A 57013-nucleotide genomic window follows, 5' to 3' on the forward strand; every position below is an offset into this window, starting at 1 on the left:
GCCGGCCGCACCGGTTTCTTCCAGCGCAGCAGCCCACTCATCGGCGAGCGCCTGGTCCTCTGGAGAGGTGATCTCGTTTTCGTTAGCCATGATTTCCTCGACAGGCATTCAATTCGTTGGGAGCGGCCGCCATCAGCGGCGTTCGATCGGGTCGATGATCTGCAGCGCCAGGTTGCCCTTGTGCGAGCCCAGGCGCGCCTTGAATGCCGGCACGCCGTTGGCGCGCAGCACAAGGTGCTCGGGCAGCTCGACCGGGATGACGTCCCCGGGCTGCATGTGCAGGATGTCCCGCAGTTTGAGCTGACGCCTGGCTACCGTGGCCGTTACCGGCACGGCAACATCAAGCACGTCCTCACGCAGCGCCTTGACCCAGCGTTCGTCCTGGTCGTCCAGGTCGGACTGGAACCCGGCGTCGAGCATTTCACGTACCGGCTCGATCATCGAGTACGGCATGGTCACGTGCAGGTCGCCCCCGCCGCCATCGAGCTCGATATGGAACGTGGACACCACCACCGCCTCGCTGGGGCCGACGATGTTGGCCATGGCCGGGTTGACCTCGGAGTTCATGTACTCGAAGTTCACCTCCATGATCGCCTGCCAGGCCTCCTTGAGGTCGATGAAGCACTGGTCCAGCACCATGCGCACTACGCGCAACTCGGTCGGGGTGAACTCGCGGCCTTCGATCTTCGCGTGCCGGCCGTCCCCGCCGAAGAAGTTGTCCACCAGCTTGAACACCAGCTTGGCGTCGAGGATGAACAGCGAGGTGCCGCGCAGCGGCTTGATCTTGACCAGGTTCAGGCTGGTGGGCACGTACAGTGAATGCACGTACTCACCGAACTTCATCACCTGCACGCCGCCCACGGCCACATCGGCCGAGCGGCGCAGCAAGTTGAACATGCTGATACGGGTGTAACGGGCAAATCGCTCGTTGATCATCTCCAGGGTCGGCATGCGGCCCCGGACGATACGGTCCTGACTGGTCAGGTCATAGCTTTTGATACTGCCAGGTTCGGATGCACTTTCAGTCTGCACCAGGCCATCGTCGACGCCATGCAGCAGGGCATCGATCTCATCCTGGGACAGCAGGTCCTGTACGGCCATTGCGTGCTCCTACTGCAATACGAAATTGGTGAACAGCAACTGGTCAATCACAGGCTTGCCGACTTCTTTCTGGGCGACTTCCTGCACCACGACGGTCGCTTTCTGGCGCAGCATTTCCTGGCCGACCGAGCTGCTGGCCAGGGTCTCGAAGCCGACCCCGGAGAACATCATCACCAGGTTGTTACGTATGACCGGCATGTGCACTTTAAGGGCATCGAGGTCAGCCTGATTGCGCCCCTGCAAGGTGATGCTGACCTGCATGTAGCGCTGGCGACCATTCTGGTTGAAGTTCACTACGAACGCGGGCGTGAGCGCTTCGTAGATGGCCGCTGGCTTGGTGGTGCTGGCGCCTTCCTGTTCAGCAGGGGCGGGCTCGCTCTTGTGCATGATGAACCACGTGGCGCCCACGGAAATGCCCACGGCCACCAGCAGGCCACCCACGGCCAGGAGGATCAGTTTGAGTTTGCCTTTTGGGGCAGGGTCTTTGACTGCTTCGGTATTCGCCATGCCAATATTCCGTCGTCCATCGGGAGTAACTGGGAAGATGGCTTGGGGTGAGCAAGTGTTATGCCAAATACGCGTGCGTCAAGGCATGCCAGGACTTACAGCAGTGCCGTACGAACAAAAACAGGGGGGCCGTTTAGTACCCCCTGCCCCTACATGCGCCTCAGGCGTAATAATCCACAGCGCTGTCCCCGATCACCACCTGCTGCTCCGCAGGCCGTTCCCGCTCGGCAGCGTCGACCGAGCCCTCCCCCGCCCGCGCAGCAACGCCAGACAAGCTACTGCCTCCCTGCCCCTGCGCCGCCTGCCCGTGTTGCTGCTGACCACGCGACTGGTCGGCCACATTGACATCCGGCTGGGCCAGGCCCTGCTGGGCAAAGAGTTCGCGCAGCCGGTGCACCTGGCTGTCCAGCGTATCGCGCACACCGACGTGGCCGCTGATGAAGGTCACCTGGGTGGCCTGGTCGGCGGCGACGTTGACGCGGATGTTCAAGCGCCCCAGCTCGGCAGGCTCGAGCTGTATATCGGCCGACTTGAGGTTCTGGCTGGACAGGTACATGACCCGGTTCACGAGCCCCTCGGTCCAGGCGTTCTGGTTCATCGACAGCGGCTGCTGCAACGGGTTGGGGTTCACCGGCACGGCGTTGGCCGTCTTGGCCGTTGCGGCCTGGGTGAGATTGGCCAGGCGGCTGGCGAAGTCATCGATACGCGTATCGCTGCTGGCGCCCTTGGTGTCTTTCAACCCTTCTTCGAGCAATGCGCCGAAGGCTTTTTCACCGGTGTCGGTAGAGGCTTCCTCGGCCCCCTTACCCGCCTGCGCCAAGGTATTGACGGACGCAGCCTGAGCCTGCTGCTGACCAGGGTCTACGGCATGGGCCGAGGTGGCCCCCTTGGCCTGAGCACTGTGCTCCAGCGCCAGGCGCAGGGTAGGCAGGTTCGCCAGGGCATCGGCAGCAGGGTCGAAGTCCGGCGCTTCCTCGGACGGCGGCTGATCATTGGCAGCCTGCAAGACAGGCGCTACTGCCTCGGCCTGGGCCTGGATCAACTGGGCGCCAGGTTGCGCATCAGTGACCTGCCCGGCAACCAGGCTGGCATCGCGCATACCCGTATCGGCCTGGGTCGCTTGCTCGGTTGGCGAGGCATTGCCGTCATCGGCAACGGCGCGCTTGTCAGCGGGCTTGCTTTTGCCGCTTGAGGTCCCCTCAGCCTTGTCAGCGGCCTTGCTCGCAGCAGGCTTGTCTGCAGCACCGGCAACCTTGTCACGCCCCTGCTTGGCCATCACCTGACCGAAGCCATCGCCCTGCTCGCCCAGTGTCTGCTGGGGTTTGCCGGCTGCGGCGCTAGCAGAGCGGGATGCGTCGGCCTTGATGTTGGCTTGCAGCAAAGGGTTGGATGCAACAGGCATTGAGCAGTCTCCGCGCCATAAACAAAATGATCACGGGTATTACCCAGCAAAACTCGCGCCAACTAATACAGAGGCGGTAAGCGCGTGGGCTAACCGGCCGATATACGATGATGTTCGGCCCGGTAGAAGCGCTGCACCTCGGCAAACTCCACATCAATACGGTTGATGAGGTCTTCGATGCCCAGCAGCGGAGGATGGCGGGCCTTGTCCTCGAGTTCCTGGCAAAGGGTTGCCAACGCAACGGCACCCATGTTGCTGCTGCTGCCTTTGAAACTGTGGGCGGCGGCGCCGAGTTCAACTGCGCTGCGGGCAGCGTGAAGTTGGCCAAGGCGCCGTTCAGAATCGTCCAGGAAGGTCTGCACCAGCTGCAGATAGCCGTCTTCCATGATTTCACGCAGGTCACTGAGTACCTTGTGGTCGATATGCATGTCAGCCACTTGTTCGCTCCTTGATCAAGTCAGATTATGGCAGAGCCCGATGCGGACTCACCAGATGAACTCAACGTGCGCACAGCGCCCGCCCTCTGTCCAGCGCGCCACCGTAGACAGGCGCCTGACCAATGCCAGTCCTCGGCCACTGAGGCCTCGCTCTGGCAACGGCTGCGCAAGCACCTGCTGCACGTCGAACCCTTCGCCGCTGTCCCTGACCTCCACTTTCAGACGCCCACCTTCGGCAAGCGGTTCAACTGCAAGATCGATGCGCACGTAACCTTCCTCGATCACCTGCAAGCGTCTGGCTCGCTCCTGATAGTAATCGGCAAAGCCTGGCGCATCGCATTTGAGCCGAGCGTCCAACCCCAGCACGCCATGTTCAAGCGCATTGGAATACAGTTCGCTCAGCACACTGTAGAGGGTGCCGGCCGATGAACGCAGGCCGTGTATTTCCTGCAACAACTGCACCAGGTAGGGCACCGGGTTGAAACGCCGCAGACTTTCGCCCCTCACATCGAAACTCAGCGACCAGTCCATGGCGCTACAGCGGCCCAGGCCCTGAGGCAACATCGGCATGGGCTGCGGCAACTGCGCACCCAGCATGCGTATGTCACACAGGCTGACATCGTCACGCGCCCGCCCACCGAAGCGTTGCAGCGCGTCGAGCAGCTCATCGAACAACAGCGCGGGATCGCGATTGTCTGCCAGTACTGCCCGCAGGCGTTGCTCCCCGAACAAACGCTCCTGATCGTCGGCGGTTTCCAGCACCCCATCGGACATCAACAACAGCCGCTCGCCCGGCGCCAGCGGCCAGACTTCGGTCTGGTCGTCGAATTGCTCAGCACTCAGAACCCCCAGCGGCAAGTGCCGGGAACTCAACGCAGACAACACCTGGCCCTCAGCAGCCAGCACGAAGCCATCGGGCATGCCGCCATTCCACACCTCCACTGCGCCGCGCTGCATGCTCAGGTTGACCAGCAGTGCGCAGCAGAACATGTCGCCAGGCAGAATGCGCTTGAGCTTGGCATTCATCTCTCGCAAAACTTGCGCCATGCCATAACCCTTGGCCGTCATGCCGTAGAACACTTCAGCCAATGGCATGGCTCCCACGGCAGCCGGCAGCCCGTGCCCGGTGAAATCCCCCAGCAGCACGCGCATGTCCCCGGACGGCGTGAGCGCGGCCAGCATCAGGTCGCCGTTGAACAGCGCGTACGGCGATTGCAAAAAGCGGATGTTCGGTGCATCCAGACAGCCGGAATGGGCTACCTTGTCGAACACGGCTTTGGCCACCCGCTGTTCGTTGAGCAAGTGGTGGTGATGCCGTGCTATCTGGTCGCGCTGGTCCAGCACCGTGGCCTGAAGCCGTCGCAGCCGGTCCATGGCCCGAATCTTGGCTGCCAGAATGACTGCGCTGTAGGGCTTGGGCAGAAAATCATCACCACCGGCTTCCAGGCACCGCACCAGGGCATGCTCTTCGTTGAGTGCCGTGAGAAAAATGATGGGCACCAGGGCTTCGCCAGCCAGGGCCTTGATCTGCCGCGCCGCCTCGAAGCCGTCCATGACCGGCATCAGCGCATCGAGCAGCACCAGCTGCGGGCGTCGAGCCTTGAACACGTCCACGGCTTGCTGGCCATTCTCCACCGTGAACACTTGATGCCCTTGGCGTCTGACGATCTGTGCCAACAGCAAACGATCGGCCGCGCCATCTTCAGCCACCAGCACGGTCAACCCAAGCTCATCAGCCATCGGCGCGCTCAACTGATGTCGAAGAGCTTGTCGAAATTGGAGATGGCGAGGATCTTGCGTACATCGCAATTGGCATGGACGACCCGCACATCCGCCGCGTCCCCGCCGACATGATCGCGCAACAGCAGGAGCATGCCCAATGCCGAGCTGTCGAGGTAGGTCACCTCCTGCAAGTCGACGATGACCGCGTCAGGGCGGCTTGGCTGGCGCTCGTAGGCCTCGCGAAAGGCCTGGTGCTTGCCGAAATCGAAACGTCCCTTGATCTTGATCGTCAGCTTTTTACCGTCCTGCGAGACATCGGTTTCCACTGCCATGCTAGCGATTCCTTCGATGATGGCGGATGCGGCTCCATGAAGGTGTAGCAGTCATGGGGCGAGGGGGCAAGCGGGTGACGGGAGTGGTGTAGATTGACAGGCATGGGGCAGGGCCGTGATGGGCGCTCAGCCCCCGCGGATCTTAGGCGCTCAGCATAGATCGCTGGGGCCGCCGTGCGGCCCATCGCGGCGCAAGGCCGCTTACCCTGACCGCGTAGCGCCTGGGTCAGTAGGTTCACAGGGCCTTGTAAGAGCGGCCTAGTGCCGCGATGTGCCGCACAGCGGCCCCAAGACTTCCCCGCTACAACGGCCCCTGCCGCGGCAGCCGCTGGGACAATTCGTCGAGCAGGCGCTGCTCGCGCTTGTCCTCGGCGCGCCGAGCCTCGTCCATATAGCGTTGCACCAGCTTGCGCAGGCCCTCTACCCGCGCATACGCCTGCTGCCAGGTGTCGCGGGCGTTGGCGAGGTTGTTCTGGTGCCAGGTGAGGCTCTGGCGCTGTTGGGTCATGGCTGTTTCCAGCTGGCCGAGAAAGCGCTGGTAGTTGACCAGCCAGTTCCCGTCGACACCCTGGCCACCCCGGTTGAGCCACTGCTGTTGATAATCCTCGCGAAAGCGCTCCAGTTCCGTCAGCTTGGCCTGAGCCGTGGCCACCTGCTGCTGGAAATGGCCCAGACGCTGGGCCGCCTTGCGCTCGGCTTCCTCGGCCATGTCCACCACGGGAGCCAGGCGCGCCGCACGTCCGGGCAGTGCCATGGCCTATCAGCCCGCCGGGGGCGTGAAGATCGCCCCCAGTTGGTCGCGGCTTTGCGCCATGCTCACGTTTTCACGCAGCCCTTGACGCAGAAATTCCACCAGCCTGGCCTGCAGCGCGATGGCAAGGTCGGTCTCGGGGTCCCCGCCCGCCACGTAGGCACCCACGCTGATCAGGTCGCGGCTCTGGGACAGCCGAGACCAGAGCTGCTTGAATTTCTGCGCCTGGCGAAGGTGGTCGGCATCGACCACCTGGGGCATCACCCGGCTGATGGACGCTTCGATGTCGATTGCCGGGTAATGGCCCTCCTCGGCCAGCCGTCGCGACAGCACGAAGTGGCCGTCCAGCACACCCCGCGCCGAGTCGGCGATCGGGTCCTGCTGATCGTCCCCCTCGGACAGCACCGTATAAAACGCCGTGATCGAGCCGCCACCCGGCTCACCATTGCCAGCTCGCTCCACCAGCTTGGGCAGCTTGGCGAACACCGAAGGCGGATAGCCGCGCGTGGCGGGCGGCTCACCGATGGCCAGGGCAATTTCCCGCTGCGCCTGGGCAAAGCGGGTCAGCGAATCCATCAACAGCAGCACGTTCTTGCCCTTGTCGCGAAAGTACTCGGCAATACGGGTGCAGTACATGGCCGCCCGCAAGCGCATCAGGGGCGCATCGTCCGCGGGTGAAGCCACCACCACAGAACGCTTGAGCCCCTCCTCGCCGAGAATGTGCTCGATGAATTCCTTCACTTCGCGGCCCCGTTCGCCAATCAGGCCGACCACGATGATTTCGGCTTCGGTGAAGCGGGTCATCATGCCTAGCAGCACCGACTTGCCCACACCGGTACCGGCGAACAGGCCCAGGCGCTGGCCGCGCCCGACGGTGAGCAGGCCGTTGATACTGCGAATGCCCACGTCCAGCGGCTTGCTGATCGGGTCGCGGTTGAGCGGGTTGATCACCGGCCCGTCCATCGGCACCCAGTCCTCGGCCTTCATGCCGCCCTTGCCGTCCAGTGCGCGGCCCGCGCCGTCCAGCACCCGGCCCAGCATGCTCATGCCCATGGGCAGCCGACCACCGTCGTCGAGCGGCACCACGCGGGCACCGGGGGCGATGCCGACAATGCTGCCAACCGGCATGAGGAACACCTTCGACCCGGAGAACCCCATCACCTCCGCCTCGACCTGTACCGGGTGGTAGCTGTCGTCGTTGACCACCAGGCAGCGGCTACCCACAGCCGCCCTGAGCCCCTCGGCTTCCAGGGTCAGGCCCACCATGCGCAGCAGTCGCCCCTCGACCACCGGTTGCGCCGGCACCTCGATGGCCTCGGCATAGCTGCCCAGGCGCTTGGCGAAGCTGGTACGGTCAAGGCGCATCGGGGTTCTCCACCGGCGCGTCCAGGTCAACACTCACATCCGGCGCTGCCGGGTGCAGCGCATGATCATGCATCTGGTCGAACAACTGCGCGACGGTCTTCTCGATGCGGGTTTCCATGGTCGCATCGATACGGCTATGGGCGGTCTCGATACGGCAGCCACCGGGAAGCAGGGTGCTGTCTTCGAGCAGGCGCCATTGTTCTTCGTGGCGCTCGCGCAAGGCCTTGGCCAGTTCGAAATCCTGCGGGTTCAAGTGGATACGGATGTTGTCGGCACCCATGGGCAGGCGCTTGAGGGCTTCGCGCAGCACCTGGGTGATCTGGCTGGAATCGCTCGTGAGTTCCCGGCCGATCACCTGGCGCGCCATGTGCGACACCAGGTGCACCAGGGTTCTCTCGATCTGGGTGTCCTGCTCGGCGATAGGCTCCATCAAATGGGTCATCAGCTTTTCCAGGCTGGCCAGCTTGGCCTTCAGGGCCTCGTCGGCCTCTTGGCGCACTTTGAGCTGGGTGCTGTGAAAACCATCACGCTCACCTGTGGCGAAGCCTTCGTTATAGGCTTCCTGGCGAATGGCTTCCAGCTCTTCGAGGGTCAGCGGCTGGACTTCCTCCAGTGGCACTTCCTCGACTTCTTCCTCCACCTCGACCGGTTCGGGCTCAGGTTCGGGCGCGGGCTGGGGGTCGAAGCTGGGCAATGTCCAGACATCCACGCCCTCAAGGTCGCGGGCCCGGATCAGGTCACTGGGGTGGTGTTCTTTGGTCGACATTCAAAAACCTGTCTGTCAGGGTGCCAGGCGCCATGCCGCCTGTCGAAGACTGCACGCTAAGGCAGATCGCGTGCGCGACGCAATCGCCTTGCGCGGACCCATTGGCGGCTCGCCGCTTAGATCATTTCCTCGGCACCTTTGCCACCGAGCACGATTTCGCCGGCTTCGGCCATGCGACGGGCGATGGTGAGGATTTCCTTCTGGGCCGTCTCGACATCGCTGACACGGACCGGGCCCTTGGCCTCGAGGTCGTCGCGCAGCAGTTCCGAGGCCCGCTTGGACATGTTCTTGAAGACCTTGTCCTTGACCCGCTCGTCCGCGCCCTTGAGCGACACCACCAGCACGTCGGAGGACACTTCGCGCAGCAACGCCTGGATACCCCGGTCATCCACATCGGCCAGGTTGTTGAAGACGAACATCAGGTCTTCGATCTGCTCGGACAGGTCGCTGTCGATTTCACGGATCGAATCCATCAGGGCGCCTTCCACCGAGCTGTCGAGGAAGTTCATGATGTCAGCGGCACGCTTGATGCCACCCAGGGTGGTGCGCGCGGCGTTGGAATTGCCGGAGAACTGCTTCTCCAGAATCTGGTTCAGCTCCTTGAGGGCAGCAGGTTGCACGGTATTGAGCGATGAGACGCGCAATACGATGTCCAGCCGAACCTTGTGGTCGAAGTTGCTCAGCACCTCACCGGCCTGATCAGGGTCCAGGTAAGCCACGACAATGGCCTGGATCTGCGGGTGCTCGTAGCGGATCACGTCGGCCACGGCGCGTGGTTCCATCCACTTGAGGCTGTCCAGGCCACTGGTGTTGCCACCGAGCAGGATGCGGTCGACCAAGCCGTTGGCCTTGTCCTCGCCCAGTGCCTGGTTGAGCATCTTGCGAATGTACGCATCGGAGCCCACGCCCAGGCTGGTCTGATCGCCAACCACCTCGACGAACTCGCTCATCACCTGTTCGACCTGGTCACGGTGCACGTTGCCCATCTGCGCCATGGCCACGCCCACGCGCTGCACTTCCTTGGGCCCCATGTGGCGCAGTACCTGCGCGGCATCGGTTTCACCCAGCGAGAGCAGCAGGATGGCTGCCTTGTCGACGCGGCTCAGCTTGGCGGTAACGGCTCGGTTATCACTCATCGGCGTTGATCCAGTCTTTCACGACCTGGGCCACACGGCCCGGGTCTTCGGCCACGAGGCCTTTGATTGCGTTGAGCTGTGCCTCGTAACCCTCGGTCGGGCTAGGCAGCAGAATGCTTGTCGGGCCACCCAGGCTGACGCGGTCGTTGGCCAGTTCGCCATCCAGACCGATCATGCCGCCCAGCTCCATGTCGTTTTCCAGGGCAGGCTGCTTGCCACCCCCTGTCAGGTTGTTGAGCACAGGACGCAATACACCGAACACCAGCACCAGGATGAACAGCACGCCCAGCACTTGCTTGACGATATCCCAGAACCAGGGCTGCTGGTAGAACGCGATATCGGCAATCTCTTCGCCACGGTCTGGCGCAAACGGCACGTTGATCACGGTCACGCTGTCGCCCCGGCTGGCATCGAAGCCAACGGCGTCCTGGACCAGCCGGGTGAAGCGCGTGAGGTCCTCGGCAGCCCACGGCACATGGGTGGTCTCACCGGTGGCGGCGTCCACCTTGACCTGATCGTCCACCACGACCGCCACGGACAGGCGTGTCATGCGCCCCTGCTGCTGGCGGGTGTGGCTGATGGAGCGGTCAAGCTCGAAGTTCTTGGTGCTCTGCTGGCGTTTATCCGACGGATACGGCGCGAGCATCGGCTGGCCGGTGGCCGGGTCCATGATCTGCTGGCCATTGGCATCGACCAAGGGCTGGCCAGGCTGAATGGCGCCTGCTGCACCCGCGGTGCCACCCGTGGTCTGTGGCGCCGAAGCAGCACCCGGCGGCTGGTTGCTCAGCGCGCCCGGCACACCTTGTGGGCCCTGGCTGCTGGCGCGCTGCTCGTCGACCGACTGCTCACTGCGCAGCGCCGGTTGGTCCGGATTGAACTGCTCGGAGGTGGACTCGACCGCACTGAAGTCCAGGTCGGCGGACACTTCGGCCTTGTAACGGTCGTTGCCCAGCACCGGTTGCAGGATGTTGTGCACGCGCTGGGTCAGCATGCTTTCCATCCGGCGACTGTAGTCGAACTGCTTGCCGGCCTGGGTCAGGGCAGAATCCTGGATCTGTTCGGACAGCAGGTTGCCTTTCTGGTCGACCACGGTGACCTGGGACTTGTCCAGCTCCGGCACACTGGTGGCCACCAGGTTGACGATGGCCATTACCTGACCGGGCTCAAGCGCACGACCTGGATAGAGCTCGACCAATACCGATGCGCTGGGCCGACGCTCGTCGCGCACGAACACCGAGCTCTTGGGAATGGCCAGGTGCACGCGGGCACCCTTGACGTTGTTCAGGCTCGACACGGTGCGCGCCAGTTCACCTTCCAGGCTGCGACGGTAGCGCGTGGCTTCCATGAACTGACTGGTGCCCAGGCCCTGCTCCTTATCGAGCAGCTCGAAGCCGACGTTGCCGTCGGTAGGCGCCACGCCCGCTGCTGCCAGCTTCAGGCGCGCGCGGGAGATGTCGTCGGCCTTGACCAGCAGGGCCCCGGAGTTGGGTTCCACGTTGTAGGCAATGTCGGCCGCCGCCAGGGTGTCCATGACCTGCTTGGTGTCCATACCCGACAGGCTGGGGTACAGCGGACGGTAGTCCGGTTGCTGCGACCACAGCACCACGGCAAAGCCGATCGCCACGCTGGCCGCCAGGCCGACCATCAAGCCGATCTGACGCAGCATGGGCATCTGCGCAATGTTTTCCAGGAACGCCAGGCGCACCAGGGGGGCCTTGGGCGCTGGCGCGCCGCCCTTGGCGGGCGCGTTGTCGACGACTGCTTCAGCCATGGTCTACGTCTGCCCTCAAACCGGCATTTGCATGATGTCCTGGTACGCCTGGACGAGCTTGTTGCGTACCTGGGTCAAGGCCTGCATCGAAACGCTGGCTTTCTGCGAAGCAATCATCACGTCGGTGAGATCGACCCCGGTCTTGCCGATTTCGAAGGCGTTCGCCAGCTGCGAAGAGGCCTGCTGGGTGTCATTCACCTTGCCGATGGCCTGGCCCAGCATGTCGGCAAAGGTACTTTGCCCTGGGGCCAGCTCAGGGGCGGCTGATACTTTCGGCAGCGACATGGCATCGGCCTGCATGGCGCGCATGTCCAGCGTCAGACGATTGAATTCAACACCTTGGGTCATGGGCTTCTCTCTCCGGCGGCCGCATATTTTTGACAGTCATGCGGCGGATAGCCTTCGTAAAGCAACAAAGGTGCCAGCCTTGTAAAAGGGTGATGCATCGGGGAAAAACCGCGGATATCAGGCTACGAGGCACCGTGAAGATCAGTCCCCGCCCGGCGAGCAATTGCTGAAAGCGGGCTGCGTTGCACAGGCTCGAGAGGACGTCCGCAGGCTAAAACGGGACTGTCTCACTCGCCGAACAGGCTGGCTTCGACGTCGAAACCGGCGTCGCGCATCTGGGCAAGCTTATAGCGCAGCGTGCGCGGGCTGATGCCCAGACGCTCGGCCGCTTCCTTGCGCCGGCCCCGTTCGGCCCGCAAGGTGTCGATGATCTGCTGGTACTCGTGACGTCGCTTGTCGTCACCCTGCTCGACGGACTGTTCACGCTGCCCAAATAATGGCACAGTGCCACCTGACAAGGGAATGGCGCCATCAAGACAAAAATCCGCCGCCTCGATCACGCCGCCTTGCTGCAGAATCAGAGCGCGCTGCAATGCGTTGTCCAGCTCACGTACGTTGCCAGGCCAGGTCCAGGCTTGCAGGCAGGCCTGCGCATCGGCGGACAGGCGCACCGGCGCATGCTGCATCTTGGCAACGTGACGTGCCAGCAAGCGCTCGGCCAATTGAACGATGTCGCCGGGCCGCTCGCGCAGGGGTCGCCAGGCCAGCGGAAACACGGACAGCCGGTAGAACAGGTCCTCGCGAAAACGACCGGCAGCCACCTCGCCCGCCAAGTCCCGGTTGGTAGTGGCCACCACGCGGATATCCAGCGCGATGGGCTTGCGCCCCCCTACCCGCTCGACCTCACGCTCCTGCAGCACCCGCAGCAACTTGGCCTGCAAGGCCAATGGCATTTCAGAGATCTCGTCCAGCAGCAAGGTGCCACCGTTGGCCTGTTCGAACTTACCAGGCTGGGCAGCGATCGCCCCGGTGAAGGCCCCCTTCTCATGGCCGAACAGCGTGGCTTCGAGCATGTTGTCCGGTATGGCGGCACAGTTGATCGCAACGAACGGCTGGCTGGCACGGGGCGACTGCTGGTGGATGTAGCGCGCCAGCACTTCCTTGCCCGTACCCGACTCACCAGAAATCAGCACCGTCGAATTGCTGCGCGCCACGCGTGCGGCCAGCTCCAGCAACTGCCGGCTGGAGAGCTCGCACGCAACCGGGCCCTCCTCGCCCGTCACACGCCCGGCGGCATGCCGCTGCACAAGGTTGAGCAGCGCCTTGGGCTCGAAGGGCTTGACAAGGTAATCCACCGCGCCTTGGCGAATGGCCTCCACCGCCCGTTCCACGGCCGCGTGAGCGGTCATCAGCAATACCGGCAAGTGCGGCTGCTGGCGGCGCAGCTGGGCCAGCAATTGGTGGCCGTCCATGCCTGGCATGTTCACGTCGCTGATGACCAGGTTGAAGGGTTCTTCGTGCACCACCTTCAAGGCCTGTTCGGCGCTGTCCACCGCCCTGAAGGCGAAACCACCCAGGTCGAGGGTATCGGCCAGTGCCTCGCGCAGCACCCGGTCATCCTCGACCAGCAATACGTTCACGCTCATCACCGGCTCTCCGCCAACGACCCGTCGATCAAGGGCAACTCTACTCGTACGCAGGTGCCGCGCCCTACCTTCGAGCGCATCTGCACGCTGCCGTGGTGGGCCTTGACCACCGCCTTGACCACCGCCAGCCCGAGCCCCGTGCCGGTCGACTTGGTAGTCAGGAAAGGCTCGCCAATACGGGCGAGCAGATCAGGTGCAATGCCAGTGCCAGCGTCACTGATGCACAGGTGCAAAGTCTGCTGGCGCCGCCATAGGTGCACCTTGAGCCGCGCAGCGCCCTGGCTGGCCTGGGTGGCGTTTTCAATCAGGTTCAGCAGTGCACCCACCAGCGTGTCGCGGTTGCACAGCAGCTCACCCAGGCGGCTGTCACACTGCCAGCGCACCGTGTGCCCCTGAACATGCGTCTGCGCGGCCTGCTGCAGCGCCTGGAACAAGGCTTTAGGAGAAATCCGGTCCGTGAGGGGCAACTCGCCACGGGCGAACACCAGCATGTCGCGGACCTGTTGTTCCAGCTCGTGCAGGCGCTCCTTGAGGCTGCCAGCGAAGCGCTGCCGGGTCTGGGTGGTCAACGCCTGTTCAGGGTCGGCCAGGTGGCTGGCGTAGAGCATGGCGGCGGAAAGCGGCGTGCGGATCTGATGCGCCAGCGAGGCGACCATGCGCCCGAGTGAGGACAATCGCTCGTGGCGTGCCAGTTGGTCTTGAAGGCGACGGGTTTCCGTCAAGTCGTTGAGCAGCACCAACTGCCCCGGCTCGGCATCGAGCGAGCGGGTGGCGATGGAGAGGCGACGGCCGTCGCGCAGGGACACTTCATGGCCGTCGTCCAGGCGCGGGGCAAAACTGCGGGCAATGACTTCACGCCACAGCTGCCCGATCAATGGCTCGCCCAACAGCTCACAGGCGGCCGGGTTGGCTTCGCGAACGCTACCCTGCCCGTCGATGACAATCACCCCGCCGGGCAGCAAATCGAGCAAATGCTGCAAGCGGTTGGCCAGACGCTCTTTCTCGTTCAGCTCCTCGATGCGCTGGGCGCTGACCACCGCCAGCTCACCCTTGAGCTCACTGACCCGGGCTTCGAGCAGGCTGTAGGACTGGCTAAGCTGGCTGGAGACCTGGTCGAACAAAGCGAACGCCTGCTCGACACCCTGGCGGCTTTCCTGCTCGACCAGTGAATGCGCCTGGGGGGAAAGGGCTCGGGATACATGGGCGGCCTGGGGCATCGTGCTCTCTCGCGTGGCTGACCGTCATAAAAACGGTGTGGTGGCCAGTGCGTAGCAATACCCGTGCCGGAGATAAGGGCTTACAACATTTGCCGGAGGCTTCGCACTCCAGGCAGAGAACCTACCGCCTACCGACGACGATCACTCCTCTGCCTGGTCTTCACCACCCTGCCGGCTCATCCCATACTTGCGCATTTTCTCGACCAGCGTGGTGCGGCGAATACGCAAGCGCTCGGCAGCGCGGGCAACGATGCCGTTGGCGTCGTCCAGGGCTTGCTGGATCAGACCCTGTTCCAGGCTGCCCAGGTAGTCCTTCAGGTCCAGGCCTTCAGGCGGCAACATGGCTGGGTTGCTGAAGTTGGGCGCGTGCCCGTTGATGGCGATGCGCTCTTCCAGGTCGTTGCGCAGGGTATCGACCATCTGCTCGTCTTCGTCATCGATGTAGCGGAATTTCTTCGGCAGCTCCGATACACCGATCACGCCGTAGGGGTGCATGATGGCCATGCGCTCAACCAGGTTGGCCAGCTCGCGCACATTGCCCGGCCAGCCATGGCGGCACAGGGACATGATCGACGCCGAGTTGAAGCGAATGGAGCCGCGCTTTTCGTGCTCCATGCGCGAGATCAGCTCGTTCATCAGCAGTGGGATGTCTTCGACGCGCTCGCGCAGTGGCGCCATCTCGATGGGGAAGACGTTAAGCCGGTAATACAGGTCTTCGCGGAAAGTGCCGGCCTCGATCATGTGCTCGAGGTTCTTGTGGGTCGCGGCAATGATGCGCACATCAATGCTCTGGGTCTTGTTGCTGCCCACCCGCTCGAACGTACGCTCCTGCAGCACGCGCAACAACTTGACCTGCATGGGCAGCGGCATGTCGCCGATTTCATCGAGGAACAGCGTGCCGCCATTGGCCAGCTCGAAGCGGCCAGCGCGGCTGGTGATGGCGCCGGTGAACGCGCCTTTTTCATGGCCAAACAGTTCGCTTTCCAGCAACTCGGCCGGGATCGCGCCACAGTTGACCGGCACGAACGGGGCTTCGCGGCGCTTTGAATGATAGTGCAGGTTGCGCGCCACCACCTCCTTGCCCGTGCCCGACTCACCCAGGATCAACACACTGGCGTCGGTGTCGGCTACCTGCTGCATCATCTGGCGTACGTGCTGAATGGCGCGACTCGTGCCCACCAGGCTGCGGAACAGGTTCGGCTCGCGCTGGCGACCGCGCTCACGCGCTTGGTCGTACATCTCGCGGTACACCTGTGCGCGGTGCAGCGAATCGAGCAGTTGGCTGTAGCTGGGCGGCATTTCCAGGTTCGACAGCACGCGGCGGCGCAGCTCTTCAGGCAGTTCGCTTGAAGAAATATCACCTAAAAACAGAACAGGAAGGAACTCATCCCATGAAAGCACTGTCTTAAGGAGCCCGAGCAGTGTGCCGGGCGTGTTGACAGCGCCCACGAGCACGCACAGCACCTCGCGACTTGAAGACAAGGGCTCGACCACCTGCTGCCACTCATGGCTGGCGCAGGACAGGTTTTCTTCGCCCAGGAAGTTGAGCACCACCGCCAGATCGCGGCGGCGGGTGCTGTCGTCATCGATCAGGAGAATCTTGGTTTCACGCCACATGCAATAGCAACTTCCCTAGTCATATCGGCGCCCGAAGGCGTGCTCGACATCATTCCGACTGAATGGTCAGTGTTCGGACGTCTGGAATACGAGAACAGGCACTAGTTAAGTCAAAAAGGGTCGCACAGTCAAATTTATGGCGCCTTTCGTTCAGTTACAGGCATCTTAACTGAACAAATGATAAACCTTTGAAGCATTCTTCGCTTGGTTGATCTGCATCATCTCATCGGCAATCGCCTGACGTTCGCCGGTTGTCACCTCGATGAGGCTGCGGTAGACCTCCATCACCCCTTCGAGCTTCACGCGCAATAGCTCTTCATCGTAGGCATGCGCTTCGAGCACTTCGTCAATACACGTGCGACACGCCACATCCAGCCTGGCGATGGTATCCCAATCCCGTTCGCCCAAAGCGCCGAGCAGCGCATCACAGGTGTCGTCGAGCCGTTGCAGTGCAGTCACGGTAAACTCCTTGCCGTCAATCGGCCGGCTGGATATCGGCGATGCCGTCCCAACCGCTCTTCACGGTGATCATCAGCTGGGCGACTTCATCAATGATGCGAGCGTCGTTATCAACGTTGGCCTGCATCAGGCGGTTGGTCATGTACACGTAGAGCGCATCGAGGTTTTCGACGTACTCAGGGTTCTCGCTTTTTTCTGGCACCAACCCATCGCGCAGGCCGATGATGATGTCGATTGCCTTGCCCAGCATGAGGCCTTTCTCGGCAATGTCCCCGCGCGCCATCGCGCCCTTGGCCTGGGCCATGCGATCGAGCGCCCCTTCCATCAGCATCTGCACCAGACGGTGTGGCGTGGCTTCGGAAATCTGGGCATGGGAATTGACCTTCTGGTACTGACGAAGGGCTCTCATGGGGTTCATCGTGCGACCTCGTTGCGTGAAGCGTTGAAAGGTGGATACCTTCTTTATCGGGTCCGTTGCGCAAAACTTTAAAACCCGCTGCATGAAAACCGTTTCCTAGAAGGCTCACATGCAACGGGTTGACGTCACTCAGTCATCGCTCTTTTTATTGAGGGCGTTGAGGGTGCTAAGCACGGAGTTCTGCTGCTGACGCAGCTGGGTCACCAGCGTATCCATGTTGTTGTACTTATCCTGCAGGCTCTTTTTCAACGCTTCCATCCGCGCATCGAGCGTGTCCTGCTCGGTCTTGAGCTTGTTCAGGCTTTCACTGAGCGTTTGGGAGCGCAATGCCAGTGTGCCTGTGGAGGCTTTGGCGAATGGCTCGGTCACCTTCTGTAGGCGCGCCAACAAGCCGTCCTTGCCGTTGAAAATGCTGGTCAGGTCAGCGGCGTTGGTGGTGGCAGCCTTGTCCCACTTCTTGTCATCCAGGCTCAACGCACCGCCGTCTTGGGCGGAAGTGACGCCAAAGGCGGCAAGGGACTTCAAAGTCCCATTGCCAGCCACGGCATTGAGCTCGTCCTTGATCGAAGCCATCAGCGCGCGCATCGATGCATCACCGGTCAATGCCGCTGCCGTCATGGTGCCGTCTGCGTTCTTCGTGACCTTGGTCTCGGCGTTTACCGCCGTAAGCAAAGCGTTGTAGGTATCGATGAAGCCTTTGAGACCTGACTTGAGCGCAGTGCTACTGGTGGTCAGTGACAGAATAGTCGGCGTATCGCCACCGCTCGCGTTTTTCGGAGAAACGCCTTGCAACTTGATGTTCAGACCGCTCACGGCATCTGTGATGTCGTTGGTCTTGGACTTCATGGCAATGCCATCGAGCGTGTACTCGGCATCCGCGGGTTCGTCGATCACGGTGTATCCGGTATCGATACCGGAATTGCCCGACAGCGTAATGTCGGACCCCTCGCCCATCTTGTTCGAGGTGATGACCAGACGCGAACCGTTGGCGTCGGTCAGTACGTTGGCGCTCAGGCCTGCGACACCGAACTGGCTGTTGAGATTGTCCCTTACCTGCTGAAGCGTTGCTCCAGGAGGAATGCTCAGGTCGTGATTTTTTCCATTTTGCGTAATGGTCAGAGTAGTGGCGGTGGTGCCTGGGTTGACAACTGAACCCGCTCCGCCTGAGTAGACCTTTGTGGAGACTTTCGACGCTGTAGCCAGCTTGCTCACGATCAGCGAGAAAGAGCCATTGGCAGCGCCGGCGCCCATAGTGACGGTGGCCACCTTTTCATCAGAAGACTTGAGACTCAGCCCACCGAAACTGTTGGTATCGGTCATGTTGGTCAGCGCGCCCCGGAAAGCATCCAGCGCAGCCTGAATCTTGCCGATCGAGGACAACGTGGTGGTTGCCTTCAGCGTCTGGGTGTTGATTTGCGACTGCTTGGGCGCTTTTTGCGCGGCAACCAGCGAATCCACGATCGCCTGGGTGTCGATGCCCGAGCCAATCCCACTGACTGTTGTACCTGCCATCATTGCTCTCCTTGAACGGTAGCTGCCGGATCCTTGGCGATTAAATCCTTGAAAGAGCCACCAACAACAAAAATCATGCCAGCCTACGCGCGGCCTTCAAACAGCAGGCTGCCGGCTTCGCTGAGGCTTTGCGCCAACTTGAGCGCTGTCTCGGAAGGCAACTGGCGGATGACTTCGCCCGAGTCGGTGGCGATAACCTTGACCACCACCTGCCCCGTCGAATCATCGATGGAAAAATCCAGCTGACGCTGGCTGGACTGTACGAATTCGCGAATATCACCGACAGCCTTTTCCAGGTCTTCGCGCGTGTGCGGCTGACCGTCAGGCGCGGCGGCTTCCTGCACTTTGGCAGGGGTCTTGGCCTCCTTGTCCATGACAGAGGACGCAGGTACGACCGAAGGATACACCTGGTTCAGCTTGACACTGATGTCCATGCTCCGAACTCCTCATGTATAAAACGGCAAAAGGGCACGTAAACGCGCCCTTTCACCCTTTACTCAGGCGCCTGAATTACTGGAGCAGTTTCAGAACCGAGGAAGGCAGCTGGTTGGCCTGGGACAGGATCGCAGTGGAAGCCTGTTGCAGGGTCTGCTGCTTGGTCAGCTCGGCAGTTTCCGAAGCGAAGTCCACGTCCTGCACGGTCGAACGGGCAGCGGTGGAGTTCTTCTGGATGTTCTGCAGGTTGTCAACGGTGGTTTGCAGACGGTTCTGGGTAGCACCCAGGCCCGAACGCACGCTGTCGATCGAACCGATGGCCTTGTCGATCACCGCCAGAGCGTTCTGAGCGTTGGTGGAGTCGGTCACGTCCGTTTGCGAGATGGTGGTTTTCTTGGAGGTTAAGGCAGTACCAAATACTTCAGTAGCACCCGCACCGCTCAGTGAGTAACCCTTAGCCGAATCGAGGGCAACGGCACCGGTGGCAACCAGGTCATCTGCAATGGCAGCGCCGGTGGAGAACTTGCCATCACCACCTTTGGATGCAACTTCAATCCCTGCACCTGCGGTAGTGCCGCTGAACTTCACATTTTCGCCAGTATCGGACTTGATCGACAAAGTACCCGCTGTCTCATCGAAATTGACACTAATACCAAGCTTAGCGGAGTTGGATTTCAGTTGGTCAGCAAGGCTGGCAGTGTCTGTCACGCCTTTGATATCAACTTTCTGATCCCCGACTTCCATGGTGAAACTTACAGGCGTGGTCCCAGCAGCAGCCAGCACGCTGAAGCTCACTTCAGTACTCGCAGTTGCCGACAATCCACCAATCACACCATTGAGACCTTTGGCGATTTCCTTGGCAGAGGCACCAGCGCCCACAGTATAGGTTTCACTCTGGCCGTTGCCGGTCACGACGATATCGCCACCAGTCAAACCATCGGCTTTAGGCGCTGCAGTAACGCTCTTGAGCTGCTGCGAACCAATGTTGTTGGCAGCAACGTTGTCCAGCGACAGGTTGATGGTTTCGTTGGCGTTGGCGCCGACCTGGATGGCTTTGGTGCCGTAGGAACCGTCCAGCAGTTTCTGGCCACCGAAGGTGGTGGTCTGCGAGATACGGGTCAGTTCGGCGGTCAGTGCCTGATACTCGTCGTTGTTCGACTTACGGTCTTCGGCGCTCAGCGAGCCGGTGGACGAGGACAGCGCCAGGGTGCGCATCTTTTGCAGGATGTCGGTCGAAGCCTGCATAGCACCTTCAGCGGTCTGCGCGATGGAGATGCCGTCGTTGGCGTTCTTGACAGCCTGGCCCAGGCCATTGATCTGGCTGGTCAGACGGTTGGAGATCTGCAGGCCGGCAGCGTCGTCTTTGGCGCTGTTGATACGCAGACCCGAGGACAGACGCTGCATCGAAGTGGCCTGAGCGTTGCTGGCCTTGTTCAGGTTGACTTGGGTAGTAACCGAAGCAATGTTGGTGTTTACAGTTAAAGCCATGACGAAATCCTCGTTGTATGGGTGCTGCGGCTTCCGGCCTTGGCAACCGCCGGATTGGCCTAGAGAACCTTCGTAATGGTTATCGTCGGATAGCCCGGTTGCTTGAGGGGTTTTTTTAAAAAAAAATGCTGGCATGCGGCCAGCCCTGGAAAATCAAGGGGTTAAGCGCGGAATTTTGGCGTCAAAAAGCGGATTAGGTGGGTGATGGGGGGGATGGGGCTGTCTTGGAGTTGATGAATGACGTGGCGAACGAGAGGCCGAACGGGAATGGGGCGGAGGTTTCAGGCGTGCAGCTTCGCGTCAGGAGTTGTTGGGGCCGCTGCGCGGCCCATCGCGGCGCAAGGCCGCTCCCACCAGGGTCTGCGATAGTCTCAACTCAGGCGTCACACAATTCGTGTGGGAGCGGCCTTGCGCCGCGATGGGCTGCGCAGCGGCCCTAAGATTCCAGCTTCGCCGCTTATGTTGGCACCGGCCGCGTTGGTCCGCAGGGCGATCCTGGAATTTGGTCTAAACCCATCAATCCCGATAAAGAATCGCCGAAGCCCAGGACAGCCCCACCCCAAACCCGCTCACAGCCACCCGCTTCCAGCTGCCGTCGAGCATGTGCTTTTGCAGCAGCAACGGTACGCTGGACGACACGGTATTGCCCGTCTCGAGCATGTCTTTCACGAATTTCTCCGGGTGATGCTCCTCGAACCGGCGAGCCACCGCATCGACGATCGCCGCACTGCCCTGGTGGATGCAGAACGCATCGATGTCCGAAGACTGCAGGCCACTGGCATCGAGCAGCTCGTGCAAATGCGCCGGCACCTTGACCAGAGCAAAGTTGAACACCTGCCGGCCATTCATGAAGAACGTGCCATCGGATACCTTCAGGTGCTCGGCACCCGAACCGTCGGTGCCGAAACGCGCCTCGCCCAGCTTCCAGACTGCGCCATCGGCCATCCAGGTGGCCGTGGCCGCGTCGCCGAATAGCATGGTGGTATTGCGGTCTTCCGGGTCGACGATCTTCGAATACGGGTCGGCGGTGATCAGCAGCCCGTTCTTCAGGCCCGCCGCCTCCATGAAGCCCTTGATCGCATACAGCCCATACACATACCCCGAGCAGCCCAGGGAAATATCGAACGCTGCCACGCGGGTAGACAGCCCGAGCTTGCTCTGGACGATGGCGGCCGTGTGCGGCAGGCCTTCTTCATCGCCATTCTGGGTCACCACGATCAACGCGTCGATCGACTGCGGATCGAGGTCGGGGTTGTTGGCGAACAGTGCCCGGGCGGCCTCCACGCACAGGTCAGAGGTTTCCTGCTCCGGGGCCTTGCGTGGCAGGAAGGACGCACCGATCTTGCCGAACATGAACTCTTCGTCCTTGCCGAACTTCGCACCCTGGACGTAGTTGTCCAGGCCAGCGGTGGGCACGTAACTCGCGATACTCTTGATGCCAATCATTCTGGCTTCCCAATGAAAACAGCCAAAGACCACCACTCGATCGATTGAGGGCGCCAAAAACCGGAGCGTCACCGCCTGGGGAGGGGATAGAGCAGAGCCTGCCTGCGCACCGGTAACAAAATGCTGCAACAGCTGCTGCATAGAATACAGGGAAGATGACCGTTTTGACTCATTGGTCACATTGAAATGCAACGAAAGTCAGGGACAGGCGGCCAGCACGTCCCATATCAGGACATGGTCAATGGGTCATGTGGGCGGACACGGCGCACTCACTAAAAGCGCTGGGAACGCTTGGCCATAAGTGCTACGACACGGTTGAGCGCGCCCCAGCAGGACCCTCAGGCCCTGCTGGTGATGCGCTCGTCAGCTCAAAGTTTGTTGAACAGGCTCAGTTGCGAGATGCGCGAGAATGCCAGCTGAGAAGCCTCCAACATGGCCTGCTGCAAGGTCAGGGTAATGGCCGCCTGCGACATGTCGGTATTGCCGATGGCGTTCTGCGTGGTCTTGTTGGCGACCCCCAGGCTGGTATTTTCCTGTCGCTGAATTTCCAGCGAGTTCCCGCGTGCGCCGATCGAACCGCGAGTGATATCCACCTGCTCACGAGCACTGCCCAGGTTTGCCAGCGCCGACGCCACTGCATCCTTCAGCCCGTTGGCAACGGCAGCCCCAGTGACCGGCGTATCGAGCGCAGCGCGCAACTGACTGATTGTCTCCAGCACGTTCTGATTCTGATGATTATTGGCTGTCACCGCGAACTGGTCACCGGCTTCAGGGGAACCGTTGACCTGGTAGGTCACCCCGGCAACCGTCAGAGACGGTGCCGTGAACGTACCTGTCGCTACCGGCTTGCTGTCGGCAGTCAGCGGCTGCGCGTAGAACTCATAGCTGCCAGGCCCCGTGAATTTGATCACTGCGCCGTTGCTTGGAAATGTACTGCGATATGCCTCGGGATCACTCACGGTACTGCCGGTGACTTGTGCGGTGGAGGGGTTGCCTGCACCGCGGGTCGTGGTAAATGAATCCGGACGGGTTGCCAGGGAAAACTCGCGCCCACCCACCGCCGCATCAGCATCGGCGCCCTCCTCCAACGTGACGGTGATCTCGAACTCCACACCGCGCAAGGCAATGCGGTTGGCCCCTTCGGTCTGGCGGTCGAAGTGACCATTGGTCGGGGTTTCGGACGTGATGTCGTTACCGTTGGCATCGGTGATCATGTACTGGGTGGCGCTGGTAAACGTGAGCTTGTAGGGCTGGCCTGCGGTAAAGCTTTCGTTGTAGGTATTGCTCGATTTAAGCAACCCAGGCGAAACACCCACCACACCATCATCGACGGCAGGCACCAGCAGGTTCGATTCGGTGCGGCTTTTGTTCTTGGCCGAATCGAAAATGCTAAAGCCGGTGTCGTTGGTCGCCAGGTTCAACGTGTCCGAAACCTGCAGGCTCAACTGGGTCTGGTCGCCATGGTAGCTGTAGGTCCCGTCGGAATTACGCACATACGGCGGCGTGGTGCTCTTGGAGCCGCCGAACATGTAGTCGCCGTTGGCATCGCGGGAATTGAGCAAGCCGAAGATGTTGGCCTCGATCTCTTTGAGCTCGGTGCTGATCGATACCCGGTCGGCATCGGTCACGCCCGCACCACCGGCGCGGATTGCCAGTTCGCTGGCACGCTGCATGGCATCGTTGATGGTGGCGAGCACGCTCTCCTCCTGCAGCAAGGCGTTGCTCACAGTGTTGATATTGCCGCTGTACTGGTCCAGCAGCGACTGCTGCTGTTGCAGCAGCAGCAGGCGTGCCGCCCCGACAGGGTCGTCGGCGGCGGTCTGGATACGCACGCCGGAGGTGACCTGATCGTTGGTCTTGTTCATGGCGGAGAAGTTCTTCGAGTAGCTGTTGGCGCTGGATTCGTAGAACTGGGCAGTGGAAATACGCACGGTCGCTTCTCCTTACAAGGCGTTGATCAAGGTGCTAAAGGTTTCTTGCGCCGCCTTGATGATCTGCGACGACGCCGTGTAATAGTGTTGGAACTTGACCAGGTTGGCCGCCTCGTCATCGAGGTTGACACCGGACACAGCGCTGCGGCTCTCACTGGCCGACTTGAGCACGGCCTGGGTCGCCGTGGTATCGATGGTAGCCTGGCTGGCCTTGGCACCCACCCGCTCGACCAGGGAGGCATAGGCGGAGGTAAAGCTGGTGCCACCACCCGAACCGGTGTTCACCGTGGATTTGGTCTGCAAGCCCAGCAGCGCCGTGGCATTGCGGTTATCCGCCTTGCCATCGACATTGAACGACAAGGTAAAGCTGTCGTTGGTCGCCGGGCTGCCGCCGATGGTGGTTTCCAGCGCGAAAGTGCGCGGATTGCCGCTGGGGTCGAGAATCGGGTTGCCCGATGCGTCACGCATCGGTATCGACAGCGAGAGCTTATTGTCCTGCCCTGGCACCACGGTCCCAGTGCCGATCTGCGCACCCTTGGCATCGAACAGCTTGTAGCCCTGGGACCCACCGCTGGCTGCGTCGAACACCACGCGCACGGGCATGGCGTCCTTGATCGCCTGCTGCGTCAGGGCCGTGTCGGCTCCGCCATAGATATCCAGCGCTTGTCCGAGGTTGGGTTGTGTGATGGTGCCGGTGCCGCTGTTGCCGCTGCCAACGGCAGCGCTCACGGGACCGGCGAACGCCAGCTTGTTGGCATCGGTGAGCACCGTGGTAATACCGGTGGCGGCCGAGCGGGTAGGAATCACCTTGAAGCTGTCGCCAGCGGCCACCGCACCGCCCTTGAGGGACAGGCTGAAGCCATCGATGACCGGCGCAGGGTCGGCATTGAGGTCGAACGAGCCCATGTCGGTGCCGTCGGAGCGGCGCACACTGTACTGATTGCCGCTGGTGAACTTCACCTCGTAGTCGTAGGTGCTCAGGGCGCCGCTATTGGCAATGGTGACATCGAGGTTGCCCGAGCCTGCGCTGTTGTTCGACGAGGCCAGGCTGCGCTGGGCGATGGCACTGGCGCTGTTGATGCTGGAGAACAGCGAGCTGCCGAACTGCCCGTTGGCGTCCAGGCCCTGGCCCAGCTGGCTATTGATGCTGTCGGCGACGACCAGCGCCACGCGGCCCAACTCGTTCATCGAAGGCGTCAGCACATCCTGGCGGTAGCGCAACAGGCCACCGATGGTGCCGCCGGTGGCCACCGAGGTCACGTCCGAGCTGAACGACTCGTAGTTGATGCGCAAGGTCGCCTGGCTTTTGTCGGCCACCCCCGGCTGAACCGACAACGGGTTGGACCTGCTCCCGGTCACCAGCGACTGGCCGCTGCCCAGGATCACGTCGTAGTTGCCTTCACGCTCCTGAACGGTCACGCCCACCAGTTCGTTCAACTGGCGCACGGCTTCGCTGCGGGCATCGAGCAGGTTGTTGGGCGTGCTGCCGGTGCCGCTGGCGGCCACGATCTGCTTGTTGTACTCGGCGATGCTGGTGGTGAGCTTGTTGACCTGCCCCGCCAAGGTATCGAGCTGGGAGTTGATCACATCGTTCTGCTGGGTCAGTTGAGTGCTGACGGCGTTGAAACGGTTGCTCAAGGTCTGCGCCTGGGTCAGCAGCAATTGCCGCGAAGCCACATCGCCCGGTTTGGCTGCCGCCGTCTGCAGGGCCGAAAAGAAGGCCGTGAGCACCGAGCTGATGCCGGTGTCCCGGTCAGCGAGCAACTTGTCGATGCCAGTGATCTGGTCCTGGAATGCCGTGGAATCGGCTTGCAGGGACGTCGCCGTCTGCAACTGATTGTCGAGGTAGGCACTGTAGATACGGCGCACGTCTGCCAGCGTGGTCCCACTGCCCAGAAAACCTGCGCCCATGTACTGCGAGGCACCGGCCACTTGCATGGCCTGCTGGCGCGAATAGCCGCTGGTGGCGGCGTTGGCGATGTTGTTACTGGTGACCGACAGGTGCGCCTGGCTGGCACTCAAGCCACTCAGGCCGATCGAAATCAGGCTCGACATGATTTAGTCCTTTCAAAGGTTCGTGGTGCTGCCAGCCATGGCGTATTGCGGTGTCTTCTGCATTTGCTGGGCGATGCTGATGATTTTCTTCGCATAGCCCGGGTCGGTCGCGTAACCGGCCTTTTGCAACTCGCGTGCAAACTGCTCAGGGTTATCGGCCGACTTGACCGCTTCTTGATAGCGCGAATTGTTCTGCAACAGGCTCACCAGGTCGTGGAAGCTGTCCTGGTAGGAGTCGTAGCTGCGGAACTGGGCGGTTTCCTTGACGAACTGGCCGTCGCGGAATTCGCTGGTGATGGCCCTGGCCTGCTCGCCCTGCCAGTTGCCGGTGGCCTTGATGCCGAACAGGTTGTGGCTGCTGCTGCCGTCGCTGTTGCGCATGACCGACTTGCCCCAACCGGTTTCCAGCGCAGCCTGGGCGACCAGGTAGCGCGGGTCGATACCGATGCGCTTGGCGGCCTGCTCGGCCATTGGCAGCATGGTGGCGATGAACGAATCGCTGTCGGTGAAGGCCTTTTTCGGTGCCAGCGGCGGCTGGGCAATGGCACGGCCGGTAATGCGCAGCCCGTTCTCGGGCACGGCAAAGGCCTTGGCCGGCTGCTGGCCGTCGCGCACGGGGGCTGCGGGGGCCGCGCCGACGGGCGCCGTGGCCGAAGTAGGCACGATGCCGGCCAGCAGGCGGTCGGTAAGGCGGCTGGGCAACGCCAGGCGCCGCGCATTGAGCGCGGCGACGTCGTTGCGAGTGCTGGCCGCTTGGGTGGCGTGGACCGGGTCTGCGACCTTGCTACCCCACAACACCGGGCCGGCCTGGCCACGCGGGAACGGGCTGGTATTGGCGGCGGCGCTGCGGCTTTTGGTCAGCTGGCGTACCAGCACATCCTGCAGGCCGATACCGCCACCCTCGCGGGACATGCTCACCGACAACTGCTGGTCGTACATGTCCCGGTACTGCTTGACCGTCTCGGTGTTCATCGGGTTGTCGTCGGCCAGGACATCGCTGGCCTTGCGCGAGGCCTTGAGCATCTCGCTGATGAACATCGACTCGAACTCCTGGGCCACCTTGCGCACGTTGGCTTCGCTGTCGCGATCACCATGCTTGAGGGCATTGAGGCGGTTGAGGTCGGTGAAGGCACCGCTGTCGACACTGCCGGAAACCAGGCTCTTGCTGTTCATCGACGCCGTCCTCAGATCACGATCAGGTCGGCCTGCAAGGCGCCGGCCTGTTTCAGGGCTTCGAGAATGGCCATCAGGTCACCGGGCGCGGCGCCCACCTGGTTCACCGCTCGGACGATTTCATCCAGCGTGGTACCCGGGCCGAACTTGAACATCGGCTTGGCTTCCTGCTCGGCATTGACCCGCGAGCGCGGGACCACGGCGGTCTGGCCGTTGGAGAGCGGGCCCGGCTGGCTGACGATGGGGTCTTCGGTGATGGTCACCGTCAGGCTGCCGTGGGTTACCGCCGCCGGCGATACCTTGACGTTCTGGCCGATGACAATAGTGCCGGTACGCGAGTTGATGATCACCTTGGCCACTGCCTGGCCCGGGTCGATTTCCAGGTTTTCCAGGATCGACAGGTAGTCCACCCGCTGGCTGGGGTCCATCGGCGCGCTCACACGCACCGAACCGCCATCCACGGCCTGGGCCACACCAGGGCCGAGCAGGTCGTTGACCTTGTCGACGATGTGCTTGGCGGTGGTGAAGTCGGGGCGGTTGAGGTTCAGGGTCAGGGTGTTGCCCTGGTTGAAACCGCTTGGCACTGCCCGCTCGACGCTGGCGCCGCCTGGGATACGGCCGGCAGACGGCACGTTGACGGTGATCCGCGAGCCGTCGCGGCCTTCGGCATCGAAGCCGCCCACCACCAAGTTGCCCTGGGCGATGGCGTAGACATTGCCGTCGATCCCCTTGAGCGGGGTCATCAACAGGCTACCCCCACGCAGGCTCTTGGAGTTACCGATCGACGACACGGTGATGTCCACCACCTGCCCTGGCTTGGCGAAGGCCGGCAAGTCGGCATGCACCGACACCGCGGCAACGTTCTTCAACTGCACGTTGCCCGATCCAGGCGGCACCTTGATGCCGAACTGCGACAGCATGTTGTTGAACGTCTGCACGGTGAAAGGCGTTTGCGTGGTCTGGTCGCCGGTGCCGTTCAGGCCGACCACCAGGCCGTAGCCGATCAACTGGTTGGAACGTACGCCCGAGATGCTGGCGATGTCCTTCAGGCGCTCGGCTTGCGCGGCGCAGGCGCAGGTCAGCAGCAAGGTGGCGGTGAGCAATTGCCTCAGGTTGAGCATGGTCAGGGTACTCAGAAGGGCCAAAGCGGGCTCATGAAGAAGCGGTCCAGCCACCCGGGCTGGCTGGCATCGGCAAACGAGCCGGTGCCGGAATAGGTGATGCGCGCATCGGCCACCCGCGTGGACGGTACGGTGTTGTCGGTGGCGATGTCGTCGGCGCGGATGAGCCCGGCGATGCGCACCAGCTCTTCACCGGTGTTCAGGGTCAGCCACTTCTCGCCGCGCACGGCGATGATGCCATTGGGCAGCACTTCGGCCACGGTGACGGTCACCGAGCCGGTCAAGGTGTTGCCCTGGGTGGCCTTGCTGTCGCCCTTGGTGGTGCGATCACCGCTGTAGCCGGCATCGAGCGACAGGTCGCCGCCGCCGAACGGGTTGTTGGTGTTCGGCCTGGCCCCGAACAGCGACGACAGGCCAAGGCTGGCCTTGCTGTTCTTCTGGATCTGGGAACCTGCGTTCTTGCTGGCCGAGGTGCGCTCGTTCAGGGTGATGGTGATGATGTCACCCACGCGGAATGCCTTGCGGTCGCCATACAGGTTCTGCTCGAAACCGGCCTGGTAGATCGAACCGTTGTTGGCCGCTGCCGGCAAAGGGGTGCGCGGGAGCACCGGCGCATAGTACGGGTCGTTGGGCTTGGCCGCGGGGGCGACGCAGCCTGCAAGCAACACCGCACCGCCCAGGGCGAAAACGGACAACAGACGATTCATGATGCATACCTCACGGGTGCTACGGAAGTTGCTGGGATCACAGCTGCTGGGTAACGGTCTGCAGCATCGAGTTGGCGGCAGAAATGACCTTGGAGTTCATCTCGTAGGCGCGCTGGGTGGTGATCATGTTCACCAGCTCTTCCACGGTGCTGACGTTGGAGTTCTCCAGGGTTTGCTGCAAGGTGGTACCGAAGCCGTTCAGGCCCGGGGTGCCGACTTGGGGGGCGCCGCTGGCGGCCGTTTCCAGGAACAGGTTGCCACCGATGGCCTGCAGGCCCGCCGGGTTGATGAAGTCGGCGGTCTGGATGTTGCCGATCACCTGGGCGGCCGGGTTGCCGGCGGTGGTGATCGATACGGTACCGTCCTGGCCGACGGTGAAGGTCTGCGCGTCGTTGGGCACGACGATGGCAGGCTCCAGGGCATAGCCGTTGGCGGTGACGATCTGGCCATCGGAGTTGAGGTGGAAGGTGCCGTCACGGGTGTACGAAACCGTGCCATCTGGCTGCAGGATCTGGAAGAAACCACGACCATTGACCGCCATGTCCAGCGGGTTCTCGGTGGTCTGCAGGCTGCCAGCCACGAAGCTTTTCTGGGTGCCGACAATGCGCACGCCAGTACCTACCTGCAAGCCGGAGGGCAGCTGGCTGTCCTGGGTGGACTGGGCACCTGGCTGGCGACGGATCTGGTACAGCAGGTCCTGGAACTCGGCGCGATCACGTTTGAAGCCGGTGGTCGACACGTTGGCCAGGTTGTTGGAAATCACCGTCAGGTTGGTGTCCTGGGCGGACAGGCCGGTTTTGGCGACCCATAGAGCTGGAAGCATGTAAGTTCTCCTCGCGCGCCTGTTTTACGGCACCCGTTCAAATGTCATTAGCCGATTTGCAAAACCCGCGCCATGGCTTCATCGCCTTCCTTGGCTGCGCTCATCATTTTCACGTGCAGCTCGAACTGGCGGGACAACGCCAGCACCGAGGTCATCTCCTCCACCGCATTGACGTTGCTGCCTTCAAGAAACCCCGAGACCACGCGAACATTGACGTCGGCATCGGCCGGCTGGCCGCTGGCGGTGTGAATCAGGCCGTCTGCGCCCTTGTTCAGGCCCTTGGTGTCCGGGTTGACCAGCTTGATGCGGTCGACCTCGGCCATCACCCGTGGGTCTTCACCCATGGAGCGAATGCTGATGGTGCCGTCGGCACCCACTTCCACCTTCTGCTCAGGTGGAATGGCAATCGGGCCGCCGTTGCCGATCACCGGCATGCCGTTGCCGGCGCGCAACACGCCAAGGGCGTCGATGTTCAGGCTGCCAGTGCGCACATAGGCTTCGCTGCCGTCGGGGGCCTGCACGGCGATAAAGCCATGGCCGCTCACCGCCACGTCCAGGTCGCGACCGGTTTCGATCATCGGCCCTTCGCTGAAGTCGGTGGCTGGGCGCTCGGTCAGGGCAAAGGCGCGCGCCGGGAAGCTGTCGCCAAAGACCGGCATCGAGCGGGCCTGCTCCAGGTCGCGCTGGAAACCGTTGGTGGAAACGTTCGCCAGATTGTTGGCGTGGGCCTTCTGGGCCAGCGCGTTCTGGCTGGCGCCGGTCATGGCCACGTAAAGCAATTTGTCCACAGCATCTCCTCCGCGCGCCAGTACCGCGCTGTCATCAGGCAGGGTCTAGCAATAATCGAACCAGCTTGGCACCCCGGTGAATCGGGCACTTCAGCGCGACGGCTTTACCGTCGGTGTCAGTTTGTTGGCATCGGATCAAAAGCGCCTGGATCAGTGATCGCGGCAGGCGCCGTTTTTGTAGGGGCCGGCAAACCGGGTCCAGCCTGAACCCGGGTTGCCTTGGACGCAGATGTATCGCCCGGTGACCAGGCTTTGCCAAAGGAAGAAAGGCCTTGGGGCGGCCTCTGCCCAGTTGGCACCAACGCCCCCTATCACCAGCAGAAAGGACAACAACCAGGCATGCTTCATCGACACTGCCCTAAAACCCTGAGTGTCACGTCTTGCCACGCCATCAGCTCATCTGAATGATGGTTTGCATGATGGTGCTTTCAGTGGAAATCGTCTTGGCGTTGGCCTGGTAGTTGCTCTGCGCCTTGATCAGGTTCACCAGCTCGCCGGTCAGGTCGACGTTGGAATCTTCCAGCGAGGAACCTGCAATCTGGCCCAGGGTGCCGGTGTCTGGCGCGCCGATCACCGGGACACCCGACGAAAAGGACTCCTGCCAGTTGGTGCCGCCGATCGGCGTCAGGCCCTGCATGTTGGCGAAGCTGGCGATGGCGACCTGGCCGATGACTTTGTTCTTGCCATTGGTGAAGTTGGCGAACAGGAAGCCGCCCTTGTCTACCGACAGGCTGGACAGCTCACCGGTAGCGAACCCGTCCTGATCCTTGGCGGTCACGGCCGAGGCGGCGTTGTACTGGGTCATGCCCAGCATGTCGAGGCTGACGCCGCCGGGGTTGGCATTGGCGCCGTTGGCTGACCACTGGCCGGCAGCGTTCTTCTGCGCGGGGATCCAGTTGTCCAGGTTGAAAGTCTTGTTCGCATTGATCGACAGGCCACCGGCCACCGGCCCAGGCGTGAGGGCATCGGCGTTGAGCGTGCCGTCGGACTTGAATGGCAGGTCATTGATCAGCGGCTGCGTGGAGGTCGGGTCCTGTGGGTTGCGACCGTCGATGGTGCTGTACATCTTCCAGGAATTGGACGTGTCATCCTTGATGAAGTACTGGTTCAACTGGTGCGCATTGCCCTGGCTATCGTACACGTCGCTTGAGAACGTGAAGTTGTAGCTCTTGACGTCGGCTGGGTCGAACGGGGTGACCGTAGGCGCGCCATCGCTGGACTTGAGGTTGACCGTCTGCTCGATCTTGGACGTGGCCTTGGGGGTGAGGTTGGCCGTGTCGATCTGAAGGTTGGTCAATACGCCCTGGACCACCTGGCCATTTTCGTCGACGCCATAACCTTGCAGGTTGGCGCCGCCGGCGTTGACGACGAAGCCCTGCTTGTCACTGTAGAACGCACCGGCCCGGGTATAGATCTTCGAGCCGTTGTCGTTGAGCGCGAAGAAACCGTTGCCGTCGATGGCCATGTCCAGCGCCTGGCCGGTGCCGTTGATGTTGCCGGAGCTGAACTGCTGGGAAATGGCGGCGGTTCTTACGCCGGTACCAACGGTGGTACGGCCGGCGCTGGTGCCGCGAATGGAGCTTGAGTACTGGTCGGCGAATTCGGCGCGCGAGGACTTGAAGCCGGTGGTGGCGACGTTGGCAATGTTGTTGCCGGTCACGTTCAGGGCCTTGTTGGCTGCATTGAGGCCACTTAAGCCAATGTTGTAAGACATACGCTAACTCCTGAAGATGTGCGCTAGGCCCTAGATGCCGATGCTTTGAATGGTGGAAAGTGGAACGCTGCCCAGCCCTGCCAGGTTCAGCGACATTTCGCCGCCGTTGGTGCCCATGGTCACGCTGGTGACGGTGGCCGGCAGGTTGGTAGTCATGGCCGTCGTCGTGCCATTGATCGAGGCGGTGGCCTTGAAGCTGTAGGTGCCGGCCGGCAGGGCCTCACCGGCGTCATCCTTGCCATCCCAGGTAAAGTCCACTTTGCCGCCTGCCTGGGTACCCAGGTCGAGGGTGCGCACCAGCTTGCCGTCCTTGTCGTACACTCCCACCGAGGTGGCGGTGCTCGAACCGGTGAGGTTCACCGAGCCCTTCATGTCCTTGCTGGTGTCGACCACGGCCTTGTCGGTCTGCACGATCACGTTGCGTCCGACCAGCGACGACGCCTGCAAGGCCTGGGACGACTGAAACGCACTGGCGATGTAGCCGACCGAGCTGTTCAGGGTCTGGATACCTTCCAGGCTGCTGAACTGCGCCAACTGCGCCACGAACTCGCCGTTCTGCTGCGGGTCCAGAGGGTTCTGGTTCTTCATCTGGGTGACCAGCAGCTGCAGGAAGGCATCTTTGCCCAGTGCACTGCCGGCGGCCCCGGTCTTTTCGTCGTTCTTGCTTTCTTTTCGCTGCAGCGAGTTCAGGTAGCTACTACCGACTTCGCCGGTGGCATTGGTGGTGGTCATGTCGGCGTCCTATCACTGACCCAGGGTCAGCACCTTCTGCATCATGCTCTTGGCCGTGTTCATCAACTCGGCATTGGTCTGGAACGCGCGGCTGGCCGAGATCATGTCAGCCATCTCCTCGACCACGTTGACGTTGGGGTAATACACGTAGCCGTCCTTGTTCGCCGCCGGGTGGCTAGGCTCGTAGCGGGCCTCGAGGTTGCTCTGGTCCTCGACAATGCCGGTTACTTGCACGCCCTGCCCTGCCTCGCCCTGGTCCTCGAACAGCGACTGGCTGGTGCCGGCCTGGGTGTTCTGGAACGTGGTGGCGAACACGGGGTGGCGAGCGCGGTAGGTCTGGTCGATGCTCGACGAGACCGTCTCGGCGTTGGCAATGTTGGAGGCGACGGTGTTCAGGCGCGTGTTCTGCGCGCTCATGCCGGAACCGGCAATGTTGAAGACGCTGGAAAGGGACATGGTCATTCTCCCCGCAGGGCTGACACCAGCCCTTTGAATTTACTGTTGAGCAACGTGAAGCTGGCCTGGAAGCCAATCGCGTTTTCGGTGTAATTCGACTGCTCGATCTGCGCGTCCACGGTGTTCTGGTCGATCGAAGGCTGCATCGGCGTGCGGTACTTGAGAGCTTCGTCGCTCAGCGCCACGCCGTCGGCCTCGATGTGCCGGCTGTTGGTGCGCTCCAGGCCGAAGCGGCCGCCGTTGTGCTGCTTGTCGCTTTCAGCGGCCAGCACCGAGGCGAAGTCCAGGTCACGGGCCTTGTAGTTGGGGGTGTCGGCGTTGGCAATGTTGTTGGCCAGCACTTCGGCGCGTTGCGCACGAAAGCCCAGGGCCTTTTCATGGATACCAAGCGCCTTGTCGAAGCTGATGCTCATGTCGGGGAAACCTTCAGCGGTTGACCAGAGTGTCGTTGCCGAAGGTTTTAGCAAGGCTTGTGCCAACATCGGCAAAGCCCGTATTCAAGGCCTTGCAGCCCTGTTCAAAGGGGCGCTATGCCAGAAAAGCGGCAAACCGCACGCGGCCCAATGGCCACAAGCGGCAAAAACAAGAGCCCATGAGCGGCAAAACAAAAAATTGACGTCAGCGGCAGGGCCGACTCATTGAAAGCCGCTGACAAGGCATCGCCCGGTCAGCGGCACATACGGCATGGGCCTATTTGGCCTGATAGATGATGCCCGGGCTGCACTGCACCATCTGGTAATGGTCCGGCAGGCCGTTGAGGGCCTCGGATGCGCCCAGGAACAAGTACCCGCCTGGCTTGAGGGTGCTGTGAATGCGCAGCAGGATGTCTTTCTTGACCTGGGCCGAGAAGTAGATCAACACGTTGCGGCAGAACACGATGTCGAACTTGCCCAGGCTTGCATAGCTGTCGAGCAAGTTGAACGAGCGGAACTCCACCCGGTTGCGAATCGCCGGCTTGATCGCCCAGCGCCCCGGCCCCTTGGGGTCGAAGTAGCGCTGCAGGCGCTCGGCCGACAAGCCGCGGGCGATCGCCAGGCTGTCGTACTCGCCAGTCTTGCAGTTGTTGAGCATGGTGCCCGACAGGTCGGTCGCGACGATCTGCGCGCCCATTTTCAGCTGGCCCAGATTACTGCGTTCGAACTCGTCGATGGCCATGGAGATGGAGTACGGCTCCTGGCCCGAAGAGCACGCCGCCGACCACATGCGCAGGCGCTGGCCGGGGTTGTTGCGGATGAACTCGGGGATGACCTTGTTCTTGAGCACCTCGAACGGGTAGGTATCGCGAAACCACAGGGTTTCGTTGGTGGTCATGGCATCGACCACCTGCTCGCGCAGGCCGCCCCGCGGCTGGGCCTGGATGCGTTGCACCAGCTCGCCCAGACTCTTGATGCCCTGCTGCTCCATCAATTTGTTGAGGCGGCTGGACACCAGATACTGCTTATTTTCGCCCAGCAAGATGCCACAGGCTTTTTCCAGAAAGACCCGGAACTGTTCGAAATCCAAATTACCCGTAGACACTGCTGCCGCCTCTTTTCAATCACTGTGGCCGGGGCGAACCCCGGCGCCTTTCAATGTGCTGCCTTGATTCGGTCAACCACGCGCTGGGCCAGATCATCCGGCCGGAACTTGGCCAGGAAATCATCGGCGCCCACTTTCTTGACCATCGCCTGGTTGAACACCCCGGACAGTGAAGTATGCAGGCAGATGTGCAGCTTTTGCATGCGCGGGTCGCTGCGAATTTCCGCCGTCAGGGTATAGCCATCCATTTCCGGCATTTCAATGTCGGAAATCATCATCAGAAACTCTTCTTCGGGCTTCTTGCCTTCGTCCACCAATTGGCGCAGGTAGTTCAAGGCCTGGCGACCGTCATTGAGGGCCACCACCTCGACGCCAACCGTCTGCAGGCAACGGCTGACCTGCTTGCGTGCCACCGACGAATCGTCGACGGTCAACACCCGCAGCATCACGGCCTTGTCCTGCACCTCGGCGTCCACCACCCCCGCCGACACCGCCTCCGAAGACGGCGCGACCTCGGCTAGCACCTTTTCCACGTCGATGATCTCGACCATGCGGTTGTCCACCCGCGTGACTGCCGTCAGGTAATGATCGCGGCCGGTCCCCTTGGGTGGCGGGTGGATTTCCTCCCAGTTCATGTTGACGATGCGCTCGACCGAGTGCACCAGAAAGCCCTGGGTCTTGGTGTTGTACTCGGTAATGATCACGAAACTGCTGCGCGTGTCCTCCTGCAACGGGCGCAGGCCGGTGGCCATCGACAGGTCAAGGATCGGAATCGTCGCCCCGCGGATGTTGGCGACGCCGCGCACCACCGGGTGCGCCTTGGGCAGTATGGTCAGCGCAGGGCATTGCAGCACTTCCCTGACCTTGAAAACGTTGATGCCATAAAGCTGTTCGCCGTTGAGGCGGAACAGCAGCAGTTCCAGGCGATTCTGCCCTACCAGCTGTGTGCGCTGGTTGACCGAATCCATAACCCCCGCCATGCCGAACTCCTTACCTGTCAGCCATTCGTTGCCACTTACTCAAGAAGTCGGCACGGGCTTTGCTTTTTTGAGCGCCATGTACATGAAAACGACAGTTTCCCGACGATTGACGCGCCTGCTGGCTGGCTTGCTGGCCGCATTGTGCCTGCTGGTACCGGTTCGCACCTGGGCGGACGCGTTCACCATGCCTGAACAGCTTATCGGTGTCACCCAAGGGTTTCTTGAGTTCACCGTCGAAGATTATCTCGCCACGACCCAAACGGCCGGCCGCTACGAGATCCAGGTGAACCCGTTGGACCCAAGGTTGCGCATGCCCTTGTGCAGCCAGGCGCTCGACGCTTCGCTGGAAAGCCCGAGCGTGCCGCTGGGGCGGGTGACGGTGCGTGTACGTTGCGACGGCGCGGCGCCCTGGACCGTGTTCGTGCCCGCCACCGTTCGCCTGTTCCGCGAGGTGGTCGTGGTCACCCGCCCGCTGCGACGGGACAACGTGGTGAGCGAAGGCGATGTGGCCCTGCGCGAACGGGACGTCGGCACGCTGGGCCAAGGGTTTCTGACCGATCTGGGCCAGGCGGTCGGGATGAAGATGCTGCGCCCGACGGTGATGGATCAGGTACTGACGCCTCAGCACCTGGAGCAGGCGGAGGTGGTGCGCAAGGGCGATCATGTGGTGATCGTTGCCCGCAGTGGCACGTTGAGCGTGCGCATGCCTGGCGAGGCGCTGAGCAAAGGCGGTATCAGCGAGCAGATTCGGGTGCGCAATCTCAATTCCAAACGCGTGGTCAAGGCCATGGTGACCGGCCCGGGCCAGGTCGAGGTGAGCATGTAGGCCAGCGGGCGGAAGCCGCTGGCGCCGGGGAACCGCTTTTTTTAGACTGTGTCAGAAAACGGGTAACAGGCTGTCGCTCAAGACAGCCACGCATTTGTGCCTAAAGTTTATCGTGAGTTGGCCGAAAACAAGGCAAGCGTCCATAAACCCAGAGGTTTTCTGATCATGGTCATCGACTTCAGTCGTTTGAATAATTCCCCGGCCGTCACCGGCGGTGTACGCGGCAGCAATGCCCCTGGCAGCACTGAAAAGCCGGCTGCCAGCCAGGAAACAGTAAAGGGCACGGGTGCAAGCGGAGAAGCCGTGCACCTGAGCCCAGAGGCCCAGCAGTTGCAAAAGATCAGCGACAAGCTGCGCGATGAACCCGTCGTCAACAGCGCCAAGGTAGCCCAGCTCAAACAGGCCATTGCCGATGGCAGCTACCAAGTTGATGCCGGCCGGGTCGCCAGCAAGCTGCTCGATTTCGAAGCACAGCGTTGACCGTCGGGTGCGCTGACTTCAATGGACGCTTGAAAACCGGGAGTTAGCCATGCACGACACCACCCTGCTGCAATTGATCGAACAAGACATCGCCCCGATGCAGGAGCTGCTCGAGCTGCTGCAGAACGAGGCTGTCGCGCTGCACGGTCGCGACATGCAGTTGCTCGAGCAGATCCTGGCGCGCAAACAGTCGCTGATCATTCTGCTCGAACAGCACGGCCAGCGCCGTGGCCAGTTGCTGAGCGACCTGGGCCTGAGCGCAGACCGCGCCGGCGTACAGGCGGTGGCGGCGCAATCGCCCCACGGTGACGTGATGCTGGAGCGACTCGATACGCTGGCGCAGCTGATGGACGCCTGTCAGCAGGTCAACTCGACCAATGGCCGTATCATTCAGGTCCAGCAACAGGTCACCAATAATCAGGTCCGCATCCTCATGGGCGGCGACTCGCCGTCGCTCTACAACAGCCGTGGCAGCACCTCGCCCCTGACCAAGCCGCGCGCCCTCAGCCAAGTGTGATTTCCCTATCAAGGCACCGCACATACTGGCAAAATGCTGTTAATTGCCTGTGTCGCTTTTGCCTGGAGAATGTCAAGCCGTGTTCAATGAATCCGATGCCCCGCAACCGCCCAAGGTGCTGAGCACACCCTTGGAAATTGCGGCCAATTTGCGGCAGCTCCAGGAAAGCCACGACCCCCTGATCATCACCTTCCATGACCGAGGCCATCGTTTCCAGAGTTACGTGGTGGACGTGGACCGGGAAAACAATGTGCTGGCGCTTGACGAGCTGATCCCTCGCGACGGTGAGAAATTCATCGAAAACGGCGAGCATTTCCGCGTGGAAGGCTTCCACGACGGTGTGCGCATTGCCTGGGAATGCACCCACGGCCTGCGCATCAGCGAAGTGGACGGTCACCGCTGCTACCGTGGCGGGCTGCCGTTGGAGATGACCTATCACCAGCGCCGCAACGCATTTCGTGCCGCGCTGAAGCTGTCGCAGCTGGTGGACATCATGCTCGATGGCACGCACCTCAAGGGCAACGGTGCCATGCGTGGCAAGTTGCTGGATGTTTCGGCTACCGGGTGCAAGCTGCGCTTTGACGGGAATGTCGAGGATCGTCTGCAGTTGGGTCAGGTGTATGAACGCTTCAAGGCCGGCGCACCGCTTGGGTTGGTGGATACCATGGTCGAGTTGCGCCACCTGCATTATGAAGAGCGGATCAATACCACGTTTGCTGGGGTTCGCTTTCATAACCTCAGTGGGCCTGCCCAGCGCAAGGTGGAGAGTTTTGTGTATCAGCTGCAGCGTGAAGCGCGGCGGTTTGATAAGGACGATTATTGATTTGCAGCTGGCGGGAGGGCTAGCCCGGCCTTCCAGCAGTTTTGGTGCTATCACGTAGTTTTCGTTGGTGTGGGCGGTTGAAACCGTTCAGGTATTCATTGGCGAGGGTGGCGTACAGTCACCTTTCCGCCCTTACGGCGGCTCACTTTTTGTCTTGTCAAAAAGTGAGCAAAAACCGCCTGCTCCTATCATCCGGCCCCTGCGCTACGCTCCGGGGTTCCCTCGCTCCGGGCTCCTGAAGTCGCGATCTGCGGCGCCTGGGCTACCGCGCGCTTAAAAGCAAGACCAACACAGCCCATGTCTCTGACTTGGTGCTCAAGTTGCTGCCCAAACTTCCAAAATCACACATACCCTCGTCTTGATCCTCAAATCGCACTTACGAGGTGAGGATCCAGACGGTATCTACCTTGGTCCTGTATTGGCTGAGATAGCGGAGGCCTGGCCTTTGCAGAACTAAACGGCCTAGCGCCGCCTCTGAAGGCTAGCCGATTTCCGGGTAGGAGCGGCCTCGTGCCGCGATGGGCCGCGCAGCGGCCCCAGCCGATAGGCGGAAACACAGAAATTACCGGGGCGGGATTGCACCGCCTGGCACACGTCACGCTCCACGTGCTCCAACGCGCGTGACGGCCACATTCAAGCCGGCTTATCCCCCTGCACGTCCTCCAGCGGCGGTTCGCCGTCTTTCTCGGCCTCCTCCGTGTCCTCGGCCGCCACCGGCGTTTGCATCACATCCTGCACGGTCTGCTCATCCACACGCGGGTCCAGCGCTGCCGACAGGGGCGAGCCGGCGGCGGGCATGGCGACGTGGCCCAGGGGGGCATCCTGGACCTGGTGCAAGCCGGTGACAGCTTTTGGACGAATACGCCAGACCAGTACCAGGGCAAAGAACACGAAGAAGGCGTACAACATCTGCACGCCCAGCACTTTCATCAGCACGCCAGCAGCCAGGGGCCCGATGCACGCCCCCACGCCGTAAGTCACCAACAGCATGGCAGTCAGCGAAACGCGGCGCTCGCTCTCCACGTGGTCGTTGGAAAAAGCCACGGCCAGCGGGTACAGGCTGAACTGCAACAGCGATACCACAAAGCCCATGGCGAACAGCAACTCCAGCGGCACGTCGGGCAGGATCGCCAACGGCGCGGCGGCCACGGCCAGCCCCACTGCGACACTGCGAATCAACACCGCTCGGTCGTAACGGTCCGACAACCAGCCCAGCGGCCACTGAACCACCAGCCCTGCAAAGATGCAGCAGCCCATGAACAGACCGATCTGCTCGGTGCTAAGACCCTGACTGGCGGCATACAGCGGAGCAAGGCCGTAGAACGAGCCGACGATCAGCCCGGAACCCAGCACCGTACTGAGCGACTGCGGCACGCGCTTGATGAAGAACTTGGGCTCCATGGGTGCCGGACGCAGTGGCGCGGGGTGGATGCGGCGGGTCATGGCCACCGGCACCAGGCACAGGGCGAAGCACATCGCGACCAGCATCAGCAGCTCAAGCCCCAGCTCAGGGTGCACAACCAGTATCAGCTGACCCAACACCAGGCCCAGGTAGGACGCGATCATGTACCCGCTGAATACTGCGCCCCGGTACTTCACGTCCGCCTGCTCGTTGAGCCAGCTTTCGATGACCATGTACTGGCACATCATGCCCAGGCCTACGATCATGCGCAGCCCGACCCAGGCCGGCAGCCAGTTGGTCAGGCCGTGCCCGAGCACGGCGGCGCCGACAATACCGGCGCAGGTGGCATAGGCACGTATGTGCCCTACTCGGCCGATGAGCCGGTGGCCGACCTTGCCGCCCACGGCCAGGCCGAAGTAGTTGGCCGCCATCAAGGCACCGACCCACAGGCTATCGACGTTGTCGGCAGCCAGGCGCAGCGCCAGGTAGGTACTGAGCAGGCCCGAGCCGATCAGCATCATCAGTGCAGCGAAATACAACGACTGAAACGGCTTCCAGATAGTGCGCATAAATCCCTTCGGCTCCCGGGTTGAGCTGGCAGTTGTAGGTGCAGAATAAAGGCTAACGCCAAGCGTTGCAGGCCCCGTGCTGCAAAATCGAATGGTCCCTTGCCCATGGCCAGGTAAAAAATGGATCAGGCCAGGCCACAGGGCGTCGAGGAGCTTGGACAGCAGTCATTCGCGCAAGGTCATCCCGTTTGCCGGCAATGGCAACGCCGTTTTGTAGCGCACCTGCTTGAGCGCGAAACTGGAGCGAATGTTGGCAACGCCCGGCAGGCGGGTCAGGTAATCCAGAAACCGCTCCAGCGCCTGGATACTGGGCAGTAGCACACGCAGCAGGTAGTCCGGGTCACCGGTCATCAGGTAGCACTCCATGACCTCGGGCCGCTCGGCGATCTCTTCCTCGAAGCGGTGCAGTGCCTGCTCGATCTGTTTTTCCAGGCTCACATGGATGAATACGTTCACATCCAGCCCTAGCACCTGGGGCGACAACAGCGTGACCTGCTGGCGAATGACGCCCAGCTCTTCCATGGCCCGCACTCGGTTGAAACAGGGCGTAGGCGACAGGTTGACCGAACGTGCCAGCTCGGCATTGGTGATGCGGGCGTTTTCCTGAAGGCTGTTGAGAATGCCAATGTCAGTTCGATCGAGTTTGCGCATGAGACAAAATCACCGGTTTATTGTGTTTATGGGGAATGTTTATCTGGCCTGCTTAGCAAAGGCAATCAACTAGAGAGAAATATTCTGCGCCAGGGCAACTAACATGTAGCTAACGCTGACCTGCTGGTCACAAGCCGGCACTCAGCGGCGACCGCTTCAAAGCTCACAAAAACAAATACCCGAGCGAGCGTAAACAGCATGAACGAGTACGCCCCCCTGCGCCTGCATGTGCCCGAGCCTACCGGCCGGCCAGGCTGCCAGACCGATTTTTCCTACCTGCGCTTGAACGACGCAGGCCAGGTCCGTAAACCACCTATCGACGTAGAAGCCGCCGACACCGCCGACTTGTCCGGCAGCCTGGTGCGCGTGCTGGATGAACAGGGCAATGCCCAGGGCCCCTGGGCCGAGGACATAGACCCGCAGATACTGCGCCAAGGCATGCGTGCCATGCTCAAGACCCGCATCTTCGACAGCCGCATGGTCGTCGCCCAGCGCCAGAAGAAGATGTCGTTCTACATGCAGAGCCTGGGCGAGGAAGCCATCGGCAGCGCCCAGGCCCTGGCGCTGAACCGCACCGACATGTGCTTCCCGACCTATCGCCAGCAAAGCATCCTGATCGCCCGTGACGTTTCGCTGGTGGACATGATCTGCCAACTGCTCTCCAACGAGCGCGACCCGCTCAAGGGTCGCCAGTTGCCGATCATGTATTCGGTACGCGAGGCGGGCTTTTTCACCATCAGCGGCAACCTGGCGACCCAGTTCGTGCAAGCGGTGGGCTGGGCCATGGCCTCGGCCATCAAGGGCGATACCAAGATCGCCTCGGCCTGGATCGGCGATGGTGCCACCGCTGAATCGGACTTCCATACCGCCCTCACCTTCGCCCACGTCTACCGCGCCCCGGTCATCCTCAACGTGGTCAACAACCAGTGGGCGATTTCCACGTTCCAGGCCATCGCTGGCGGCGAGTCCACCACCTTCGCCGGCCGCGGCGTGGGCTGTGGCATCGCCTCGTTGCGCGTGGACGGCAACGATTTCGTGGCCGTCTACGCGGCCTCGCGCTGGGCAGCCGAACGCGCACGCCGCGGCCTTGGCCCCAGCCTGATCGAGTGGGTCACCTACCGTGCTGGCCCGCATTCCACGTCCGATGATCCGTCCAAGTACCGCCCTGCGGACGACTGGAGCCACTTCCCGCTGGGCGACCCGATCGCTCGCCTGAAGCAGCACCTGATCAAGATCGGCCATTGGTCCGAAGAAGAACACCAGGCCACCACGGCCGAATTCGAGGCTGCCGTGGTCGCCGCGCAGAAGGAAGCCGAGCAGTACGGCACCCTCGCCAACGGACACATTCCCAGTGCCGCTTCGATGTTCGAGGACGTGTACAAGGAAATGCCGGACCACCTGCGTCGCCAACGTCAGGAACTGGGGGTCTGAAATGAACGATCACAACAGCAGCATCAACCCGGAAACCGCCATGGCCACCACCACCATGACCATGATCCAGGCCCTGCGCTCGGCCATGGACATCATGCTCGAGCGCGACGACAACGTGGTCGTGTATGGTCAGGACGTCGGATACTTTGGCGGCGTCTTCCGCTGCACCGAAGGCCTGCAGAACAAGTACGGCAAATCACGGGTGTTCGATGCCCCGATTTCCGAAAGCGGCATCGTCGGCACGGCCGTGGGCATGGGTGCCTACGGCTTGCGGCCGGTGGTGGAGATTCAGTTCGCCGACTATTTCTACCCAGCCTCGGACCAGATCGTGTCGGAAATGGCGCGGCTGCGTTACCGCTCCGCTGGCGAATTCATCTCGCCGCTGACCCTGCGCATGCCCTGCGGCGGGGGCATTTATGGAGGCCAGACGCATAGCCAGAGTCCGGAAGCGATGTTCACCCAGGTGTGCGGGCTGCGCACGGTCATGCCGTCCAACCCCTATGACGCCAAGGGCCTGCTCATTGCCTCGATCGAATGCGATGACCCGGTCATCTTCCTTGAGCCCAAACGCCTGTACAACGGCCCCTTCGATGGCCACCACGACCGCCCCGTGACGCCATGGTCCAAGCATCCGCAAAGCGCCGTGCCCGACGGTTATTACACCGTACCGCTGGACAAGGCAGTGGTGACCCGGCCCGGCAACGACGTCACGGTCCTCACCTATGGCACAACGGTTTATGTCGCCCAGGTCGCGGCCGAAGAGACGAGCGTCGATGCCGAGGTGATCGACCTGCGCAGCCTGTGGCCGCTTGACCTGGAAACCATCGTCGCGTCGGTGAAGAAGACCGGGCGCTGCGTGGTGGTGCATGAGGCCACGCGAACCTGCGGGTTCGGCGCCGAACTGGTCGCGCTGGTGCAGGAGCATTGCTTCCACCATCTGGAAGCGCCCATCGAGCGCGTCACGGGTTGGGACACGCCCTACCCCCATGCACAGGAGTGGGCGTATTTCCCAGGGCCATCGCGGGTGGGTGGGGCATTGAAAAAGGTCATGGAGGTCTGAATGGGCACGCATGTCATCAAGATGCCGGACATTGGCGAAGGCATCGCGCAGGTCGAATTGGTCGAGTGGTTCGTCAAGGTAGGTGACCTGATCGCCGAGGACCAGGTCGTGGCCGATGTCATGACCGACAAGGCGACGGTGGAGATCCCCTCCCCGGTCAGCGGCAAGGTCATGGCCCTGGGTGGCCAGCCTGGGGAAGTGATGTCGGTCGGCAGCGAGCTGATCCGCATCGAGGTCGAAGGCAACGGCAACCATGTGGATGCCCCGCAAGCCAAGGCGGCTGAAACTCCGCCTGCCAGCCAAGCACCCAAGCAGGCAGCACAGGAACAACCCGTGCCGGCCACCTTGACGCCCCCGGCCAGCCGCCCGGCCGCACCGCTGGCTCCACGCCAGGCCAGCGATAAACCCCTCGCCTCGCCCGCCGTGCGCAAGCGCGCGCTGGATGCTGGCATTGAATTGCGTTACGTGCACGGGAGCGGCCCTGCCGGGCGTATCCTGCACGAAGACCTCGATGCCTTCCTCAGCCAGCCTCAACGCGCCGGTGAGCAGGCGCCCAGCGGCTACGCCAAGCGCACCGACAGCGAGCAAGTCCCGGTAATCGGCCTGCGGCGCAAGATCGCCCAGCGCATGCAGGACGCCAAACGTCGCGTGGCCCATTTCAGCTATGTCGAAGAAATCGACGTCACCGCCCTCGAAGCGCTGCGCCAGCAGCTCAACAGCAAGCATGGCCAGGACCGCGGCAAGCTCACCCTATTGCCGTTCCTGGTCCGTGCACTGGTCGTGGCACTGCGTGACTTTCCGCAGATCAACGCCACGTACGACGACGAAGCACAGGTCATCACCCGCCACGGCGCGGTGCATGTCGGCATCGCCACCCAAGGGGACAACGGCCTGATGGTGCCAGTGCTGCGCCATGCCGAGGCGGGCAGCCTGTGGGCCAATGCAGCGGAAATTGCACGGGTGGCCAATGCCGCTCGCACCAACAAGGCCAGCCGCGAGGAGCTGTCGGGCTCGACCATCACCCTGACCAGCCTCGGCGCACTGGGCGGCATCGTCAGCACGCCGGTGGTCAACACCCCGGAAGTGGCCATCGTGGGGGTCAACCGCATGGTCGAGCGGCCTGTGGTCGTCGATGGCCAGATCGTGGTGCGCAAGATGATGAACTTGTCCAGCTCGTTCGATCACCGGGTGGTCGATGGCATGGACGCCGCACTGTTCATCCAGGCCGTGCGAAGCCTGCTGGAACAACCCGCCTGCCTGTTTGTGGAGTGAGCATGCAACCGATCATCGAAACTACGCTGCTGATCATCGGCGGCGGCCCCGGCGGCTACGTGGCCGCCATCCGCGCCGGTCAACTGGGCATCCCCACGATACTGGTCGAAGGGCAGGCGCTGGGCGGAACGTGCCTGAACATCGGCTGCATTCCGTCAAAAGCGCTGATTCATGTGGCCGAACAGTTCCATCAGGCTACCCGGTTTGCCGAGGGCTCCCCACTGGGCATCCGCGTAGCCTCCGCCGAGCTGGACATCCGTCAGAGCGTCGCGTGGAAAGACGGTATCGTCGACCGACTGACCACCGGTGTGGCCGCCCTGCTGAAAAAGCACGGGGTCAAGGTCATCCAGGGCTGGGCGAAGCTGATCGATGGCAAGCACGTGGAAGTCGACGGTCAGCGCATCCGCTGCGAACACCTGTTGCTGGCTACGGGCTCGAGCAGCGTCGAGCTGCCCATGCTGCCCCTGGGGGGCGCTGTCATTTCATCGACCGAGGCGCTGACCCCCGCTACGGTGCCGCGCCATTTGGTGGTGGTCGGTGGCGGGTACATCGGCCTTGAACTGGGCACCGCGTACCGCAAGCTGGGTGCGCAGGTGAGTGTGGTTGAGGCCCGTGAGCGGGTGTTGCCCACCTACGACGCCGAGCTCACCGCCCCCGTGGCCGAGTCGCTGAAAAAACTGGGCATTGCCGTTTACCTCGACCACAAGGTGGAAGGCTATGAACAAGGCACCTTGATGGCGCGGAGCAGCGAAGGCTCGCCCCTGCGCCTTGACGCCGACAGGGTGCTGGTAGCGGCCGGCAGGCGCCCGCGCACCCAGGGCTTGAACCTCGAATGCCTGGACCTGCGCATGAATGGGGCGGCGATCGCCATCGACGCGCAGTGCCAGACCAGCATGCGCAATGTGTGGGCCATTGGTGACGTGGCGGGCGAGCCCATGCTGGCGCACCGGGCGATGGCCCAGGGCGAGATGGTCGCCGAACGCATCGCTGGCAAGGCACGTCGCTTCGAACCGGCCGCCATCGCCGCGGTGTGCTTCACCGACCCGGAAGTGGTAGTCGCTGGCCTGACCCCTGATCAGGCGGTGGCGCAAGGGCTGGACTGCATCGTGGCGCAATTTCCCTTTGCCGCCAACGGGCGGGCCATGAGCCTGGAGTCCAAGACGGGGTTTGTACGGGTGGTGGCACGCCGCGACAACCACCTCGTGCTGGGTTGGCAAGCGGTGGGCGTGGCCGTCTCTGAACTGTCCACCGCATTTGCCCAATCGCTGGAAATGGGCGCGCGGCTGGAAGATGTGGCGGGCACGATTCATGCCCATCCAACCCTGGGCGAGGCAGTTCAGGAGGCCGCCCTGCGCGCGCTTGGCCACGCACTGCACATTTGACCCTTGGCGCGGCCTGGGGTCAGTCAGGTTACTGGGCGACGGCGTTCTTGCCTGCGCCCTTGGCCCGGTAAAGCGCATGATCGGCGCGCGCCAGCAGGCTGTGGGTGTCATCACCTTCGCGCCACTGCACTACGCCGTAGCTCAAGGTCAATCGACACTCGCCAATCGGCTCCAGCTGCGCCACTACCTGGCGCAGTTGCTCGGCACAGGCGCAGGCTTGCTCCAGGCTCGTCTGGGCCAGGACCAGGACAAATTCATCACCTCCCCAACGGGCCAGCAAGTCACTTGTGCGCTGGCGTGAGCGCAAGGCCTCGGCCACGCGAACCAAAGCGGCGTCGCCCTGCGCATGGCCGTATTGGTCGTTGATCGGCTTGAAGTCATCCATGTCCATGGCGATGACCGACAGTGGCTGCCGAAAGCGCTGGGCCCGCTCGCATTCCTGCTTGAGCACGTTTTCCAACCGATAGCGGTTGGCGATACGCGTCAGGGAATCCCGCTCGGCAAGCTCGCGGTTCTCGTCCAGCTGGCGCTGGAGCTGCTCGTTTACCCAGGACAATTCGCGCGTGCGCTCGGCGACCAGGCATTCCAGCGATTGGTTGCGCCGCTCAAGCTGCGCCAGTTGCCGCTTGCCGCTGTCGATGTTGCGATGGGCTCCCAGCATGCGTGCCACCGAGCCATCGGGGTTGCGTGCGATCACGTACCCACTGTCCTCGACCCATAGGTAGCTGCCGTCGGCGCAGCGGCACCGGTACTCGACCAGGTAACGCTCGTTGCGCTGGTGGACATAGGCATCGAAGTGGGCCATGACACGCTGGAAATCGTCGGGGTGGATCAACCGCTCCCAGGTCAGTACCGAGTTTTCCTGGGAGTGAGGCGCATAGCCGAGCATGAGGTACCAGCCGGGGTTGCGATAGACATAACCCGTATTGGCATCCCAATCCCAGATACCGTCGCTGATCAGGTCAAACAGCGTATGCAACTGCTCGTGGGTAAAACCCGTGGGCACGGGGGTGACGTGCTGGTTCATGCAATCTCCTGGATAACCAGCAACTACGCCCAAAATCCAAGGGCTGCTGAGGTGAAGAAAGACGGCGCGCGCCTTGTGAGGTTGACCGTTGACGGGACTAAGCATAGGGGTACGGACGTAGAGCTGAAATACGTCTTAAGGCGTAGATTTGTAACGGGCGATTAGCGAAGGAGATGGGAGTGCTGGAGGCACTGGGGAGAAATGGCGTCCCAGGCAGGAATTGAACCTGCAACCTTCCCCTTAGGAGGGGGATGCTCTATCCAATTGAGCTACTGAGACACGGCAACTGGCAGCAGGCGCTGCTCAGCGGGACGGCGTGCATGTTAACCAGCGTGTGGCCGTTTGTCATGTGTTGGAGTGCCATTTGAGCGTAAACCTTTTCCGAAGCTCTAGTGAGTCTGGATAACGCCCTCTTCTCGCAGCACTGTCAGCAAGGCCTCGACTGCCGTGGACAGCGTAGTCGAGTTGTCCACCATTCGTGCGCCATCGTCGGCCGTATCGCTCAGGCTGACATGCCGAGCCAGACGCTGGTCGATCTCGTTTGGGGTCTCTCGCCCGCGGGCCTGCAGGCGCTGACGCAGGATATCGTGACTGACGTCCACACGGATGGCCAGCAAATCAGGGTAGCGGGTACGGGCCTGCGCCAGGTGGCCGCGCGAGCCGTTTACCAGCACCGACCTGCCCTGCTCAAGCCACTCATCTACCTGCCGGGGGATGCCATATTGCAGTCCATTGGCCTGCCAATGCATGGCGAATGCGCCTTGCTGCTTCATACGTTCGAACTGCTCGACACTGACACCTACCGCTGCCTCCCCCTTGGCTTCGGGCGAGCGCGTGATGACCCGACGGGCTATTTCGATATGCGCGGCCGCCAGCTGCGGGCGGGCCGCGTCGATCAATGAATCTTTGCCCGCGCCAGAGGGTCCGATCAACAGAATCAGCTTGCCTTTCAGCGGCGAAGCGCAGCTTGCATCATGGTGCATTGCCACTATGCTCTCTGATTAAGAACCTGTGCGTTTGACGCTACTTTCGGCGCAGGTTTCAGGTTTTTTGCAGGATTAGCGAGGACACGTCTGACGTGAGGCCATGACAGGACGTGTGAAAATTTTAACCAGTGCTCATTTCTGACAATTGGTACTGGCATAAAGCCTTTATACAGATCACTATTTGTCACAGAATTGACGCCAAGGAAACGGCAGCATTGAGGCAAGATGAGCGTCCATCTGCACAACCGGTTGAACATTTTGGCGATAAGGCGGTCGTATTTCCACCCCGCGCGGCCAATTTGAGAACCGCTTCCCCTGAACCAAAATCTGGTCAATTTATATGCGCCCAATGAAACAGGCTATTTATTCGAGCCGCACTGCTGACAAGTTCGTCGTTCGCCTGCCAGACGGGATGCGTGAGCGCATCGCCGAGGTAGCACGCAACCACCACCGCAGCATGAACTCGGAGATCATTGCACGCCTGGAGCAGAGCCTTATCCAAGAAGGTGCCCTGGGTGAGGAATTGAGCATGCGCCTGGACAGCCCTGAACTGTCATTGCACGAACGCGAGCTGCTGCAGCGCTTCCGTCAGCTGTCCCATCGTCAGCAGAATGCGCTGGTTGCCCTGATTGCCCATGACGTGGAAATGGCTGCTGACGCTTCCTGACGCAAACCTTTGCTGCCATCCACAAAAAAGCCAGCTGATGCTGGCTTTTTTTTGTTTTGAAGTGGCGGCCTCTTCGTTGCCTTTATCATCCAGACAAACCGGGCGTCACGCACGGCGTAACGCCCCGAGCCGTTAGAGCAAGAACACGGTCGCGAGCCCCAGGAAGATGAAGAAGCCGCCGCTGTCGGTCACTGCGGTGATCATCACGCTTGACCCCATTGCCGGGTCGCGCCCCAGGCGCGTCAGGGTCATCGGTATCAGCACACCCATCAGGGCCGCGAGCAGCAGGTTCAAGGTCATCGCGGCCGTCATTACCAAGCCAAGCGACCAGCTGCCATAAAGCCAGAAGGCCACCGCGCCGATGACGCCACCCCAGATCAACCCGTTGATCAAGGACACCGCCAGCTCCTTGCGCATCAGGCGCGAGGTATTGCCTGGGGATACCTGGTCAAGGGCCATGGCGCGCACGATCATGGTGATGGTCTGGTTGCCGGAGTTGCCACCAATGCCCGCCACGATCGGCATGAGCGCGGCCAGGGCAACCAGCTTTTCGATGGACCCTTCGAACAAGCCGATGACCCGGGATGCGACGAAAGCGGTAATCAGATTTACGGCCAGCCATGCCCAACGGTTGCGCAGCGACCGCCAAACTGACGCGAAGATGTCTTCTTCTTCGCGCAGACCCGCCATGTTCAGCACTTCGGTCTCACTCTCTTCGCGAATCAGGTCGACCATTTCGTCGATGGTCAGACGCCCGATGAGCCGATCGCTCTTGTCCACGACTGGTGCCGATACCAGGTCATACCGCTCGAAGGCCTGGGCTGCGTCGTAGGCGTCTTCGTCGGGATGGAAGGACACGGGATCGGTGGCCATGACGTCGGCCACTTGCTTGTCCGGGTCATTGACCAGCAGGCGCTTGATCGGCAACACGCCCTTGAGAATGCCATCGTGATCGACCACGAACAGCTTGTCGGTGTGGTTGGGCAATTCCTTCAGACGGCGCAGGTAACGCAATACCACTTCCAGGCTGACGTCTTCACGGATGGTCACCATCTCGAAGTCCATCAGCGCGCCAACTTGTTCCTCGTCATAGCTCAGCGCAGAACGAACGCGCTCGCGTTGCTGAGCATCGAGGGTCTCCATCAGCTCATGGACCACGTCCCGTGGCAACTCAGGCGCCAGGTCGGCCAGTTCGTCCGCGTCCATTTCCTTGGCAGCGGCAAGCAGCTCGTGATCGTCCATATCGGCGATCAGGGACTGGCGCACGGCGTCTGATACTTCAAGCAGAATGTCGCCGTCACGATCCGAGCGCACCAGCTGCCAGACCGTCAAGCGGTCTTCGAGGGGCAAGGCTTCGAGGATGTAGGCGATATCGGCGGGGTGCAGGTCATCGAGCTTGCGTTGCAACTCGACAAGATTCTGCCGGTGGACGAGATTTTCTACCAAGTCGTTGTGTGCACCTTCCTGGCGGTGCGTGACATCTTCAACCAGGCGCTGGCGCTGAAGCAGGTCGACGACCTGGGACAGACGATCCTGGAGGCTTTCTTGCGCTTTCTTTACTTCTACTTCCGTCATAGGCGAACTCCACTCCCAGCCGCGGAGCACGCCGGGGGAATCAATCGATTAGATCTATCTGTACGAAACGGTTTGGCGAGTAACTACTGGGTAAGTCCATGGTGGTGATCCACAAGCCCCGGCGGGGCTGACGGGCGCAATCATACACTGCTCAAGCTGACAGATCGCTTAAATTTTTGGCTATAACAATCGTTTGCGCGTCATTGCTCTGACAACGCATGAAACCATCGGTGCAATGGCATTGGGCAAGGTTGTGCGAGCACCCTGCCAAGCACTTGGCATGCAGGTACAGAGCACCAAAGCCTGCGCGTTAGGGCGTGGCTGTGTAAGCGATTGGATGCGCAAAACTGGAAAAACAAAAAGCCCGCTCAATGAGCGGGCTTCCTGTTTGGGTATGGCGGACTCAGCAGGATTCGAACCTGCGACCGCTCGGTTCGTAGCCGAGTACTCTATCCAGCTGAGCTATGAGTCCGTTTGGTAGTTTTAGACCAGATTACCACTGGTTTTTGAAGCAGCCTTGATAACAAAACCACTTCGAAAGTGGCGGACTCAGCAGGATTCGAACCTGCGACCGCTCGGTTCGTAGCCGAGTACTCTATCCAGCTGAGCTATGAGTCCGTTTGGTAGTTTTAGACCAGATTACCACTGGTTTCTTGAAACAGCCTTGATAACAAAGCCACTTCAAAAGTGGCGGACTCAGCAGGATTCGAACCTGCGACCGCTCGGTTCGTAGCCGAGTACTCTATCCAGCTGAGCTATGAGTCCGTGTCTTGCCGCGCATTATAGGCTGCTGAAACATTTTTGCAAGAACTTTTTCGTTTAAAATCAACTACTTAGCGTTCTTACAACTTACAGCAACCTAAGCGAATAATGGCGGTGAAGGGGGGATTCGAACCCCCGATACCCTTATGAGGTATACTCCCTTAGCAGGGGAGCGCCTTCGGCCACTCGGCCACCTCACCGCAACACGAGGCGAATATTAAACAGGTTCTTCCTCGTCTGCAACCCTTTTTTTGAAAAAAACTTCAAAAGAATTAAAGGCTTGGCTCCTCGTCCTTCTCGTTCTTGATCCGCAGGTAGATTTCCTCGCGGTGAACAGCCACTTCTTTTGGCGCGCTGACGCCGATACGTACCTGGTTGCCTTTGACGCCGAGCACCGTCACGGTGATCTCGCCATCGCCAATGATCAGGCTCTCCGCACAGCGACGAGTCAGAATCAACATAGCTTTCTCCTTACGCAAAACATTCAGGGATAACAGTCTTTTGTATTTCAGCCCGGTCGTGGACGTCGACGCAGGCTGCTGTGCTTCATACGCGGGCCTGGACGGGGCCTGCGCAACGAGCAGAAACGCGAAGGGCGCGGCAAGCCGCGCCCTTCCAGGCAAGGCCTTACTCGCTCTGTCGAGCCGGGGCGTCAAGCTCGAAGGCGGTGTGCAGGGCGCGCACCGCCAGTTCCAGGTATTTCTCCTCGATCACCACCGACACCTTGATCTCGGAGGTGGAGATCATCTGGATGTTGATGCTCTCCTTGGCCAGCGCTTCGAACATGCGGCTTGCAACGCCTGCGTGCGAACGCATGCCGACGCCGACGATGGAAACCTTGGCGATCTTGGTATCACCGATCACTTCACGGGCACCGATTTCGCGCGCGGTATTCTGCAGCACGCTCTGAGCCTTCTCGTACTCGTTGTGCTGTACGGTGAAGGTGAAATCGGTGGTGTTATCGTGGGCGACGTTCTGCACGATCATGTCCACTTCGATGTTCGATGCACTGATCGGGCCGAGAATCTTGAACGCCACGCCTGGGTTGTCCGGTACGCCGCGAATGGTCAGCTTGGCTTCATCACGGTTGAAGGCGATACCGGAAATGATCGGCTGTTCCATGGATTCCTCTTCATCGATGGTAATGAGGGTACCCGGACCCTCCTTGAAGCTGTGCAGCACGCGCAGCGGGACGTTGTACTTGCCGGCGAATTCCACCGAGCGAATCTGCAGCACCTTGGAACCGAGGCTGGCCATTTCCAGCATCTCTTCGAAGGTGATCTTCTCCAGGCGTCGTGCCAGCGGCACCACGCGAGGGTCGGTGGTATAGACGCCATCGACATCGGTGTAGATCTGGCATTCCTGCGCCTTGAGCGCAGCGGCCAGGGCGACACCTGTGGTGTCGGAACCACCCCGGCCGAGTGTGGTGATGTTGCCGTGCTCATCCACACCCTGGAAGCCCGCCACCACGACCACACGCCCGGCCTTGAGATCAGCGCGGATTTTCTGGTCGTCGATCTGCAGGATGCGCGCCTTGTTATGGGCACTGTCGGTAAGGATGCGTACCTGGTTGCCGGTGTACGACACGGCAGGCACACCGCGCTTGGTCAATGCCATGGCCAACAGCGCGATGGTGACTTGCTCGCCCGTGGACACGATCACATCCAGCTCGCGCGGAACCGGATGCTCGCTGATCTGCTTGGCCAGGTCGATCAGTCTGTTGGTTTCGCCGCTCATGGCAGAAAGCACGACCACCAGGTCGTCGCCTGCCTCACGGTGCTTCTTGACCTTGTCGGCTACCTGCTCGATCCGCTCGATGGAACCGACAGAGGTGCCGCCAAATTTCTGTACGATCAACGCCATTTCAATGGTGCCTCAGCCCATACAGGGCCCCAAAAAACAATCCAACCTGAAGGACAGGACGACTCCCCCCAGCGGGGCCAGGAGCGCAGTTCGCGCTCAAGCCGCCCTGCCCTTCATCTCAAAGTCCCTGCTCTGCGAACGGCACGGCCAGCGCCAGGGCCTGGTCCAGGGCCGCGACGTCGACGCCGCCACCCTGTGCCATGTCCGGACGCCCGCCGCCCTTGCCACCCACTGCCGCAGCGGCTTGCTTCATCAGATCGCCAGCCTTGAGTTGGCTGGAGAGGTCTTTGGTCACGCCGGCCACCAGCACGACCTTGCCCTCATGCTCGCTGCCCAGCAGGATCACTGCATGGCCGAGCTTGTTCTTAAGCTGATCGACCAGGGCGAGCAAGGCCTTGCCATCCTGCCCGTCTACACGGGCGGCAAGCACCTTGGCACCCTTGACTGCCACAGCCGCGTTGGAGAGATCATCCCCGGCGGCGCTGGCGGCCTTGGCCTGCAGCTGCTCGAGCTGCTTCTCCAGCTGGCGGTTGCGCTCGAGCACAGCCGACAGCTTGTCGATCAGGTTGTCACGGTTACCCTTCACCAGTTGCGCGGCTTCCTTGACCTGCTCCTCGGCAGCGTTCAGGTAAGCCAGCGCAGCGGCACCGGTCACGGCCTCGATACGACGCACGCCCGACGCCACGCCGCCTTCGCTGATGATCTTGAAGACGCTGATGTCGCCTGTGCGCTTGGCATGAATGCCACCGCACAGCTCTACCGAAAAGTCGCCGCCCATGGTCAGCACGCGCACCGTATCGCCGTACTTCTCGCCGAACAGGGCCATGGCACCCTTGGCTTTGGCCGTCTCGATGTCGGTCAGCTCGGTTTGCACAGGCGTGTTGCGGCGTACTTCGCGGTTGACGATGTCTTCCAGCGCCTTGATCTGCTCAGGCTTCACCGCTTCGAAGTGGCTGAAGTCAAAGCGCAGGCGCTGGCTGTCCACCAGCGAGCCTTTTTGCTGCACATGCTCGCCCAGCACCTGGCGCAAGGCTTCATGCAACAGGTGGGTAGCCGAGTGGTTCAGGGCGGTGGCGTGCTGCACATCCGCATCGACCTTGGTTTGCACCGGAGAACCTACGATCAGCGCACCGGTGGCGACCACGCCGTGATGCAAGAAGGCGCCACCGGTCTTGGTGGTGTCGCGCACATCGAAGCGCGCCGAGCCTGCCTGGATGTAACCGGAGTCGCCCACCTGGCCACCAGACTCGGCGTAGAAAGGCGTGCGATCAAGCACGATCACGCCTTCCTGGCCCTCGCCCAGTTGGTCAACCGACTGGCCATCGTGATACAGCGCAATGATCCTGGCCGAGGCCTCGGTGGCCTCGTAGCCCAGGAACTCGGTCGCACTGTCGACCTTGACCAGGCTGTTGTAGTCCATGCCAAACGCGCTGGCAGAGCGTGCACGCTCGCGCTGGGCCTCCATTTCACGTTCGAAACCGGCCTCGTCGATGGTGAGCTCGCGCTCACGGGCGATATCGGCAGTCAGGTCCATGGGGAAGCCGTAGGTGTCGTAAAGCTTGAACACCACATCGCCCGGCACCACGTCGCCCTGCAACTGGGCCAGGTCCTGCTCGAGAATGCGCAGGCCCTGCTCAAGGGTCTTGGCGAACTGTTCTTCTTCGGCTTTAAGCACACGCTCGATATGCGCCTGCTGGCTGCCCAGCTCCGGGAACGCTTCACCCATTTCGGCAACCAGCGCGGCGACGATCTGGTAGAAGAAGCTGCCCTTGGCGCCCAGCTTGTTGCCGTGACGGCAAGCACGGCGAATGATGCGGCGCAGCACATAGCCACGGCCTTCGTTCGAAGGCAGCACGCCGTCGGCAATCAGGAAGCCGCAGGAACGGATGTGGTCGGCTACCACTTTCAGTGAGGCCTGCCCCTCGTTGCTGCAACCGATGGCCGTGGCCGCCGCTGACAGCAGGTTCTGGAACAGGTCGATCTCGTAGTTCGAATGCACGTGCTGCAATACGGCGCTGATGCGCTCCAGGCCCATGCCGGTATCGACCGACGGCGCCGGCAGCGGGTGCAGCACGCCGTCGGCTGTACGGTTGAACTGCATGAACACGTTGTTCCAGATCTCGATGTAACGGTCGCCGTCTTCTTCGGGCGAGCCGGGCGGGCCACCCCAGATGTCTGCGCCGTGGTCATAGAAGATTTCGGTGCACGGCCCGCATGGACCTGTGTCGCCCATGGTCCAGAAGTTGTCCGACGCATAGGGCGCGCCCTTGTTATCGCCGATGCGCACCATACGCTCGGCGGGCACCCCTACTTCCTTGGTCCAGATATCGTAGGCTTCGTCGTCGGTGGCATAGACCGTGACCCAGAGCTTGTCCTTGGGCAGGTTCAGCCATTTCTCCGACGTGAGGAAAGTCCAGGCGAAGGTGATGGCGTCGCGCTTGAAATAGTCACCGAAGCTGAAGTTGCCCAGCATTTCGAAGAAGGTATGGTGACGTGCGGTGTAACCAACGTTTTCCAGGTCGTTGTGCTTGCCACCGGCGCGCACGCACTTCTGGCTGCTGACAGCACGGGTGTAGGCGCGCTTCTCCGCTCCGAGGAAACAGTCCTTGAACTGGTTCATACCGGCATTGGTGAACAACAGGGTCGGGTCGTTGCTCGGAATCAGCGAACTGGACGCGACTCGGGTATGCCCCTGTTCTTCGAAGAAGCGAAGGAAGGCTTCACGGATTTCTGCGCTTTTCATAGGATCTTCCACGGAAACGGCGGCCCATCAGGGCAAAGCGTCGACGAAACGACGGCAAAGGGCCGCATTATATCGGGCCTGCAGGCTTGGTGCAGTGAGTTTGTGCTATTGAAATGGCCGAATCGGCTATTGGCAGCGTCAAACGCATCAATCAGTCATCACGACTGATGCTAAATCCCTGGCTTCCCAACTGGCAACTCCTGAAACCGCTGTCTGCCACCGGTATACCCGACATGCAGCGCGATCACCGAGGGTCATCAAGCAAACGCGGTAGCCGGTTACCGCTGAGCCGCCTTGGCCGGGGCTTAAGGTGCTTTACTCCAAATCAGAAGGTAATCGCCAATGCCTCAAGCCAATCTCGTCATATATACACCTGCCGGCCTGGTGGAGCAGCATGTGCTGCCCTATCAGGACCAGGCGTTCATCATCGCTCGTGAAGATCGAATAGTGCGGGTGCAGGCGCTGCAACCCAGTGTCACGCTGTCTGTCGAAGCGCGTGCCAGCGGCGTGATGCTGCGCAGCAACGGTTTACGCTACGAACTGCCGCTGATGGGCGACGACACCCTTCATGTCCGCACAGGCTCAGGGGATGACCGTGTATACGTGGCCACCGCAGTCGCCAACCAGGTAGTGGTGGAAACCGGTGACGGCGACGACCTCCTTCAAGTGGAAGGTGTGGCCACTGCTGACAGCGCCGCCATCGGGCGAGTGATAGTCGATGCAGGCCCAGGCAACGACCTGATCGAAACCACGCGCCTGCAGCAAGTCGAGATCGATGCCGGTGCCGGCAACGACACCGTGCACAGCGGCGCAACCTATGCCTTCATCTACGCAGGCGAAGGCGAGGATACCGTCAAGGTCGTCGAAGGCAGGGCCGTGATCGAGGCACTCGACGGCCATAACCGCCTCACTACCGGCATGCTGGACGACCGCCTGTACGGTGACGCACGCGCTATCACGCCTGAAGGCGGCTTCACAGCACCTGTGCTTCATGACCTTGCCCAGACAAGCCTGCCCGCCGACTACCTCAAGACGTTTCTGGTGCAGGGCGAGGCGCACTACATCGAGAAAGTGAACCGTCAACTCAATCTTCTTCGGGCCAGCCCCACCGCCTCGGTATTGCTTCATGACCTGGTGGCCAACGATGCGCGGGTGGTCATCTC

At 61.6% G+C, this 57013-nt stretch carries 54 protein-coding genes and 5 tRNA genes (2 of these 59 running past the window's edge); 11 read left to right on the forward strand and 48 right to left on the reverse strand.

Features of this window, described 5'->3' with window-relative positions; all coding sequences use genetic code 11:
* From fliN to flgB, 33 genes are all read right to left on the reverse strand, one after another.
* A protein-coding gene (fliN, locus tag CWR53_RS15375) for a flagellar motor switch protein FliN (RefSeq protein ID WP_023533974.1) crosses the window boundary here: on the reverse strand, positions 1–90 show its 5' portion. It extends 375 nt beyond the left edge of the window; the window shows 90 of its 465 coding nt (coding positions 1–90); it begins with the start codon at positions 88–90; the stop codon falls past the left edge of the window.
* Positions 91–132: 42 nt separating this feature from the next.
* Positions 133–1101: a flagellar motor switch protein FliM gene (fliM, locus tag CWR53_RS15380; RefSeq protein WP_023533965.1), complete on the reverse strand. Its 969-nt coding sequence runs from the start codon at positions 1099–1101 to the stop codon at positions 133–135.
* A gap of 9 nt (positions 1102–1110) precedes the next feature.
* Positions 1111–1608, reverse strand: a complete 498-nt coding sequence (gene fliL, locus CWR53_RS15385; protein ID WP_058606074.1) for a flagellar basal body-associated protein FliL — start codon at positions 1606–1608, stop codon at positions 1111–1113.
* Positions 1609–1768: 160 nt separating this feature from the next.
* Positions 1769–3010 carry a flagellar hook-length control protein FliK gene (locus CWR53_RS15390; RefSeq protein WP_100851993.1) on the reverse strand — a complete coding sequence of 414 codons (1242 nt, stop codon included), beginning with the start codon at positions 3008–3010 and terminating at the stop codon, positions 1769–1771.
* An 89-nt stretch (positions 3011–3099) separates the two neighbouring features.
* Positions 3100–3447 carry an Hpt domain-containing protein gene (locus tag CWR53_RS15395; protein ID WP_058606072.1) on the reverse strand — a complete coding sequence of 116 codons (348 nt, stop codon included), beginning with the start codon at positions 3445–3447 and terminating at the stop codon, positions 3100–3102.
* A 48-nt stretch (positions 3448–3495) separates the two neighbouring features.
* Positions 3496–5187: a fused response regulator/phosphatase gene (locus CWR53_RS15400; protein ID WP_100851994.1), complete on the reverse strand. Its 1692-nt coding sequence runs from the start codon at positions 5185–5187 to the stop codon at positions 3496–3498.
* Between the two features lie 8 nt (positions 5188–5195).
* Positions 5196–5501: an STAS domain-containing protein gene (locus CWR53_RS15405; protein ID WP_058606070.1), complete on the reverse strand. Its 306-nt coding sequence runs from the start codon at positions 5499–5501 to the stop codon at positions 5196–5198.
* A 301-nt stretch (positions 5502–5802) separates the two neighbouring features.
* The gene (gene fliJ, locus CWR53_RS15410; RefSeq protein ID WP_058639126.1) at positions 5803–6255 is read right to left on the reverse strand and encodes a flagellar export protein FliJ; all 453 of its coding nucleotides are present in this window, start codon (positions 6253–6255) and stop codon (positions 5803–5805) included.
* A gap of 6 nt (positions 6256–6261) precedes the next feature.
* On the reverse strand, positions 6262–7617 hold the full coding sequence (gene fliI, locus CWR53_RS15415) for a flagellar protein export ATPase FliI (protein ID WP_058606068.1): 1356 nt from the start codon (positions 7615–7617) through the stop codon (positions 6262–6264).
* Entirely contained in the window at positions 7607–8383 is a 777-nt protein-coding gene (fliH, locus tag CWR53_RS15420; protein ID WP_058639128.1) for a flagellar assembly protein FliH, read from the reverse strand. The genes fliI and fliH overlap by 11 nt, the downstream gene beginning before the upstream one ends.
* Positions 8384–8499: 116 nt before the next feature.
* Complete coding sequence (fliG, locus tag CWR53_RS15425) at positions 8500–9519, reverse strand: flagellar motor switch protein FliG (RefSeq protein ID WP_023533955.1); 1020 nt, start codon at positions 9517–9519, stop codon at positions 8500–8502.
* Positions 9512–11290: a flagellar basal-body MS-ring/collar protein FliF gene (fliF, locus tag CWR53_RS15430; protein WP_100851995.1), complete on the reverse strand. Its 1779-nt coding sequence runs from the start codon at positions 11288–11290 to the stop codon at positions 9512–9514. The genes fliG and fliF overlap by 8 nt, the downstream gene beginning before the upstream one ends.
* A gap of 15 nt (positions 11291–11305) precedes the next feature.
* Positions 11306–11638 carry a flagellar hook-basal body complex protein FliE gene (fliE, locus tag CWR53_RS15435; protein WP_100851996.1) on the reverse strand — a complete coding sequence of 111 codons (333 nt, stop codon included), beginning with the start codon at positions 11636–11638 and terminating at the stop codon, positions 11306–11308.
* 227 nt (positions 11639–11865) lie between these two features.
* A complete protein-coding gene (locus tag CWR53_RS15440; protein WP_100851997.1) occupies positions 11866–13224 on the reverse strand; it encodes a sigma-54 dependent transcriptional regulator in 1359 nt (452 codons plus the stop codon).
* A complete protein-coding gene (locus CWR53_RS15445) occupies positions 13224–14441 on the reverse strand; it encodes a PAS domain-containing sensor histidine kinase (RefSeq protein WP_100851998.1) in 1218 nt (405 codons plus the stop codon). Before CWR53_RS15445 ends, CWR53_RS15440 begins: the two co-directional genes overlap by 1 nt.
* 141 nt (positions 14442–14582) lie before the next feature.
* Positions 14583–16058 (reverse strand): transcriptional regulator FleQ, encoded by a 1476-nt coding sequence (fleQ, locus tag CWR53_RS15450; RefSeq protein ID WP_100851999.1) that lies wholly within the window; start codon positions 16056–16058, stop codon positions 14583–14585.
* 165 nt (positions 16059–16223) lie between these two features.
* Positions 16224–16517, reverse strand: a complete 294-nt coding sequence (locus tag CWR53_RS15455) for a hypothetical protein (protein ID WP_058639133.1) — start codon at positions 16515–16517, stop codon at positions 16224–16226.
* Between the two features lie 16 nt (positions 16518–16533).
* Positions 16534–16935: a flagellar export chaperone FliS gene (gene fliS, locus CWR53_RS15460; RefSeq protein WP_023533967.1), complete on the reverse strand. Its 402-nt coding sequence runs from the start codon at positions 16933–16935 to the stop codon at positions 16534–16536.
* A 129-nt stretch (positions 16936–17064) separates the two neighbouring features.
* The gene (gene fliD, locus CWR53_RS15465; RefSeq protein WP_100852000.1) at positions 17065–18447 is read right to left on the reverse strand and encodes a flagellar filament capping protein FliD; all 1383 of its coding nucleotides are present in this window, start codon (positions 18445–18447) and stop codon (positions 17065–17067) included.
* An 83-nt stretch (positions 18448–18530) separates the two neighbouring features.
* A complete protein-coding gene (locus tag CWR53_RS15470; RefSeq protein WP_058639136.1) occupies positions 18531–18881 on the reverse strand; it encodes a flagellar protein FlaG in 351 nt (116 codons plus the stop codon).
* Between the two features lie 76 nt (positions 18882–18957).
* Positions 18958–20370, reverse strand: coding sequence for a flagellin (locus CWR53_RS15475; RefSeq protein ID WP_100852001.1), 1413 nt, complete (start codon positions 20368–20370; stop codon positions 18958–18960).
* Positions 20371–20886: 516 nt separating this feature from the next.
* The gene (locus tag CWR53_RS15480) at positions 20887–21816 is read right to left on the reverse strand and encodes a ketoacyl-ACP synthase III (RefSeq protein WP_058606129.1); all 930 of its coding nucleotides are present in this window, start codon (positions 21814–21816) and stop codon (positions 20887–20889) included.
* Between the two features lie 368 nt (positions 21817–22184).
* On the reverse strand, positions 22185–23747 hold the full coding sequence (locus CWR53_RS15485) for a flagellar hook-associated protein 3 (RefSeq protein ID WP_078478888.1): 1563 nt from the start codon (positions 23745–23747) through the stop codon (positions 22185–22187).
* A 12-nt stretch (positions 23748–23759) separates the two neighbouring features.
* A complete protein-coding gene (gene flgK / locus CWR53_RS15490; RefSeq protein WP_100852002.1) occupies positions 23760–25802 on the reverse strand; it encodes a flagellar hook-associated protein FlgK in 2043 nt (680 codons plus the stop codon).
* Between the two features lie 12 nt (positions 25803–25814).
* Positions 25815–26975: a flagellar assembly peptidoglycan hydrolase FlgJ gene (gene flgJ, locus CWR53_RS15495; RefSeq protein ID WP_100852003.1), complete on the reverse strand. Its 1161-nt coding sequence runs from the start codon at positions 26973–26975 to the stop codon at positions 25815–25817.
* A gap of 11 nt (positions 26976–26986) precedes the next feature.
* Positions 26987–28096 carry a flagellar basal body P-ring protein FlgI gene (locus CWR53_RS15500; RefSeq protein WP_058606144.1) on the reverse strand — a complete coding sequence of 370 codons (1110 nt, stop codon included), beginning with the start codon at positions 28094–28096 and terminating at the stop codon, positions 26987–26989.
* Between the two features lie 11 nt (positions 28097–28107).
* Positions 28108–28803, reverse strand: coding sequence for a flagellar basal body L-ring protein FlgH (gene flgH / locus CWR53_RS15505; protein WP_058606133.1), 696 nt, complete (start codon positions 28801–28803; stop codon positions 28108–28110).
* 37 nt (positions 28804–28840) lie between these two features.
* Positions 28841–29626, reverse strand: a complete 786-nt coding sequence (gene flgG / locus CWR53_RS15510; protein ID WP_023533986.1) for a flagellar basal-body rod protein FlgG — start codon at positions 29624–29626, stop codon at positions 28841–28843.
* A 47-nt stretch (positions 29627–29673) separates the two neighbouring features.
* Positions 29674–30414, reverse strand: a complete 741-nt coding sequence (locus CWR53_RS15515) for a flagellar basal body rod protein FlgF (RefSeq protein ID WP_023533964.1) — start codon at positions 30412–30414, stop codon at positions 29674–29676.
* Between the two features lie 391 nt (positions 30415–30805).
* On the reverse strand, positions 30806–32128 hold the full coding sequence (flgE, locus tag CWR53_RS15525; protein WP_100852005.1) for a flagellar hook protein FlgE: 1323 nt from the start codon (positions 32126–32128) through the stop codon (positions 30806–30808).
* Between the two features lie 30 nt (positions 32129–32158).
* On the reverse strand, positions 32159–32860 hold the full coding sequence (gene flgD, locus CWR53_RS15530) for a flagellar hook assembly protein FlgD (protein ID WP_100852006.1): 702 nt from the start codon (positions 32858–32860) through the stop codon (positions 32159–32161).
* A 12-nt stretch (positions 32861–32872) separates the two neighbouring features.
* On the reverse strand, positions 32873–33316 hold the full coding sequence (gene flgC, locus CWR53_RS15535; protein WP_023533977.1) for a flagellar basal body rod protein FlgC: 444 nt from the start codon (positions 33314–33316) through the stop codon (positions 32873–32875).
* Between the two features lie 2 nt (positions 33317–33318).
* Positions 33319–33729, reverse strand: a complete 411-nt coding sequence (gene flgB, locus CWR53_RS15540; RefSeq protein ID WP_058606138.1) for a flagellar basal body rod protein FlgB — start codon at positions 33727–33729, stop codon at positions 33319–33321.
* Between flgB and CWR53_RS15545 the strand changes: the two genes are divergently transcribed.
* On the forward strand, positions 33710–33958 hold the full coding sequence (locus CWR53_RS15545) for a hypothetical protein (protein WP_138031830.1): 249 nt from the start codon (positions 33710–33712) through the stop codon (positions 33956–33958). The genes flgB and CWR53_RS15545 overlap by 20 nt on opposite strands.
* Positions 33959–34006: 48 nt before the next feature.
* Here the strand turns inward: CWR53_RS15545 and cheR are convergent, their stop codons facing one another.
* Positions 34007–34834, reverse strand: coding sequence for a protein-glutamate O-methyltransferase CheR (gene cheR / locus CWR53_RS15550; RefSeq protein ID WP_023533991.1), 828 nt, complete (start codon positions 34832–34834; stop codon positions 34007–34009).
* Between the two features lie 50 nt (positions 34835–34884).
* The gene (locus tag CWR53_RS15555; protein WP_058606139.1) at positions 34885–35814 is read right to left on the reverse strand and encodes a chemotaxis protein CheV; all 930 of its coding nucleotides are present in this window, start codon (positions 35812–35814) and stop codon (positions 34885–34887) included.
* A 76-nt stretch (positions 35815–35890) separates the two neighbouring features.
* Here CWR53_RS15555 and flgA point away from each other — a divergent pair, with 76 nt between their 5' ends.
* The 4 genes from flgA to CWR53_RS15575 all read left to right on the forward strand — a co-directional run bounded on the left by flgA (position 35891) and on the right by CWR53_RS15575 (position 38460).
* Positions 35891–36640 carry a flagellar basal body P-ring formation chaperone FlgA gene (gene flgA, locus CWR53_RS15560; protein WP_100852007.1) on the forward strand — a complete coding sequence of 250 codons (750 nt, stop codon included), beginning with the start codon at positions 35891–35893 and terminating at the stop codon, positions 36638–36640.
* A gap of 165 nt (positions 36641–36805) precedes the next feature.
* Positions 36806–37120 (forward strand): flagellar biosynthesis anti-sigma factor FlgM, encoded by a 315-nt coding sequence (gene flgM, locus CWR53_RS15565; protein WP_100852008.1) that lies wholly within the window; start codon positions 36806–36808, stop codon positions 37118–37120.
* 49 nt (positions 37121–37169) lie between these two features.
* Entirely contained in the window at positions 37170–37637 is a 468-nt protein-coding gene (locus tag CWR53_RS15570; protein ID WP_058606142.1) for a flagella synthesis protein FlgN, read from the forward strand.
* A gap of 79 nt (positions 37638–37716) precedes the next feature.
* A complete protein-coding gene (locus CWR53_RS15575) occupies positions 37717–38460 on the forward strand; it encodes a flagellar brake protein (protein ID WP_058606143.1) in 744 nt (247 codons plus the stop codon).
* Between the two features lie 633 nt (positions 38461–39093).
* Here CWR53_RS15575 and CWR53_RS15580 read toward each other — a convergent pair.
* Positions 39094–40431 (reverse strand): MFS transporter, encoded by a 1338-nt coding sequence (locus CWR53_RS15580; protein ID WP_058605561.1) that lies wholly within the window; start codon positions 40429–40431, stop codon positions 39094–39096.
* 165 nt (positions 40432–40596) lie between these two features.
* Positions 40597–41082 carry a Bkd operon transcriptional regulator BkdR gene (gene bkdR, locus CWR53_RS15585; protein ID WP_100852009.1) on the reverse strand — a complete coding sequence of 162 codons (486 nt, stop codon included), beginning with the start codon at positions 41080–41082 and terminating at the stop codon, positions 40597–40599.
* A 198-nt stretch (positions 41083–41280) separates the two neighbouring features.
* On the opposite strand from bkdR, the gene CWR53_RS15590 reads away from it, so the two are divergent.
* From CWR53_RS15590 to lpdA, 4 genes are read left to right on the forward strand one after another with little or no spacing between them, the layout of a single operon-like run.
* On the forward strand, positions 41281–42513 hold the full coding sequence (locus CWR53_RS15590; protein WP_058605562.1) for a 3-methyl-2-oxobutanoate dehydrogenase (2-methylpropanoyl-transferring) subunit alpha: 1233 nt from the start codon (positions 41281–41283) through the stop codon (positions 42511–42513).
* A gap of 1 nt (position 42514) precedes the next feature.
* Entirely contained in the window at positions 42515–43573 is a 1059-nt protein-coding gene (locus CWR53_RS15595) for an alpha-ketoacid dehydrogenase subunit beta (protein ID WP_058605563.1), read from the forward strand.
* Entirely contained in the window at positions 43574–44845 is a 1272-nt protein-coding gene (locus tag CWR53_RS15600) for a dihydrolipoamide acetyltransferase family protein (protein ID WP_058605564.1), read from the forward strand.
* Positions 44846–44847: 2 nt separating this feature from the next.
* Positions 44848–46227 (forward strand): dihydrolipoyl dehydrogenase, encoded by a 1380-nt coding sequence (gene lpdA / locus CWR53_RS15605; protein WP_058605565.1) that lies wholly within the window; start codon positions 44848–44850, stop codon positions 46225–46227.
* A gap of 28 nt (positions 46228–46255) precedes the next feature.
* Here the strand turns inward: lpdA and CWR53_RS15610 are convergent, their stop codons facing one another.
* The 3 genes from CWR53_RS15610 to phnN form a co-directional block, all read right to left on the reverse strand.
* A complete protein-coding gene (locus tag CWR53_RS15610; protein WP_100852010.1) occupies positions 46256–47254 on the reverse strand; it encodes a diguanylate cyclase in 999 nt (332 codons plus the stop codon).
* A gap of 202 nt (positions 47255–47456) precedes the next feature.
* Positions 47457–47533 (reverse strand) — tRNA-Arg (locus CWR53_RS15615).
* Positions 47534–47643: 110 nt separating this feature from the next.
* Complete coding sequence (phnN, locus tag CWR53_RS15620; protein WP_100852011.1) at positions 47644–48237, reverse strand: phosphonate metabolism protein/1,5-bisphosphokinase (PRPP-forming) PhnN; 594 nt, start codon at positions 48235–48237, stop codon at positions 47644–47646.
* A 343-nt stretch (positions 48238–48580) separates the two neighbouring features.
* On the opposite strand from phnN, the gene CWR53_RS15630 reads away from it, so the two are divergent.
* Entirely contained in the window at positions 48581–48907 is a 327-nt protein-coding gene (locus CWR53_RS15630; protein WP_027915923.1) for an Arc family DNA-binding protein, read from the forward strand.
* 132 nt (positions 48908–49039) lie between these two features.
* Here the strand turns inward: CWR53_RS15630 and mgtE are convergent, their stop codons facing one another.
* The 8 genes from mgtE to alaS form a co-directional block, all read right to left on the reverse strand.
* Positions 49040–50482, reverse strand: a complete 1443-nt coding sequence (gene mgtE / locus CWR53_RS15635; protein WP_058605568.1) for a magnesium transporter — start codon at positions 50480–50482, stop codon at positions 49040–49042.
* Positions 50483–50877: 395 nt separating this feature from the next.
* Positions 50878–50954 (reverse strand) — tRNA-Arg (locus CWR53_RS15640).
* Positions 50955–51023: 69 nt separating this feature from the next.
* Positions 51024–51100 (reverse strand) — tRNA-Arg (locus tag CWR53_RS15645).
* Between the two features lie 70 nt (positions 51101–51170).
* A tRNA-Arg gene (locus tag CWR53_RS15650) sits at positions 51171–51247 on the reverse strand.
* Positions 51248–51353: 106 nt separating this feature from the next.
* Positions 51354–51444, reverse strand: a tRNA-Ser gene (locus tag CWR53_RS15655).
* A gap of 72 nt (positions 51445–51516) precedes the next feature.
* The gene (gene csrA, locus CWR53_RS15660) at positions 51517–51705 is read right to left on the reverse strand and encodes a carbon storage regulator CsrA (protein WP_023533771.1); all 189 of its coding nucleotides are present in this window, start codon (positions 51703–51705) and stop codon (positions 51517–51519) included.
* A 166-nt stretch (positions 51706–51871) separates the two neighbouring features.
* Positions 51872–53107, reverse strand: coding sequence for an aspartate kinase (locus tag CWR53_RS15665; protein WP_023533761.1), 1236 nt, complete (start codon positions 53105–53107; stop codon positions 51872–51874).
* Positions 53108–53225: 118 nt separating this feature from the next.
* Positions 53226–55850 carry an alanine--tRNA ligase gene (gene alaS, locus CWR53_RS15670; RefSeq protein WP_058605570.1) on the reverse strand — a complete coding sequence of 875 codons (2625 nt, stop codon included), beginning with the start codon at positions 55848–55850 and terminating at the stop codon, positions 53226–53228.
* 342 nt (positions 55851–56192) lie between these two features.
* Here alaS and CWR53_RS15675 point away from each other — a divergent pair, with 342 nt between their 5' ends.
* Positions 56193–57013, forward strand: the 5' portion of a protein-coding gene (locus CWR53_RS15675) for a M91 family zinc metallopeptidase (RefSeq protein WP_100852013.1). Its footprint extends 367 nt past the window's final position; 821 of the gene's 1188 nt are visible here — the first part of the coding sequence; the start codon lies at positions 56193–56195; its stop codon lies off the right edge, out of view.

Source organism: Pseudomonas sp. SGAir0191, assembly GCF_002812565.2.
Classification (GTDB): Bacteria; Pseudomonadota; Gammaproteobacteria; order Pseudomonadales; family Pseudomonadaceae; genus Aquipseudomonas; species Aquipseudomonas parafulva_B.

Coding starts and splice junctions, on each gene's coding strand:
- fliM (WP_023533965.1), bottom strand. CDS start 1,101: ATGGCCGTACAGGACCTGCTGTCCCAGGATGAGATCGATGCCCTGCTG.
- fliL (WP_058606074.1), bottom strand. CDS start 1,608: ATGGCGAATACCGAAGCAGTCAAAGACCCTGCCCCAAAAGGCAAACTC.
- CWR53_RS15390 (WP_100851993.1), bottom strand. CDS start 3,010: ATGCCTGTTGCATCCAACCCTTTGCTGCAAGCCAACATCAAGGCCGAC.
- CWR53_RS15400 (WP_100851994.1), bottom strand. CDS start 5,187: ATGGCTGATGAGCTTGGGTTGACCGTGCTGGTGGCTGAAGATGGCGCG.
- CWR53_RS15405 (WP_058606070.1), bottom strand. CDS start 5,501: ATGGCAGTGGAAACCGATGTCTCGCAGGACGGTAAAAAGCTGACGATC.
- fliJ (WP_058639126.1), bottom strand. CDS start 6,255: ATGGCACTGCCCGGACGTGCGGCGCGCCTGGCTCCCGTGGTGGACATG.
- fliI (WP_058606068.1), bottom strand. CDS start 7,617: ATGCGCCTTGACCGTACCAGCTTCGCCAAGCGCCTGGGCAGCTATGCC.
- fliH (WP_058639128.1), bottom strand. CDS start 8,383: ATGTCGACCAAAGAACACCACCCCAGTGACCTGATCCGGGCCCGCGAC.
- fliG (WP_023533955.1), bottom strand. CDS start 9,519: ATGAGTGATAACCGAGCCGTTACCGCCAAGCTGAGCCGCGTCGACAAG.
- fliF (WP_100851995.1), bottom strand. CDS start 11,290: ATGGCTGAAGCAGTCGTCGACAACGCGCCCGCCAAGGGCGGCGCGCCA.
- fliE (WP_100851996.1), bottom strand. CDS start 11,638: ATGACCCAAGGTGTTGAATTCAATCGTCTGACGCTGGACATGCGCGCC.
- CWR53_RS15440 (WP_100851997.1), bottom strand. CDS start 13,224: ATGAGCGTGAACGTATTGCTGGTCGAGGATGACCGGGTGCTGCGCGAG.
- CWR53_RS15445 (WP_100851998.1), bottom strand. CDS start 14,441: ATGCCCCAGGCCGCCCATGTATCCCGAGCCCTTTCCCCCCAGGCGCAT.
- fleQ (WP_100851999.1), bottom strand. CDS start 16,058: ATGTGGCGTGAAACCAAGATTCTCCTGATCGATGACGACAGCACCCGC.
- fliS (WP_023533967.1), bottom strand. CDS start 16,935: ATGAACCCCATGAGAGCCCTTCGTCAGTACCAGAAGGTCAATTCCCAT.
- fliD (WP_100852000.1), bottom strand. CDS start 18,447: ATGGCAGGTACAACAGTCAGTGGGATTGGCTCGGGCATCGACACCCAG.
- CWR53_RS15470 (WP_058639136.1), bottom strand. CDS start 18,881: ATGGACATCAGTGTCAAGCTGAACCAGGTGTATCCTTCGGTCGTACCT.
- CWR53_RS15475 (WP_100852001.1), bottom strand. CDS start 20,370: ATGGCTTTAACTGTAAACACCAACATTGCTTCGGTTACTACCCAAGTC.
- CWR53_RS15480 (WP_058606129.1), bottom strand. CDS start 21,816: ATGATTGGCATCAAGAGTATCGCGAGTTACGTGCCCACCGCTGGCCTG.
- flgK (WP_100852002.1), bottom strand. CDS start 25,802: ATGTCGAGCCTGATTTCGATCGGCCTGAGTGGCTTGAGTGCCAGCCAG.
- flgJ (WP_100852003.1), bottom strand. CDS start 26,975: ATGAACAGCAAGAGCCTGGTTTCCGGCAGTGTCGACAGCGGTGCCTTC.
- CWR53_RS15500 (WP_058606144.1), bottom strand. CDS start 28,096: ATGCTCAACCTGAGGCAATTGCTCACCGCCACCTTGCTGCTGACCTGC.
- flgH (WP_058606133.1), bottom strand. CDS start 28,803: ATGAATCGTCTGTTGTCCGTTTTCGCCCTGGGCGGTGCGGTGTTGCTT.
- flgG (WP_023533986.1), bottom strand. CDS start 29,626: ATGCTTCCAGCTCTATGGGTCGCCAAAACCGGCCTGTCCGCCCAGGAC.
- flgE (WP_100852005.1), bottom strand. CDS start 32,128: ATGTCTTACAACATTGGCTTAAGTGGCCTCAATGCAGCCAACAAGGCC.
- flgD (WP_100852006.1), bottom strand. CDS start 32,860: ATGACCACCACCAATGCCACCGGCGAAGTCGGTAGTAGCTACCTGAAC.
- flgC (WP_023533977.1), bottom strand. CDS start 33,316: ATGTCCCTTTCCAGCGTCTTCAACATTGCCGGTTCCGGCATGAGCGCG.
- flgB (WP_058606138.1), bottom strand. CDS start 33,729: ATGAGCATCAGCTTCGACAAGGCGCTTGGTATCCATGAAAAGGCCCTG.
- CWR53_RS15555 (WP_058606139.1), bottom strand. CDS start 35,814: ATGGCGGGGGTTATGGATTCGGTCAACCAGCGCACACAGCTGGTAGGG.
- flgA (WP_100852007.1), top strand. CDS start 35,891: ATGTACATGAAAACGACAGTTTCCCGACGATTGACGCGCCTGCTGGCT.
- flgM (WP_100852008.1), top strand. CDS start 36,806: ATGGTCATCGACTTCAGTCGTTTGAATAATTCCCCGGCCGTCACCGGC.
- CWR53_RS15570 (WP_058606142.1), top strand. CDS start 37,170: ATGCACGACACCACCCTGCTGCAATTGATCGAACAAGACATCGCCCCG.
- CWR53_RS15580 (WP_058605561.1), bottom strand. CDS start 40,431: ATGCGCACTATCTGGAAGCCGTTTCAGTCGTTGTATTTCGCTGCACTG.
- bkdR (WP_100852009.1), bottom strand. CDS start 41,082: ATGCGCAAACTCGATCGAACTGACATTGGCATTCTCAACAGCCTTCAG.
- CWR53_RS15590 (WP_058605562.1), top strand. CDS start 41,281: ATGAACGAGTACGCCCCCCTGCGCCTGCATGTGCCCGAGCCTACCGGC.
- CWR53_RS15595 (WP_058605563.1), top strand. CDS start 42,515: ATGAACGATCACAACAGCAGCATCAACCCGGAAACCGCCATGGCCACC.
- CWR53_RS15600 (WP_058605564.1), top strand. CDS start 43,574: ATGGGCACGCATGTCATCAAGATGCCGGACATTGGCGAAGGCATCGCG.
- lpdA (WP_058605565.1), top strand. CDS start 44,848: ATGCAACCGATCATCGAAACTACGCTGCTGATCATCGGCGGCGGCCCC.
- CWR53_RS15610 (WP_100852010.1), bottom strand. CDS start 47,254: ATGAACCAGCACGTCACCCCCGTGCCCACGGGTTTTACCCACGAGCAG.
- phnN (WP_100852011.1), bottom strand. CDS start 48,237: ATGCACCATGATGCAAGCTGCGCTTCGCCGCTGAAAGGCAAGCTGATT.
- CWR53_RS15630 (WP_027915923.1), top strand. CDS start 48,581: ATGCGCCCAATGAAACAGGCTATTTATTCGAGCCGCACTGCTGACAAG.
- mgtE (WP_058605568.1), bottom strand. CDS start 50,482: ATGACGGAAGTAGAAGTAAAGAAAGCGCAAGAAAGCCTCCAGGATCGT.
- csrA (WP_023533771.1), bottom strand. CDS start 51,705: ATGTTGATTCTGACTCGTCGCTGTGCGGAGAGCCTGATCATTGGCGAT.
- CWR53_RS15665 (WP_023533761.1), bottom strand. CDS start 53,107: ATGGCGTTGATCGTACAGAAATTTGGCGGCACCTCTGTCGGTTCCATC.
- alaS (WP_058605570.1), bottom strand. CDS start 55,850: ATGAAAAGCGCAGAAATCCGTGAAGCCTTCCTTCGCTTCTTCGAAGAA.